This is a genomic window from Streptomyces sp. SAS_272 (genome assembly GCF_052543235.1).
This window is the reverse complement of record NZ_JBMNDR010000057.1, coordinates 5,413-59,507: the sequence shown is the minus strand read 5'-3', so window position 1 is coordinate 59,507 and position 54,095 is coordinate 5,413. Positions and strand designations below refer to the sequence as shown.

Annotated in this window: 49 protein-coding genes and 1 pseudogene; 25 read left to right on the top strand and 25 right to left on the bottom strand. The window is 73.0% G+C overall.

The features are described 5' to 3' along the window. Positions 1-303: 303 nt before the first annotated feature. Together ACN6LD_RS28125 and ACN6LD_RS28120 are read left to right on the top strand one after the other, a co-directional pair. Positions 304-708 carry a hypothetical protein gene (locus ACN6LD_RS28125; RefSeq protein WP_445044660.1) on the top strand — a complete coding sequence of 135 codons (405 nt, stop codon included), beginning with the start codon at positions 304-306 and terminating at the stop codon, positions 706-708. A gap of 336 nt (positions 709-1,044) precedes the next feature. Further along, complete coding sequence (locus ACN6LD_RS28120; protein ID WP_445044659.1) at positions 1,045-2,088, top strand: intradiol ring-cleavage dioxygenase; 1,044 nt, start codon at positions 1,045-1,047, stop codon at positions 2,086-2,088. 90 nt (positions 2,089-2,178) lie between these two features. Here the strand turns inward: ACN6LD_RS28120 and ACN6LD_RS28115 are convergent, their stop codons facing one another. Both ACN6LD_RS28115 and ACN6LD_RS28110 read right to left on the bottom strand, forming a co-directional pair. Continuing rightward, positions 2,179-2,856, bottom strand: a complete 678-nt coding sequence (locus ACN6LD_RS28115) for a hypothetical protein (protein ID WP_319186726.1) — start codon at positions 2,854-2,856, stop codon at positions 2,179-2,181. 34 nt (positions 2,857-2,890) lie between these two features. Beyond that, positions 2,891-3,256 carry a PH domain-containing protein gene (locus ACN6LD_RS28110; RefSeq protein ID WP_057578027.1) on the bottom strand — a complete coding sequence of 122 codons (366 nt, stop codon included), beginning with the start codon at positions 3,254-3,256 and terminating at the stop codon, positions 2,891-2,893. Positions 3,257-3,601: 345 nt separating this feature from the next. Between ACN6LD_RS28110 and ACN6LD_RS28105 the strand changes: the two genes are divergently transcribed. Beyond that, positions 3,602-4,945 (top strand): pectate lyase family protein, encoded by a 1,344-nt coding sequence (locus ACN6LD_RS28105; protein WP_445044658.1) that lies wholly within the window; start codon positions 3,602-3,604, stop codon positions 4,943-4,945. A gap of 140 nt (positions 4,946-5,085) precedes the next feature. Here ACN6LD_RS28105 and ACN6LD_RS28100 read toward each other — a convergent pair whose 3' ends face one another. Further along, the gene (locus ACN6LD_RS28100) at positions 5,086-6,531 is read right to left on the bottom strand and encodes a hypothetical protein (protein WP_445044657.1); all 1,446 of its coding nucleotides are present in this window, start codon (positions 6,529-6,531) and stop codon (positions 5,086-5,088) included. An 87-nt stretch (positions 6,532-6,618) separates the two neighbouring features. Then, on the bottom strand, positions 6,619-7,542 hold the full coding sequence (locus ACN6LD_RS28095) for a helix-turn-helix domain-containing protein (protein ID WP_445044656.1): 924 nt from the start codon (positions 7,540-7,542) through the stop codon (positions 6,619-6,621). 517 nt (positions 7,543-8,059) lie between these two features. Between ACN6LD_RS28095 and ACN6LD_RS28090 the strand changes: the two genes are divergently transcribed. After that, on the top strand, positions 8,060-8,935 hold the full coding sequence (locus ACN6LD_RS28090; RefSeq protein WP_445044655.1) for a helix-turn-helix domain-containing protein: 876 nt from the start codon (positions 8,060-8,062) through the stop codon (positions 8,933-8,935). Continuing rightward, positions 8,932-9,141: a DUF397 domain-containing protein gene (locus ACN6LD_RS28085; RefSeq protein WP_445044654.1), complete on the top strand. Its 210-nt coding sequence runs from the start codon at positions 8,932-8,934 to the stop codon at positions 9,139-9,141. The genes ACN6LD_RS28090 and ACN6LD_RS28085 overlap by 4 nt, the downstream gene beginning before the upstream one ends. Positions 9,142-9,165: 24 nt before the next feature. On the opposite strand, the gene ACN6LD_RS28080 is transcribed toward ACN6LD_RS28085, so the two are convergent. The 5 genes from ACN6LD_RS28080 to ACN6LD_RS28060 form a co-directional block, all read right to left on the bottom strand. Continuing rightward, positions 9,166-9,663: a hypothetical protein gene (locus ACN6LD_RS28080; RefSeq protein WP_319196031.1), complete on the bottom strand. Its 498-nt coding sequence runs from the start codon at positions 9,661-9,663 to the stop codon at positions 9,166-9,168. Between the two features lie 142 nt (positions 9,664-9,805). Next, positions 9,806-11,536 (bottom strand): methionine--tRNA ligase, encoded by a 1,731-nt coding sequence (metG, locus tag ACN6LD_RS28075; RefSeq protein ID WP_445044653.1) that lies wholly within the window; start codon positions 11,534-11,536, stop codon positions 9,806-9,808. A 169-nt stretch (positions 11,537-11,705) separates the two neighbouring features. Then, positions 11,706-13,712: a VWA domain-containing protein gene (locus ACN6LD_RS28070; RefSeq protein ID WP_445044652.1), complete on the bottom strand. Its 2,007-nt coding sequence runs from the start codon at positions 13,710-13,712 to the stop codon at positions 11,706-11,708. A gap of 218 nt (positions 13,713-13,930) precedes the next feature. After that, positions 13,931-15,895 carry an FUSC family protein gene (locus ACN6LD_RS28065; protein WP_445044651.1) on the bottom strand — a complete coding sequence of 655 codons (1,965 nt, stop codon included), beginning with the start codon at positions 15,893-15,895 and terminating at the stop codon, positions 13,931-13,933. A gap of 454 nt (positions 15,896-16,349) precedes the next feature. Continuing rightward, positions 16,350-17,132 carry an alpha/beta fold hydrolase gene (locus ACN6LD_RS28060; protein ID WP_319187555.1) on the bottom strand — a complete coding sequence of 261 codons (783 nt, stop codon included), beginning with the start codon at positions 17,130-17,132 and terminating at the stop codon, positions 16,350-16,352. A 118-nt stretch (positions 17,133-17,250) separates the two neighbouring features. Between ACN6LD_RS28060 and ACN6LD_RS28055 the strand changes: the two genes are divergently transcribed. Then, positions 17,251-18,594 (top strand): aminotransferase-like domain-containing protein, encoded by a 1,344-nt coding sequence (locus ACN6LD_RS28055; RefSeq protein ID WP_445044650.1) that lies wholly within the window; start codon positions 17,251-17,253, stop codon positions 18,592-18,594. Between the two features lie 296 nt (positions 18,595-18,890). On the opposite strand, the gene ACN6LD_RS28050 is transcribed toward ACN6LD_RS28055, so the two are convergent. Further along, the gene (locus tag ACN6LD_RS28050) at positions 18,891-19,811 is read right to left on the bottom strand and encodes a hypothetical protein (protein ID WP_319187552.1); all 921 of its coding nucleotides are present in this window, start codon (positions 19,809-19,811) and stop codon (positions 18,891-18,893) included. Positions 19,812-19,944: 133 nt separating this feature from the next. On the opposite strand from ACN6LD_RS28050, the gene ACN6LD_RS28045 reads away from it, so the two are divergent. Next, positions 19,945-20,478 (top strand): SH3 domain-containing protein, encoded by a 534-nt coding sequence (locus tag ACN6LD_RS28045; protein WP_445044649.1) that lies wholly within the window; start codon positions 19,945-19,947, stop codon positions 20,476-20,478. Between the two features lie 90 nt (positions 20,479-20,568). Here the strand turns inward: ACN6LD_RS28045 and ACN6LD_RS28040 are convergent, their stop codons facing one another. Further along, positions 20,569-21,015, bottom strand: coding sequence for a hypothetical protein (locus ACN6LD_RS28040; RefSeq protein ID WP_319187548.1), 447 nt, complete (start codon positions 21,013-21,015; stop codon positions 20,569-20,571). Positions 21,016-21,325: 310 nt separating this feature from the next. Here ACN6LD_RS28040 and ACN6LD_RS28035 point away from each other — a divergent pair, with 310 nt between their 5' ends. Further along, positions 21,326-23,068 (top strand): hypothetical protein, encoded by a 1,743-nt coding sequence (locus ACN6LD_RS28035; RefSeq protein WP_445044648.1) that lies wholly within the window; start codon positions 21,326-21,328, stop codon positions 23,066-23,068. 45 nt (positions 23,069-23,113) lie between these two features. On the opposite strand, the gene ACN6LD_RS28030 is transcribed toward ACN6LD_RS28035, so the two are convergent. After that, a complete protein-coding gene (locus ACN6LD_RS28030) occupies positions 23,114-23,308 on the bottom strand; it encodes a hypothetical protein (protein WP_319198036.1) in 195 nt (64 codons plus the stop codon). Between the two features lie 131 nt (positions 23,309-23,439). Between ACN6LD_RS28030 and ACN6LD_RS28025 the strand changes: the two genes are divergently transcribed. Together ACN6LD_RS28025 and ACN6LD_RS28020 are read left to right on the top strand one after the other, a co-directional pair. Continuing rightward, positions 23,440-24,783: a helix-turn-helix domain-containing protein gene (locus tag ACN6LD_RS28025; protein ID WP_319198037.1), complete on the top strand. Its 1,344-nt coding sequence runs from the start codon at positions 23,440-23,442 to the stop codon at positions 24,781-24,783. 175 nt (positions 24,784-24,958) lie between these two features. Continuing rightward, entirely contained in the window at positions 24,959-25,681 is a 723-nt protein-coding gene (locus ACN6LD_RS28020; RefSeq protein WP_445044647.1) for a GAF and ANTAR domain-containing protein, read from the top strand. Positions 25,682-25,724: 43 nt separating this feature from the next. Here the strand turns inward: ACN6LD_RS28020 and ACN6LD_RS28015 are convergent, their stop codons facing one another. Further along, a complete protein-coding gene (locus tag ACN6LD_RS28015) occupies positions 25,725-26,546 on the bottom strand; it encodes a hypothetical protein (RefSeq protein ID WP_445044646.1) in 822 nt (273 codons plus the stop codon). A 597-nt stretch (positions 26,547-27,143) separates the two neighbouring features. Between ACN6LD_RS28015 and thrS the strand changes: the two genes are divergently transcribed. Both thrS and ACN6LD_RS28005 read left to right on the top strand, forming a co-directional pair. Next, positions 27,144-28,529, top strand: coding sequence for a threonine--tRNA ligase (gene thrS / locus ACN6LD_RS28010; RefSeq protein ID WP_445044645.1), 1,386 nt, complete (start codon positions 27,144-27,146; stop codon positions 28,527-28,529). Between the two features lie 94 nt (positions 28,530-28,623). Beyond that, the gene (locus tag ACN6LD_RS28005; protein ID WP_319196075.1) at positions 28,624-29,586 is read left to right on the top strand and encodes a nucleoside hydrolase; all 963 of its coding nucleotides are present in this window, start codon (positions 28,624-28,626) and stop codon (positions 29,584-29,586) included. Between the two features lie 164 nt (positions 29,587-29,750). On the opposite strand, the gene ACN6LD_RS28000 is transcribed toward ACN6LD_RS28005, so the two are convergent. Continuing rightward, positions 29,751-30,716, bottom strand: coding sequence for an LAETG motif-containing sortase-dependent surface protein (locus ACN6LD_RS28000; RefSeq protein ID WP_319196063.1), 966 nt, complete (start codon positions 30,714-30,716; stop codon positions 29,751-29,753). A gap of 310 nt (positions 30,717-31,026) precedes the next feature. Here ACN6LD_RS28000 and ACN6LD_RS27995 point away from each other — a divergent pair, with 310 nt between their 5' ends. Continuing rightward, entirely contained in the window at positions 31,027-32,673 is a 1,647-nt protein-coding gene (locus tag ACN6LD_RS27995; protein WP_319196065.1) for a glycoside hydrolase family 13 protein, read from the top strand. A 30-nt stretch (positions 32,674-32,703) separates the two neighbouring features. Here ACN6LD_RS27995 and ACN6LD_RS27990 read toward each other — a convergent pair whose 3' ends face one another. After that, on the bottom strand, positions 32,704-33,504 hold the full coding sequence (locus ACN6LD_RS27990; protein ID WP_445044663.1) for a DUF4142 domain-containing protein: 801 nt from the start codon (positions 33,502-33,504) through the stop codon (positions 32,704-32,706). A 203-nt stretch (positions 33,505-33,707) separates the two neighbouring features. Here ACN6LD_RS27990 and ACN6LD_RS27985 point away from each other — a divergent pair, with 203 nt between their 5' ends. Together ACN6LD_RS27985 and ACN6LD_RS27980 are read left to right on the top strand one after the other, a co-directional pair. Beyond that, the gene (locus ACN6LD_RS27985; protein ID WP_319196066.1) at positions 33,708-34,376 is read left to right on the top strand and encodes an O-methyltransferase; all 669 of its coding nucleotides are present in this window, start codon (positions 33,708-33,710) and stop codon (positions 34,374-34,376) included. A gap of 59 nt (positions 34,377-34,435) precedes the next feature. After that, complete coding sequence (locus tag ACN6LD_RS27980) at positions 34,436-35,155, top strand: MOSC domain-containing protein (RefSeq protein WP_445044644.1); 720 nt, start codon at positions 34,436-34,438, stop codon at positions 35,153-35,155. A gap of 147 nt (positions 35,156-35,302) precedes the next feature. Here the strand turns inward: ACN6LD_RS27980 and ACN6LD_RS27975 are convergent, their stop codons facing one another. Then, complete coding sequence (locus ACN6LD_RS27975; RefSeq protein ID WP_319196070.1) at positions 35,303-35,557, bottom strand: hypothetical protein; 255 nt, start codon at positions 35,555-35,557, stop codon at positions 35,303-35,305. A gap of 189 nt (positions 35,558-35,746) precedes the next feature. Between ACN6LD_RS27975 and ACN6LD_RS27970 the strand changes: the two genes are divergently transcribed. Next, on the top strand, positions 35,747-36,451 hold the full coding sequence (locus ACN6LD_RS27970; protein ID WP_445044643.1) for a DUF6445 family protein: 705 nt from the start codon (positions 35,747-35,749) through the stop codon (positions 36,449-36,451). Between the two features lie 111 nt (positions 36,452-36,562). Here the strand turns inward: ACN6LD_RS27970 and ACN6LD_RS27965 are convergent, their stop codons facing one another. Beyond that, positions 36,563-37,105: a hypothetical protein gene (locus ACN6LD_RS27965; protein WP_319196071.1), complete on the bottom strand. Its 543-nt coding sequence runs from the start codon at positions 37,103-37,105 to the stop codon at positions 36,563-36,565. A 188-nt stretch (positions 37,106-37,293) separates the two neighbouring features. Here ACN6LD_RS27965 and ACN6LD_RS27960 point away from each other — a divergent pair, with 188 nt between their 5' ends. Next, positions 37,294-37,782 carry a DUF7144 family membrane protein gene (locus tag ACN6LD_RS27960; RefSeq protein WP_319196073.1) on the top strand — a complete coding sequence of 163 codons (489 nt, stop codon included), beginning with the start codon at positions 37,294-37,296 and terminating at the stop codon, positions 37,780-37,782. Here ACN6LD_RS27960 and ACN6LD_RS27955 read toward each other — a convergent pair. Beyond that, a complete protein-coding gene (locus tag ACN6LD_RS27955) occupies positions 37,742-38,644 on the bottom strand; it encodes a M23 family metallopeptidase (protein WP_319196074.1) in 903 nt (300 codons plus the stop codon). The genes ACN6LD_RS27960 and ACN6LD_RS27955 overlap by 41 nt on opposite strands. Then, a complete protein-coding gene (locus ACN6LD_RS27950; RefSeq protein WP_445044642.1) occupies positions 38,557-39,807 on the bottom strand; it encodes a glycoside hydrolase family 26 protein in 1,251 nt (416 codons plus the stop codon). The genes ACN6LD_RS27955 and ACN6LD_RS27950 overlap by 88 nt, the downstream gene beginning before the upstream one ends. Before the next feature lie 204 nt (positions 39,808-40,011). Here ACN6LD_RS27950 and ACN6LD_RS27945 point away from each other — a divergent pair, with 204 nt between their 5' ends. The 4 genes and pseudogenes from ACN6LD_RS27945 to ACN6LD_RS27930 all read left to right on the top strand — a co-directional run. Further along, the gene (locus ACN6LD_RS27945; protein WP_445044641.1) at positions 40,012-40,506 is read left to right on the top strand and encodes a hypothetical protein; all 495 of its coding nucleotides are present in this window, start codon (positions 40,012-40,014) and stop codon (positions 40,504-40,506) included. 282 nt (positions 40,507-40,788) lie between these two features. Beyond that, positions 40,789-42,174: an LCP family protein gene (locus ACN6LD_RS27940; RefSeq protein ID WP_445044662.1), complete on the top strand. Its 1,386-nt coding sequence runs from the start codon at positions 40,789-40,791 to the stop codon at positions 42,172-42,174. Positions 42,175-42,529: 355 nt separating this feature from the next. Further along, positions 42,530-43,699 (top strand): sensor histidine kinase, encoded by a 1,170-nt coding sequence (locus ACN6LD_RS27935; RefSeq protein ID WP_319195855.1) that lies wholly within the window; start codon positions 42,530-42,532, stop codon positions 43,697-43,699. A 237-nt stretch (positions 43,700-43,936) separates the two neighbouring features. Next, a pseudogene (locus ACN6LD_RS27930) lies at positions 43,937-44,017 on the top strand (DUF4287 domain-containing protein); the annotation flags it as partial. 51 nt (positions 44,018-44,068) lie between these two features. Here the strand turns inward: ACN6LD_RS27930 and ACN6LD_RS27925 are convergent. Together ACN6LD_RS27925 and ACN6LD_RS27920 are read right to left on the bottom strand one after the other, a co-directional pair. After that, positions 44,069-45,673: a DEAD/DEAH box helicase gene (locus ACN6LD_RS27925; protein ID WP_445044640.1), complete on the bottom strand. Its 1,605-nt coding sequence runs from the start codon at positions 45,671-45,673 to the stop codon at positions 44,069-44,071. Positions 45,674-45,777: 104 nt separating this feature from the next. Then, positions 45,778-45,981 (bottom strand): cold-shock protein, encoded by a 204-nt coding sequence (locus ACN6LD_RS27920; protein WP_057577999.1) that lies wholly within the window; start codon positions 45,979-45,981, stop codon positions 45,778-45,780. A 370-nt stretch (positions 45,982-46,351) separates the two neighbouring features. Between ACN6LD_RS27920 and ACN6LD_RS27915 the strand changes: the two genes are divergently transcribed. Both ACN6LD_RS27915 and ACN6LD_RS27910 read left to right on the top strand, forming a co-directional pair. Further along, positions 46,352-46,618, top strand: coding sequence for an SCO0607 family lipoprotein (locus ACN6LD_RS27915; RefSeq protein WP_445044639.1), 267 nt, complete (start codon positions 46,352-46,354; stop codon positions 46,616-46,618). Positions 46,619-46,682: 64 nt separating this feature from the next. Next, positions 46,683-47,045: a DUF952 domain-containing protein gene (locus ACN6LD_RS27910; protein ID WP_319195860.1), complete on the top strand. Its 363-nt coding sequence runs from the start codon at positions 46,683-46,685 to the stop codon at positions 47,043-47,045. Between the two features lie 201 nt (positions 47,046-47,246). Here the strand turns inward: ACN6LD_RS27910 and ACN6LD_RS27905 are convergent, their stop codons facing one another. Both ACN6LD_RS27905 and ACN6LD_RS27900 read right to left on the bottom strand, forming a co-directional pair. Continuing rightward, positions 47,247-47,702 (bottom strand): tellurite resistance TerB family protein, encoded by a 456-nt coding sequence (locus tag ACN6LD_RS27905; RefSeq protein ID WP_319195862.1) that lies wholly within the window; start codon positions 47,700-47,702, stop codon positions 47,247-47,249. Positions 47,703-47,861: 159 nt separating this feature from the next. Next, positions 47,862-48,950, bottom strand: a complete 1,089-nt coding sequence (locus ACN6LD_RS27900) for an SCO2400 family protein (protein WP_445044638.1) — start codon at positions 48,948-48,950, stop codon at positions 47,862-47,864. 368 nt (positions 48,951-49,318) lie between these two features. Between ACN6LD_RS27900 and ACN6LD_RS27895 the strand changes: the two genes are divergently transcribed. Then, positions 49,319-50,896: a carbohydrate-binding protein gene (locus ACN6LD_RS27895; RefSeq protein ID WP_319195865.1), complete on the top strand. Its 1,578-nt coding sequence runs from the start codon at positions 49,319-49,321 to the stop codon at positions 50,894-50,896. 32 nt (positions 50,897-50,928) lie between these two features. Here ACN6LD_RS27895 and ACN6LD_RS27890 read toward each other — a convergent pair whose 3' ends face one another. Next, on the bottom strand, positions 50,929-51,393 hold the full coding sequence (locus tag ACN6LD_RS27890; protein WP_445044637.1) for a pentapeptide repeat-containing protein: 465 nt from the start codon (positions 51,391-51,393) through the stop codon (positions 50,929-50,931). 225 nt (positions 51,394-51,618) lie between these two features. On the opposite strand from ACN6LD_RS27890, the gene ACN6LD_RS27885 reads away from it, so the two are divergent. Beyond that, the gene (locus tag ACN6LD_RS27885; protein ID WP_445044636.1) at positions 51,619-52,500 is read left to right on the top strand and encodes a polysaccharide deacetylase family protein; all 882 of its coding nucleotides are present in this window, start codon (positions 51,619-51,621) and stop codon (positions 52,498-52,500) included. A 75-nt stretch (positions 52,501-52,575) separates the two neighbouring features. On the opposite strand, the gene ACN6LD_RS27880 is transcribed toward ACN6LD_RS27885, so the two are convergent. Then, positions 52,576-54,095 (bottom strand): ATP-binding SpoIIE family protein phosphatase (locus tag ACN6LD_RS27880; RefSeq protein ID WP_445044635.1); only part of this gene is annotated, 1,520 nt, incomplete at its 5' end.

Genomic DNA, 54,095 nt, shown 5'->3' with positions numbered 1-54,095 from the left:
CCCCCCCCCCCCCCCCCCCCCCCCCCCCCCCCCCCACTCCCGTGTTCCCCGGCGCCTGACCGCTCCCCGCCCGTGCTGCACAGGAGGAAGGCCGCCTGTCGGGCGAGTCCGGCGGGCCGGTCACCGACTGGACGTGTCCCGTCCGGGGTACTCGCCTCTCGGACGCTCGACCCCCGCCCCTCCTGGAAGCCTCACCGTGGCCCCACAGGAATCTCCCGGGGCGGGCACAGCGGGCCGCCGGATCATGGAGGAGAAGAGGGCAGGCCAGGGGCCGGCGACGGCCGGGACGGGAAGGAGCCGGGGATGGATTCCACGGGGTTCGCGATCACGCTGTCGGTGCTGCTGATCGTCGGCGCGGCGGTGTGCGTGGTGGCCCAGCGCCGCGACCGGCGGCGTCCCCCGTCCGGCCTGGACGCGGAGGCCGAGGCCAACCACTGGCTCGTCCGGCTGACCGGAGGCCTCGTCCCGCCGGACGTGCGGGCCTGGGCCGGGGCGGACGTGGCGGCGGAGCGCTCGCTGACGCATGCGGCGGAGTGCCACCGGGCGGCCCGGACCCGCCTCGCCACGGCCCGCACCGCGGCGGAGTACGAGGAGGCGACCCGGCTGGCGAAGGCAGGTCTTGAGCACCTCGCGACGGCGCGCGCGGGTCTGGGAACGGGCCCGGCCGCATCGGCCCCTCGCCGGGCCTCGGCGCTCGCGGCCCGGTAGGGGCCGGGCCGGGGCGCACACAGGGGGCCATATGAGCGACCAGACAGGCGGCCGCATGAACAGCCGCGCATGCGGCCGCATGGGCTGGGATGTATGCGGTCGCATGGACGGCCACGCATGCGGTCGCATGGGCTGGCATGCATGCGGGCCCATGGACGGCCACGCATGCGGTCCCATGGGCTGCCGCGGAGGCGGCCGCGTAGGGCGGGACCCGTCGGCCTCTCTGCCGTGAGCAGGCCGGAAACAGACCCTTGTGCCGTTGTCCCTTTGCCTGACCTTGCCGTTCCACAGGTGGTTCCCACGCCCCTGACAGCCCCGGTCCCTACCTTCGCGGCCATGACGGGAAACCACGAGAACAACGCGAGCAACGAGCATGTCAGCGGCGGTCCGAGCGCCGCGGCCGGACGGCAGGGGCCGCGGCACAAGCGTGATCTGACGCGCCGCAAGGTCGTCGTGGCCGGTGCCGGCGCGGCCGTAGCCGTCGGCGCCGGAGGGGCACTCGCCGCGGGCGCCTTCGCCGGTGAGAAGAAGCCCGCGAAGGGCGCCGCAAAGGCCACGGCCTCCGCCTCCGCAGGTTCCGCCGAGGCCTGCTACCTGCTCACCTCCGAGACAACCGAGGGCCCCTACTACATCGACGCCGACAAGATCCGCCGGGACATCACCGAGGACAAGGAGGGCATCCCGCTCACCCTCGCCCTGAAAGTGATCGACTCCGAGACCTGCAAACCCGTCGCCGACGCCGCCGTCGACATCTGGCACTGCGACGCCCTCGGCATCTACTCGGGCTACGAGAGCCTCTCCACCGGCGGTGGCGGCGCGCCCACCGGAGCCCCGACCGACGCCCCGACCGGCACGCCGTCCGACGCGCCCACGGGCGCTCCGACCGGTGAGCCGCCCTCCGGCGGCGGGGGTGGCGGCGGCCACGAGGAGCCGACCGACGACAAGCGTTATCTGCGCGGCACGTGGAAGACCGACCGGCAGGGCCGGGTCACCTTCAAGACGGTGTTCCCGGGCTGGTACCGGGGCCGTACCGTCCACATCCACACCAAGGTGCATGTGGACGGGACGTGGACCGACGCCGGCTACGAGGGCGGGCACGCCTGCCACACCGGGCAGTTCTTCTTCGAGGAGGCGTCCGTCCTCGCCGCTGCCGCCGTGGCCCCGTACTCCACCAGCACCACCGAACGCACCACCCTCACCGAGGACACCATCTACGACCAGAGCGGCACCCAGGGCGGTCTGCTCAAGCTCAAGTACGACAGGAAGAACATCGCGAGGGGCGTGGTCGGCTCGATCACCATGGGCGTCGAGCCGGACGCCACCCACGACAGCACGGACGCCGGCGTCCAGCCGAGCGCGTCGGCTTCGTCGGCTTCGTAGTTCTCGTAGTTCTCGTAGTTCTCGAAGTTCTCGTAGTTCTCGTGGGCCGCGTCCGGCTGACCGTCGGTCGCGCTCCAGGGGGCGTCCCGCTCACTCGTCCGGTGACGCCCCCTCCTCCAGCAGCCGTTCCGCGATGTCCGTCGACCATGCCTGGGCCCACGCCCGCAGGTCCGTGAGCTGGTCCTCGGCCAGGCCGTACGCCTCGAACGCCGAGTCCGGGAAGTGGTCGGTGCCCTCCAGACGGGTCCGCAGGGCGGGCAGGTCGAAGTCGTCCCGGGCGTGACGGCGGGCCAGTTCCTCCAGCTCCGGACGGGTGAAGCGGGCGGACGCCGCCCTCGCGTCGATCAGGTCGACGGCCAGCCCCCGGTCGTAGAGCGCCCGGATCTTCGTGCCCACCGCGTCCCCCAGCGCGAGCGCCGGCCCGTACGGGGTCGCGACGGGCGGGCTCCAGAACGTCTCCTTGTGCAGGGCCAACCGGAGGACCGTGTCCGCGTCGACGTCCGGCACGGACAGGTGCGCGGACAGCGGGTCCCTGTCCTGGAGCGTCACCCCGTGACGGCCGGCGGCGGTGAGCGCCGCGCTCAGCGACTCGGCGAGCCGGGGCATCGGCACCGCGCTCTCCGTCGCCAAGTCCACGTTGGCGTGCGGGCGTTGGATCACGCCGTGCGCCTGCAGCGCGTAACCGCCCGCCAGCGCCCAGGGGGCGCCGGGGGCGGCCGTGGCGAAGACCTCGGCGAGGAGGCGGAGGTGGGGTCGGAGAAGGTCCACCGCGTAGTCGTACCAGGCGGCCGGGGCGCGAGCGCTATTTCGCCACGAACTGCGTGAGGATCGCCTGGACTTCGTAGATGTCGACGCCCTTGGTGAAGGTCTTCTCGATCGGCATGGACGAGCCGGAGACCCAGATCTTCAGCTCGGCGTCGAGGTCGAAGGTGCCGGCGGTCTCCACGGCGAAGTGGGTGATGCTGCGGTACGGGATGGAGTGGTACTCCGTCTTCTTGCCGGTGATGCCCTGCTTGTCGACGAGGATCAGACGGCGGTCCGTGAACAGGATGGTGTCGCGGATCAGCAGGAACGCGGCCTGTACCTGCTCCCCCTGACCCAGCAGCCGCGCGTAGTCCTGCTGGGCCTGCGCGGGGTCGATGGGGTGCGCGTTGCCGAAGAGTGCCATGTGGGTCCCCCAGGTGATGTGTGACTGCGTTGTGAGCGTGCCCGTGTGTGAGCGCGTCGGTGTGTGGGCGTGCGGGTGTGTGGGCGTGCGGGTGTGTGGGCGTGCCGCCGTATCGCGCGCCCCCTGTCCGGGGGCCGGTCCGGTCCGCCGATCTGCGGTGATCCCTCCCCCGTCAGGGCCGTTCGCCCCCGATGCGCACCTTAAGGGGGTGGTGAGGGAGTCGTGAAGGCGTTTGATCGTGCGGCGTGCGGGCCTGCCGAAAAATTTTCTCGATCAGCGGCAACTCTTCACCGCACGGCGACCACTGACCGGTCGTAAGCCTGCTCCTCCCGTTAAGGATCCCCCGTGCCAGCTCCCTCCCACCGCCGGTCCCTCCGCTCGCGCCGCGTCCTCGTGATCACCGCCGCCGCCGTGGCCGCCGGCGTCGGCGCCGGTGTCGTCGTGATGAGCGCGAACGCCTCGCCCGTCGACCTGTACCACCAGACGCTCGCGGCCAAGGACGGCTGGGCCTCCTCCGGCGCGGGCACCACCGGTGGCGCCAAGGCCGACGCCGCGCACACCTTCACGGTCTCCACCCGCGCCCAGCTGGTGAAGGCGCTCGGCTCGGCGTCCGACACCGCCCCCCGGATCATCAAGGTCAAGGGCACGATCGACGCCAACACCGACGACTCGGGCAAGAAGCTGACCTGCGCGAGCTACGCGTCCGGCACGGGGTACTCGCTCGCGGCGTACCTGAAGGCGTACGACCCCTCGACCTACGGCAGGTCGAAGCTGCCCTCCGGCACGCAGGAGAAGGCCCGCGCCGCCGCCCAGACCAAGCAGGCGAAGAACATCGTCTTCAAGGTGCCCGCGAACACGAGCGTGGTCGGCGTGCCGGGCACGGCAGCGGGGATATCCGGCGGCATGCTCCAGATCCAGAACGTGGACAACGTCATCGTCCGCAATCTGAACTTCGCCGCCACCGAGGACTGCTTCCCGCAGTGGGACCCGACCGACGGCTCCACCGGCAACTGGAACTCCAACTACGACTCGGTCACCCTGCGCGGGGCCACCCACGTCTGGGCCGACCACAACACGTTCACCGACGCGCCCCACCTGGACGGCGTCAACCCGAAGTACTACGGCCGCGAGTTCCAGATCCACGACGGCTCCCTCGACATCACCAAGAGCTCCGACCTGGTGACCGTCTCGCGCAACCAGTTCACCAACCACGACAAGACCATGCTGATCGGCAGCAGCGACAGCGAGCCGGCCGGCAAGCTGCGCGTCTCGATCCACCACAACGTGTGGAAGGGCATCGTCCAGCGCGCCCCGCTGGCCCGCGTCGGCCAGGTCCACATCTACAACAACCTGTACGACGTGACGCCCCTCAACGGCTACACGACGCAGTACAGCATCAACTCCCGCGCCAAGGCGCAGGTCGTCGCCGAGAACAACTACTGGAAGCTGCCGACCGGCGGCAAGGTCGCCAAGCTCCTCAGCGGCGACGGCACCGGCGCGGTCAAGGGCTCCGGCAACCTCGTCAACGGCACGGTGACCGACGTCGTCGCCGCCTACAACGCCGCGTCCTCGAAGGACCTCAAGACGACGGTCAACTGGACCCCGACCCTGACGGCCGGCCTGGAGACGTCGGCGAAGAACCTGCCGACCTCCCTGGCGACGACGACGGGCGCGGGCGTCCTGAAGTAACGCCCCCGATACGCGCGAGGGCCGGGAGACCACGAGCCCCCGGCCCTCGCGTCCGCTCTCTCCCACTTCCAGTTCACTCGCCACAACAGCACACCCGTATGGAACCCCCCCGGCCGCGCGCTCGGCCTCGAGAGGCCCGTTCATACGGGAAGGGCACCCCAGACCTGCGCTCCGTCGCCAACGGACAGTCGGACCCGCTCCTCCGATTTGCCGCTTGCAGCGTTGTAGGACGTCAGCTCACCGGATCGGGTATCCAGCGCGAGCAGATTTGCACCGGTCCAGGCCACGGGGAGTGCCGTATCGAGGTTGGCATCGCCGAGTTCCAGACTGGGGAAGGCGCCGAGATCCTTGCAGCCGCCCTTTTCCAGGTCGAGGACAGCAAGGCGCTTTCCTTCGGCGGTCTGCTCGATCGTGGTGTACCAACGTCCACTGGAATCGAGCTCGCCAATTCCGACCGGCTGGTCCTCCAGGCATGCCGGCAGTGCAGATGACTTTCCCCTGCCGGTGTCGTATACGTTGAAGCAACTTCCCCGGGAACAGTTGTCGTCATGCCACACCACGCGCTGTCTCGCTGCATCGATGACGGTGCCGTCCTCGGTCAGCGTACGAGCCGCAGAAGTAGCGGCCGCGTTCATGATGACGATGCGTGTGGTGGAACGGCTGCCGTTGCCCGATTGTGCGGTTGAGCCCGTCGTCTGTTGGGCGAGGAGGCCCTTGGGGGTGTCAGCGACGGGCTCGTAGCCACAGGGCAGTTTGAGTATGTGATGTGACGGGCGCCCATTGGTCTCGTGTTCTGCCGCCGTGTACTTGGCCGTAACACCTTGAGCGGACCCCGTTCCCGCGCACGCTGTGGCGGCGGGCTCCTCCGTGACGGCCCAGACATGTTGCCCGTCAGAGCTCATGAACCAGTCGCTCGCCGGCGCAACGAGCGTCGCCCGCGTGGGGGTGTCCGGCGAGATGGCTACCAGGTTTCCTCGCCGAACGGCGGCGATCCTGCCGCTCGCGAGTTGACGAGGGCTGTCGAGCTGGTACGCGTCAAGCTTCTCAGTTCCCGCGGGACGTGGCCCGACGACCTTGGGCTTGGAGCCGACTTCGGGGAGCACAGCCACCTGACCGTCGAGATCCAGCACGATCCCTTGCGGCGGTGCCGTGCCTTCCGCGCCGCCACTTGCGTTGTCGCACGCCAAGAGACCGGATGCTCCCAGCACGATGGTTACGACCGCAGCTGTGACATGTGGCCGCCCGGCCCTCCGAGGCAAGCTCGTGAACCAACCCTGCGACTGTCCCATGTGCTGAACTCCCCATGTCCAATGGATCGTGACGGCCGGGGCCGGCAGATTACGCCGGCCCCAGGCCCTGCTCGCCGCACCGGGGCGAGGCCGAGCCGGAGGTGGGCGCCGACGTTCGGCGGAAAGCGTGTTGCCCCGGCCGCCGCGCGCCAGCACGCCGTGCGCCGCGAAGTGGCTGATCTCTTGCAGGCGGCGGAACGCGACGACCCCCCGAGCACGCACCTGAGGGGCGCGTGTGTCCATCAGCAGTGTGGCGTGGATGTTCTCAGGATCGAGCTTGGTGCTGACGAAACTCACACTCCCGCCGAGCCACAGCCCGGGGAGCACGTGAGGTCCCGTCGGGGTGGAGAGCATCCTCAAAGCGGAAGGGCGGGGCAGTGCGGGTCATCTTGCCGGTACGGAATCGGTGGCGTTGGGGACTGCGGAGATTCCGCCCGCTGACGCGCACGCCTGGCAGGAGCCTGGTTCGGGGCCGCGGAAGGCGTGGTCGCAGGTTTCGCAGTTGTGGAGGGGGTGTCTGACGGGCGGGGGCTGCTCGGGGGCGCGGTACGGAGGCAGGGGCGGTAGCTGGGCGGCAAGGCGGTGGGCCAGGAGGGCGGCGGGGCGGTGCAGGGGCTCGGCCGGCAGGTCGCAGGCCAGGGCGCGGCGTACGGCGGCGGGGGGCACGTCGCGTTCCAGCCAGGCGGCGACGCCGGGAGCGAGGTGCTCGGCGTCGGTGGCGGAGAGCAGGAGGCGGGGGTCTTCGCGGCGAAGGCCGGCGAGGACGTCCGTGGCGGCCTGGAGGAGGGCTGGGGAGGTGTACGCGGGCTGCGGTACGGCGGGGAGGGCGCGACGTGCGGGTTTCTGTTGCGGGGCGGCGGCTGCGCGGCGGGCCGGGGGCTCGGGGGCGGCGCCGGCCGTCGCGTTGCCGGGTCCGCCCGGCTGGTTGCAGGAGACCGTGCGGGTGACGATGCGGCCGGTCTCGGTGCGTACGCGGGTGCGGCGCAGGTAGCCGTGGGTCTCCAGCTCGCGCAGCGCGGCGGCGATACGGGTCGTGCCCTCGGGGAAACGGGCGGCGAGGGTCTTGATGTCGACGGGGGCGCCGGTGGGGACGGACTGGATGTACACGGCCAGTCCGATGGCGAGTCCCGACAGCTCCGGGTGCTGGGCGAGGTGGTTGCCGATCACCGTGAAGCGGGTGGTGTGGCGGGAGTTGTCGTGGGTGACGCCGGCGGGGTGCGTCTTCGCGTGGGCGTGCCGGGAAGGGTGGTTTTTCCCGCTGTTACGGGACTGGGAGGGCGGGGGCGCGCTAGGGTTTTGGATGTCCATCGGGAAGGTGTTGCTTCCTAGGTGGTCAGGCCCTCGCAAGGGATGCCAGTCCCTGCGGGGGCCGTCGTATGTCTGGGGGGCGTCGTGCTGTGTCGTGCTGTGTCGCGCTGAGCGTAGAGCAGGCAACCGGTACCGAATCCAGCTGAGTTGGTGATGTTCACTCGCGAGAGTGAGCATGCGCCGTGGGCGGGAGGGGTGGGGCTTGGTGGGGTCTCTTTCCCCCTCGTGTTCCTTGGAGGAGAGCGCCCGAGCCACCGGAGCCCACGTTTGCGAACTTCGGTGCACACCGCGTTGCGCGGGTGCCAGCAGGACGTCGAAGTGACGCGCCGGGGGGTGGAGTCGGGTGGAGTTTTTCTGGTTCACGTCACTGAGCGTGGCGGTGCGTGCTTACCGTGAGCAGTGACGACGTCGATGCGTAGGGTGACTGTCCGGGCCTTGTCCACTGTTGTCCGGGCTGCCGGTGCGGGGCCCACGGATACGGGCGTTGCGGCACGGCGGGACGACCGGAGGGCATGACATGTCGGTGGACGGCGAGGTACGACGACTCAGGACCGAGGCGGACGAGCCGGGGTGGGAGGTGGACCCGGACGACGAGTGGGGCGTCGCCGTCATCACCACCGTGGGGCGGCAGTTGAAGCTGCGGCGGGAGGCGGCGGGGATGCGGGCCGCCGAGTTCGCGGTGGCGGTCGGGTACGGAGAGGACCTGGTCTACAAGGTCGAGGGCGGAAAGCGGATCCCTCGCCAGGAGTACCTGGACAAGGCCGACAAGGTGTTGGCGGCGGGCGGCCTCGTCGCGGCAGCCTGGGAGGACGTGAAAAAGGTCCGGTATCCGAAAAAGGTTCGGGAACTGGGGAAACTGGAGGGCAACGCGGTTGAGATCGGTATCTACGAGTGCAACAGCATCCATGGGCTGTTGCAGACACCGGAACACGCCCGCGCTTTGATCGAGGCTGCGCAGCCGCCGTACTCCTCGGACGACGTGGAGCGCATGGTGGCTGCCCGTCTGGCTCGGCAGACCGTGTTCGAGCGCGATCCGGCGCCCTCCCTCCACTTCGTCCTGGAAGAGACACCGCTGCGCCGACCGGTTGGAGGCACAATGGCGTGGCAGCGTCAGCTTGAACATTTGCTGGGGGTGGGGCGGTTGAACCACGTCACGCTTCAGGTGATGCCGACGAATACCGATGCCCACCCAGGCGTGGACGGCAAGATCGAGTTGCTGAAGTTTCCGGACGGTACGGCCGTGGGGCGCAGTGACGGTGCGTTCAACGGCCGACCGACTGCTGAGGCCAGGGACCTGCGCATCCTTGAACTGCGGTATGGCACCATCCGGGCGCAGGCTCTCCCGCCGAGAGAGTCGCTCGCCTTCATCGAACAACTGCTGGGAGAGACATGATCCGCAAGGCCTCCACCGAGGATGCCTCTGAACTGGCCTGGTTCAAGAGCAGCTACAGCAGCGGCACGGACGGCAACTCCTGCGTTGAGATCGCCACGGCTCCCGGCACCGTCCATGTCCGTGACTCCAAGAACGTCGAAGGGCCTCGCCTGGCGCTCACGGCGGGCGCATGGGCGAACTTCGTGGCGCATGCGTCGGAGTACTGAGGAGAAACGGCTCGCGGGGGGCGGTCAGGTGTCGTAGGCGCCGTTCCAGGGGGCGGCGAAGGCGAGGCGGTCCGGGTAGAGCTCGGCCCAGGTCTCGGGTTCGCCGTCGTCGTCCTCGTCCTCGCGGATCACCAGGCCGAACAGGACGTTCTCGTAAGTGAGTCGGAACGGGCGGATGGCGATGTCCGTGTAGGAGCGGCGGGGCAGGCTGCGCAGGAGGGTGGCCAGGCGGACGCGGGCGCGGGTGAGGACCGAGTCGTCGCCGTGCGGGTCGCGCTGCTGCTCGGCCCAGGTGCCGGCGCACCAGATGTCCGAGTCGCGGTAGCGGCCCTCGGCGTCGAAGGTGTGCAGCACGGTGTAGAGGCGTTTGTGCTCTTCCCAGCCGTCGTCGAGACGGAAGCCCTGGGGGAAGGCGTATGTGACCGACGCGAGGAACTGACCGTCCGCGTACCGCCCGATGGACTCGGTGCGGTGCCTCGGTTCGTAGGCGATCGGAATGACGTCGGGGACTGGGACTGCCATGGCGGAAACCATACGGCTTGGCGAGAACATGCCGAAGAGGGGGGAAGCCGCCGTCCGTCTTTTCCTCCACGTCTTCTCCGCTGCGGCTTCTCTTCCCGACGCGGGGGGAGGGGCGCAAAACGTCCCTCCCCCGCGCGGCGTGTCACTCCTCGGTGCCGCCGAAGCGCTCCTTGTAGGCCGCCAGGTCCTCGTCCTGGAGCTTGGCGAACAGGACCGGCGGGACGGTGAACGGGGTCCCGGCGGGGACGGAGGCGAGGGCACGGGCCTCGTTCGCCGTCACCCAGGTCGCGGTGTCGTCGGCCAGGGAGAAGGCCTCACGCATGATCTTCGCCGTCGCCGGGATGAACGGCTCGGAGACCACCGCGTAGAGGTGGATCAGGTTCATCGCCGTGCGCAGGGTGAGGGCCGCGCCGTCCTTGTCCGTCTTGATCTCCAGCCAGGGGGCCTTCTCCTCGAGGTAGGAGTTGCCCGCCGACCAGAGCGCGCGTAGGGCGGCGGCCGCCTTGCGGAACTGCAGGGCCTCCATCTGCGACTCGTACTCGGCGAGCAGCTCGGCGATCTGCTCCCCGAGCCTCGTCTCCGCCTCGCCGGGCGCGTTGCCCGCCGGGACCTCGTCGCCGAAGCGCTTCTTCGAGAACGACAGGACGCGGTTGACGAAGTTGCCCAGGGTGTCGGCGAGGTCCTTGTTCACCGTGGCGGTGAAGTGCTCCCAGGTGAAGGAGGAGTCGTCCGACTCGGGGGCGTTGGCGATCAGGAAGTAGCGCCAGTAGTCGGCGGGCAGGACGTCCAGCGCCTGGTCGGTGAAGACGCCGCGCTTCTGGGACGTGGAGAACTTGCCGCCGTAGTACGTCAGCCAGTTGAAGGCCTTGACGTAGTCGACCTTCTTCCACGGCTCGCGCACGCCCAGCTCGGTGGCCGGGAACATCACCGTGTGGAACGGGACGTTGTCCTTGGCCATGAACTCCGTGTAGCGGACCGGGTTCTCGCCGGCGTCGGCCTCGTACCACCACGACTTCCAGTCGCGGGTCTCACCGGCGGGGGCCGCGTCCGACCACTCCTTCGTCGCGGCGATGTACTCGATCGGGGCGTCGAACCAGACGTAGAAGACCTTGCCCTCGGCGGCCAGCTCCGGCCATGTGTCGGCCGGGACCGGCACGCCCCAGTCCAGGTCGCGGGTGATGGCGCGGTCGTGCAGGCCCTCGGTCAGCCACTTGCGGGCGATGGAGGAGGCCAGCTGCGGCCAGTCGGCCTCGTGGCGGGAGACCCACTCCTCGACCTCGTGCTGCAGCTTGGACTGGAGGAGGAACAGGTGCTTCGTCTCACGGACCTCGAGGTCGGTGGAGCCGGAGATCGCCGAGCGCGGGTCGATCAGGTCCGTCGGGTCCAGGACGCGGGTGCAGTTCTCGCACTGGTCGCCGCGCGCCTTGTCGTAGCCGCAGTGCGGGCAGGTGCCCTCGACGTAGCGGTCCGGGAGGAAGCGGCCGTCGGCCGGGCTGTACACCTGGCGGATGGCGCGCTCTTCGATGAAGCCGTTCTCGTTGAGGCGGCGGGCGAAGTGCTGGGTGATCTCGACGTTCTGCGGGGAGGAGCTGCGGCCGAAGTAGTCGAAGGCCAGCGCGAAGCCGTCGTAGACGGCCTTCTGGGCGTCGTGCGCCTGCGCGCAGAAGTCGGCGACCGGGAGGCCCTGCTCCTTGGCGGCCAGCTCGGCGGGGGTGCCGTGCTCGTCCGTCGCGCAGATGTAGAGGACGTCGTGGCCGCGCTGGCGGAGGTACCGGGCGTACACGTCCGCCGGGAGCATGGACCCCACCATGTTGCCCAGGTGCTTGATTCCGTTGATGTACGGAAGGGCGCTGGTGATGAGGTGTCGAGCCATCGGAGGCTGCTCCCAGTCGGTCGTTCTTCGGCGGTCCTCTTATGGGCCTTGAACTTGAAATCGTAGCCGACACGGGTGGGCCGCCCGCCTCCCGTTTTACGGGGTGGGAGGCGGGCGGCCGGGGGCACGGGCGGGGCGACGGCCCCGGTCGGGCGGGCCGTCGGGCGGGTCAGGGGCGCCAGGTGGCGAGGACGCCCTCGTACAGCTCGGCGTCCGTCAGCTCGCGCGGGGTCGGGCCCGCGTGGAAGAAGGACGTGTTCGGGGTCTTCAGCTTGCGGAGGTAGTCGAAGGCCTTGTTGTCGTGCTCGCCGAACGCGACGAAGGAGAAGAAGACGGCCGGGTGGTTCTCCGCGGCGTCCGTGAGGGACTGGGTCGCCGGGGTCTTCGCGTCCGGGGCGCCGTCCGTCTGGAAGACCACCAGGGCGGGGGCGCCCGGGGCTTCCTTCCCGTGGCGGGCGAGGACTTCCTCCACGGCCGCGTGGTAGCTGGTACGGCCCATGCGGCCGAGGCCGGCGTGCAGCTCGTCGATCTTGTTCTCGTGCTCGGCGAGGGTCAGCTCGCCGGTGCCGTCGAGCTCCGTGGAGAAGAAGACCACGGGGACCGTGGCCGCCGGGTCCAGGTGGGCGGCGAGGGCGAGGGTCTGCTCCGCGAGGGCCTGGGCGGAGCCGTCCTTGTAGTACGCGCGCATGCTCGCGGAGCGGTCGAGCACGAGGTAGACCTTCGCCCGGGCGTCGGCGAGGCCGACGTTCCCGAGGGCGGTGGCGGCGGCGGTGTACGCGGTCCGGAGGGTTGCGGGGACCGCGGCGGCGCCGGCCTTGGCCTCGCCTTCGGCCTCGGCCTCGGCCTCGGCGTTGTCGTTCTCATCCGCACCACCCGTGCGGGTCTCGTCGGCGGGTGCGGGTGACTCCTGCGGGGCGTCCTCGCCGTCGGCGGCCGCGGGCTCGGCGTCGGGCGCCGCTGCCGCTGCGGCGGGTTCGGGGGCGGACTCGGCGTCCGTCTCCGTCTCGGTCTCGGTCTCCGATGCTGCGTCCGTCTCCGGGGCGGTGTCCGCCGTCGGCTCCTCGACGGGCGCGACCTCGGCCGCCGGCTCCGTGTCGGCCTGCTCCGCTGCCTCCGGCTCCGGCTCGGCGGGGGCCTCGGCGGCGGGGGCCTCGACGGCGGTCTTGTCCGCCTGCGGCTCCTCATCGGCCTTCGGCTCGGCCGGGATCTCGGCCGCCGGCTCGTCGGTCGACACCTCGGCTTCCTCGGTCACGTTCTCCGCCGGAGTCTCGGGCGAGAGCTCCTCGGCCTCCGCCGGAGTCTCGGGCGCGTCCTCGGCGGTCGGCGTCGTCTGCTCGGGCTCCGTGGCGGGTGCGGCCGGTGCGACTGCGGTGTCCTGCGCCTCGGCCTCGGTCTCGGTCTCGGCCTCGGTCTCGGCCTCGGTCTTCGGGTCGGCCTCGGCCGCGGGCTCGGGTTCCGCGGCGGTGTCCGCCGAAGGCTCCTCGGTGGCGGCGTCCGCCTCAGCCGCGTCCGGGGCTTCTTCCGCTGCCGCCTGCGGCTCGGCCTCGACGTTCGCCTCGGCGTCCGCCGTCGGCTCCGCCGGGGCTTCGGCCTCGGCGTTCACATCGGCGCCGGTCTCGGCCTGGGCGTCGGGCTCGGGCTTCGCGTCGGCGTCCGTCGCGGGCTCGGGCTTCGCGTCGGTCGCGGCGCCGGTCCCGGTCTCGTTCTCGGCAGACACGTCCGTCGTGTCGCCGGTCTCCGTCTCCGCAGACGCCTCGGTCGCGCTCTCGGCTTCGGGCTTCGCTTCGGCGGCGGGCGCGGTCTCGGTCGCCGTTCCGGTGTCCGTGGACGCCTCCGGCTCGGGGGCGGCCTCCGGGGCGGTGTTCTCCTCGGACCTCGTCGGCTTGGGAACCGAGACGTTGTCGAAGGCCGCCGCTACCAGGTCGTGTTCGTTCGGGGACTCCGTGCGAGGTTCCGGGACCTGGGCCGTCGGAGTGGGCCCGGGAGAGGGAGAGGGAGAGGGGGACGGGGAGGGGAGTGTCGTTTCCTGCGCCCGCGTCGGTGTCGACGTCGGCGCGGACGGCTCCGCGGCGGCGGTCTGTTCCTGCGAAGGAACCTGTTCCGCACCCTCTGCCTCGGCCGTGGTCCCCTTGCGGGACCTGCCGAATGCATTCCGCAGGAGAGTGAGAATGCCCATTTGCGCAACCCTTCGCATGAGTTGTAGCCGTCAATCCCTGGCCAGGACGGACACGTAAGGTTAGCGGCCCCTGGCGGTGATCTTGGGCAGGGGTGAGTGTGCGGAATGCGGGTGTGTCAACACCGCCTCGAAAGCCCGCCGTGCCGCCGTGCCGCCGTCCGCCGTCCGCCGTGCCGCCGTCCGCCGTGCGGCCGTGCCGCCGTGCCGCCGTGCCGCCGTCACACCGTGGGGGAGGTGATGGCCCGTGCCGCCGCGATCTCCTGGCGCAGCGGCTGCAGGACGCTGTCCGGCGATCCCGTGAGGTCGGTACGGACGGGATACAGGACCTCCGTGTCCCGCAGGCCCTCCGCCAGCTCGTCCAGCTGCAGCGTGACCTGGGCGACCTCCTGCGCCGACGGCGGTGCGGCCCCGTGCTTCACGCGGACCCGGGCCGCGGTCGTCGCGTCCACGATCCGCTCCACCGCCACGACCAGCGGCCACCAGGCGGCCGCCCGGTGCCCGGTCGGCGGCGGCTCGGTCAGCGCGCGTTGGAACTCCGTGCGGACGACCGACAGGTCGCGGTAGAGGCGGCGGCGCATACGGGCGCGGGCGGCGGGCTCGACGTCCGGCCCGAAGGCCGCGTCCGCGTACCGGGCGGTGTCGGCGACCGCGTCGGCCAGCTTGGCGCCGACCCTGGTGTGCCAGCTCTCCGGCCAGAGCAGATAGCCGGCGACGAGCGCGATGCCGCAGCCGATCAGGGAGTCCGCCAGGCGGGGCAGCAGCAGGGCGGCGCCCTGGTGGTTGAGGGTGTCCGACAGGAGCAGGATCACCGGGGTGATCGCGGCGGTCTGGTAGCCGTAGCCGCGAGGGGTGAGCGCCGGGATGAGCGGGGCGAGCACGAGCATCACCGGCACGTCCCACCACCCCCTCGGCACCTGTGAGAGCACGGCTGCCGCGACCACCAGTCCGGCCACCGTGCCCAGCGCCCGCAGCAGCGCCCGGGAGAACACCGAGCCGAAGTCGGGCTTCAGGACGAAGGTGATGGTGAGGGCGACCCAGTAGGAGCGGGCCACCGGGACCGTGGAGACGAGGACCTGGGCCAGCCCGATGCACAGGGCGAGACGCAGGCCGTAGCGCCAGGACGCGGCGGACAGGGCGACGTCCCGGGCGGCGCGGCCGGCCCGTGCCCGCAGCCCCGCCGGGCGGCCGAGCCGGTCGTCCGCCGCGCCGGCACCGGGGCCGCCGGGTTCGGCGTCAGGGGCGGCGACGACCTCGGCGGCGTGCCGCAGGGCGTGGTCGACGGCGCGCGAGGTCTCCGAGTCGGGGGCGGGCAGCCCGAGGTCTATCGGTCCGGTGAAGCCGGTCTCGACGGCCCGCGCGAGGTGCAGCAGCGCCGCGGGGACCTCCGGGGGCAGCGGGCGGCCGGCCAGATGGGCTGCGGGAGCCGCCTCCACGACCGGGGTGACGGCGTTCAACTGGGCCACCAGCCGGGTCAGTTCGGGGCTGCGGCCGTGGTGGCGGGTGCGGCGGGCCAGGATGAGGTCGTACGACTGGTTCAGCGACTGGGTGACGGTGTGCCGGGCGTCCTCGTAGGCGTCCGGGACGTCGCTTCCGCAGGCCGCCAGCAGGTCGGCGACCGTGCGGTAGGCGGCGGCGACCGCGCTGCGCTCGGGGACCCCGGAGCGCAGCGGCCAGGCCAGCAGGGCGAGGAGGAGCACGAGCAGTCCGCCGCCGGTCATCAGCAGGGGCGCCAGCCACCAGGGGCCGGGCATGGGCAGCCCGGCCCCGACGACGCAGTTGAGCAGGAGCAGCAGTCCGGACACGGACGCCACGGCCCCGATCGTCGAGATCATCCCGGAGACCAGGGCGACGCCGGTGACGGTCGCCACCGCGGGCCATCCGAGCCCGTACACGGCGGATCCCAGGGTCACGCCGACCGCGCCGAACAGTTGCGGGATCGCGATGTTCAGGATGCGCATGCGGTAGGCGTCGGCGGTGTCGCCGATGACTCCGGAGAGGGCGCCCATGGAGGCGAGCGCGCCGTAGGACGGTTGTCCCACGGCGAGGCCGATCGCCAGCGGCAGCGTCATCGCGAGCGCGGCGCGGGCGACGGCGGGCCGGTTGAGGGGGGCCGCCCGCTGCGGCTGGAGGTTCCGCACCAGCCAGTCGGGAGGGGTGAGGCCGATGGGGAACTCGCGGGACATGCGCTCATTATGAGCGCGCAGGTGACGGCGGGGATCGGGCGCGGAGGTGACGGCGGAGGACCGGCTCGGGGGCGCCGCCGGAGGTCGGGCGGGGTTGGCGCCGACGGGGGTCGGGCGCGGAGGTGACGGCGGAGGACCGGCTCGGGGGCGCCGGCGGAGGTCGGGCGGGGTTGGCGCCGGCGGAGGTCGGGGGCGCAGGTGACGGCGGGGGTCGGGCGCGCAGGTGACGGTGGCGGTCGGCGCGCAGGCGAGGGCGGACCGGCGCGCAGGCCATGGCGGAGGTCGGGCGCGCAGGCGAGGGCGGACCGGCGCGCAGGCCATGGCGGAGGTCGGGCGCTCAGGCGCGGGCGGGAGGACGAGCGCGCAGGCTACGGCGGAGGACCGGCTCGGGGGCGATGGCGGAGGACCGGCTCTCAGGAGACGGCGGAGGACCGGCTCGGAGGAGACGGCGGGGCTACGGCTCCACAGCCGCCAGGAACCGTGCCAGGACCTCGTTGAACTCCGTCGGCCGTTCCAGGTTCGGCAGGTGGGCGGCGCCCCGGACGACGTGCAGCACGGAGTGCGGGAGCAGGGCGTGCATCGCCTCCGCGTCCGACACCGGCGTGTACGCGTCGTCCTCGCCGACCACGACCAGGGCGGGGACGGCGACGCGGGTCAGCAGGGGCCGGTAGTCGGGACGTTCGGCCCGGCCGCGCAGGGCCGCGGCGGCGCCCTCCGGGTCGGTGGACGTCATCATGCGGTGGACGTGCGCCTTGACCTCGGGGTGCGCGGTGGGGGCGACCATCTTCTCGAGCACCTCGTCGGCGTAGCCGCGCATGCCCTCGGCGAGCAGACGGTCCGCCATCTCGTTGCGCGCCGTCCGGCCGCCGGGGGTCTCCGGGGCGGGGGAGGTGTCGGCGAGGACCAGGCCGCGGACGCGGTCGCCGAAGCGGGCGCAGCACTCCATCGCGATCTGGCCTCCCATCGACAGACCGGCCAGGACGAACGCCTCCGCCTTCAGGTCGTCGAGCAGTTCCGCGAGGTCCTCGGCGAAGCGGGAGAGCAGGGTGACGCCGGGGACCACCGGGGACGCGCCGTAGCCGCGCAGGTCAGGGGCGATCACCCGGCGGGTGGCGGAGAACGCCTCGATCTGCGGGGCCCACATGGTCCGGTCGAAGGGGTGGCCGTGGACGAGGACGAGGGGGAGCGCCTGAGGCGTATCCGCTCCTTTGTCCTCGTATGCGAGGAAGGGTGCCATGCGGCGACGGTAGGGCGGTCTCGCTGCTCGGTGCAATAAGATCTTTGCTCTCGGTGCAATGAGGCCGATGGCGTCGCCGGCGTCGCACGTCGCACTCTCGTGGAAGGTCCGTGTTCCGATGGCCGACTTCCGGTCGATCGCCGACCGCATCGCCGACGACATCGCCACCGGACGGCTGCGTCCCGGCCAAAGGCTGCCGCCGCAGCGGTGGTTCGCCCGACGGCACCGCATCGCGCCGTCGACGGCCGGGCGGGTGTACGGCGAACTCGTCCGGCGCGGGCTGGTGGTGGGCGAGGTGGGGCGGGGCACCTTCGTGCGGGCCGCGCCGCCCACCGCGCAGGGGCGGGCGCTGGTCGAGTCGGCCACCGCCGCACCCGTCAACCTGGAGCTCAACTACCCTTCGGCGCCAGGGCAGTCGGAGCTGCTGGCCCCGGGGCTCGCGCCGCTGCTGCGGCCCGACGTGCTGACCGAGGCGCTCCGTCCGGGCGCCGCCGACGGCACGCCGGCCGCCCGCGAGGCCGCCGCCCGGCTGCTCGCCGTCCCCGGCTGGCGGCCGGAGCCCGACCGGTTCCTCTTCACCGGCAACGCCCGCCAGGCCATCGCCGCCGCGCTCGCCTCGCTCGTCCGGCCGGGCGGCCGGGTCGGGGTGGAGGAGCTGACGTATCCGCTGGTCAAGGAGATCGCCGCGCGGCTGGGCGTGGTGCTCGTGCCGCTCGCCGGCGACGCGGAAGGCGTGCGGCCCGACGCGATCGCCGCCGCCCACCGTGCGGCCCCCCTCTCCGCGCTCTACCTCCAGCCGACGCTCCACAATCCGACGTCCTTGACCACGGGCGACGGCCGCAGGCGGGAAATCGGGCTGCTCGCGGTCGGGTCGGGGCTGCCCGTCGTCGAGGACCGCATCTGGTCGTTTCTGCATCCGGACGCCGTGCCGCTCGCCGTCCACGCCCCCGGTCTGGTCCATGTGGTGGACGGGCTGTCCAAACGGGTCGCGCCGGGACTTGCCGTCGGCTTCCTCGTCGTGCCGGAGCACCGGATCCGGGAGGCGGCGGCCGCGGTGCGGTCCGGCGGGTGGAGCGCGGGGCGGTTCGCCGTGGAGGCGGCCGTGCGGTGGACGCAGGAGGGTGTGGTGCGGCGGCTCGTCGAGGGGAAGCGGGCGGACGCCGCACGTCGGCAGGCGATCCTCGCCGACACCCTCGACGGGTTCGCCGTCCGCACCGATCCGCGCGCCTACTACGCCTGGTGGGAGCTGCCCGCGCCGTGGCGGGCGGACGCCTTCACGGCCGCGGCGGCAGCCCACGGCATCGCCGTCACTCCCGGCGCCGCGTTCGCCGTGGACCCGCACCGCACCCCGGACGCCGTCCGGCTCGGACTCGCGTCCGCGACGGAAGGGGAACTCGCGCGGGCGCTGCGGGTGCTGGCCGGCGTCGCGGCGGGCGGACCCGCGGCGAACGGCGTGGGCTGAGCCGGCCCGGGCCCGCCGCGGACGCGTTCACCTCGTCGGGGGCGGTCCGATCGCCGCCTCGGGCCCTGTCCGCCTCGGGCCCTGTCGCCTCGGGGCACGCCGTCCCTGAGCCGCGTCGCGTCGCGTCGCCCGGAGCCTCGTCGCGTCGCCACTGAGCCACGTCGCCCCGAGGCGCGTCGCGTTGACCGGCGTCGCGTCGCGTCGCGTCGCCCGGAGCCTCGTCGCGCCTGCTGCCGGCCGGCCGCCCGTCGTCCCCTGCGCCGCCCTCCGGTCGGGGACCGTCGCGCCCCGGACGGTCAGGCCCTGACGTGTGTCGGCTCCGCAGGGGGTGCCGGGGCCGGCGTCGCGGCGGGGGCCGCGGGGCGTCGCCGGTGTCGCAGGAGGCGGGCCAGGGGGGAGCCGGGGCGGCTGAGCCAGGTCGCCGCGGCCACCGTCAGGCCCAGCGCCAGCAGCAGCCAGGAGGCCGTGCGCAGGGTGGCGGTGAGGGCGTCGTAGACCGCGCCGGCGGCGGGGCGGTGAGCCTCGTCCGGGAGGTCGTCGAGGGTCAGGCGGCGGCCGAGGGCGACCGCGAGGCCCAGGAACGCGCCGCCGAGCGCGGTGCCGAGGGCGGTCGCCGTGATGGCCCGGCGGCGGCAGGCCGCCACCGCGATGCCCGCCACGCCGAACACGACGGCCGCCAGAGGCAGCCAGAAGCCTGCGACGTCCAGCACGTGGTAGCCCTTCCGGAGTGCGGCCAGGTCGTCGGACGGAAGCAGCGCCACCTGCGTGTGCTCGATGGGGATGCGTGCGGCGAACGGCACGTGATCCACCGTCAGCTGCTGCTTGAGGGGCGTGGTGACGGTCGCCAGGTCCACCGTGACGGGACGTCCGTCGCGGCCGGCGCTGTCGTCCTGGAGCGCCTGCATGACCGCGGTGTGCGCCGCCTCGTTGCCCGCGTCCCACGCGGTGCGGTAGGCGCGGGTCGCGGTGAACGAGCGGAACGCGTCCCGCAGGAAGAGCGGGTTCATCCCGGCTTCGCGCGCCATTCCGTCGCCCACCGTGTCGGCGACGGCGTCCCGGACGTCGGGGTCGGAGGCGAGCGGCGCCATCGCGGTGACGTAACTGCGCGTGTCGGTGAGGCCGTACGCGGCCCAGGCCGCGAGCGCGCCGAACGGCACGAGCAGGCAGCACAGGGCGATGAGGGCGGCCGAGAGAGCGGTCCGCAGGCTTCGGGACACGCCTCCAGGCAACGGGCCCGGGGCGGGGAGCGCGAGCCCATGACGGCCGTACGGGTGGCGTCCCGGTCACGCCCTCCGGTGGAGGGTTCCCCCGAACGGGTGTTTCCTGGTTCTGGGGAGAAGGAGGCCGATCATGCGCACCAGTGTGGCCCTGCGGACCCTGGCCGCGGCCCTGCTCGCCGGCGGCTCCCTGGCCGCCGCGACGAGCGGCGCCACCGCCGTGCCGGCCCCGTCCACCGGCGAAGGCGGCGACGATCCGGTCCGGGGCGCCGTCGTCTCCCGTACCGAGCTGAACGTGCGACAGGAACCCACGACCCACGCGCCGGTCGTGGCGGCGCTCGCGCCCGGCGGCCATGACCTGGTGCAGTGCATGGTCAAGGGCCAGAGCGTGAACGGCAACCCGGACTGGTACTGGCTCTACGGCGCCCAGGGCTGGGCGAGCGCCGCCTTCGTGGACGTCGGCCGCGCACCCGTGCCCGCCTGCGCCGACCCGTGCCCGCGCTGGAAGGACGGCGACTGGACGAACTGGGACGACCCGTTCACCGACAGCTCGTTCGCCGTGTCGGGCTCCGGGTCGTTCAGCTTCTCCGGCGCCTGGAGCTTCACCGTCTCCGGGACGTCAGAAGCCTCGTCGGACGGCTGGGAGTGGGTTCCGGCCGGCCGGTGAGTGGAGGGATGAGGGAAGACCCGGGCCCCGGCGGAACATCGCCGGGGCCCGGGTGCGGATGCGTCCCTCCTGGCGGAGAGGCGGTCCCTCCTAGCGGATGCGGTGTCCGTCCACGTCCTCACGTGTGTAGAAGCGGAAGAACAGCGCCGCGAAGGTGGACGCCGCGACCGCCAGCGCCCAGCCGGTCGACCGCAGCACGCTCGCGCCGGTCTCGCTGTACAGGAAGCCGAAGGCGCAGCCGGCGAACACCGCCCACAGCAGGGCGTGCAGTTCGCGCCGCATCCGCGGGGCGAGGGCGTGCACACCCGTCCAGAGCGCCGCGAACGCGAACGCGCTCACGAAGCCGAGCAGGAGGTTCCAGCCGGTGATGGGGCCTCCGGCGCGGTTGTTGGCCGCGACCCAGTAGCCGTAGACGAGGCCCAGTGCCACGGCCGTCGTCCACTCCGCGGCCCGGTGGGTCCGTTCGCTGAAGACGTCGGGGGTACGGGTCGGTGCCGACCGGGTCCGTACGCCTGACGCGGGTGCCGCATGAGCCATGAGAGGACTCCTCTCTCCTCGCCCCTGCCTTCCAGAGCACACCTGGGCGGGAGCGGTGGCAAGTCGGATGCCCGGAATTCCTGCGACGGGTCCGCGACGGGCCTGCGACGGGCCTGCGACGGGCCGGGCGCAGGACCGTGGACCGGGACGTGGACCGGGACGTGGACCGGGACGGCCCCGCCGGTCCGCGGCGGGGCGACGAAGGCCCCGTAAGGGGAGGTTTGCAGTCCTGAGGCTCCCCTTTGCAGCAGCAGCGGTTACGGTGCTGAGGTACGTGATCGACAGGGGAGGGGACATGCGGGAGGGGACCATGCCCGGAACCGTGCTGCTGCTCGCGGCCTCGCCCAGGGGCAAGGGGTGCCTGGTCGACGCGGCCTCCGTGCTTCCCGTGCTGGCGGCCGTGCCGCCTCCCGTGCTGGCCGGCGCCGACACCGCGAACGTCGTCGAGCTCGCCGATCCGCTGGAGCCGCAGGCCGTGCTCACCAGGCTGCGGGCCGCCGCGGCCGCGCCCGGCCCGCTGACCCTCTTCGTCGCGGGGCAGCTGCAACTCGACCGGCGGCAGCGACTGCCGCACCTGGCGCTGGCCCGGACGACGCCCTCCACCGTGCGCTATACGGGCTTTCCCTGGCACTGGTTCCGGGAGGAGCTGCGGCTGCGGGCGGCCGGGTCCACGACGGCCGTGCTCGATCTGCGCGCGGACCCGGAGACCTGGCAGTGGCTGCGCGGCAACCCGCTGGACTGCGGGCCCGCGACCGCCGTCTACGGGCGGATCGCGCCGCCGCCGGGCCGACGGGAGGTCGCCGCGCCGACGTACATGAAGGCGGTCGCGACGATACTGCGCAGCGGGGGCCGTCCGGCGATCGAGCGGCTGCACCAGGCGGCGCTGACCCGGATCGCCGGGGACGGTGAGGTCGGCGACCTGGTGCTCTCCGGCCCAGCCACGCCGGTCGCCCCGGTCGTCCCGGTCTGGCCCACGTCCGTCGTGGCGCCGTCGGCCGCCGCAGTCCCCGCCGCCGGCGTTCCCGCCCGGCCCACGTTCTCCGTCGCACCGCCGGCCCCCGCCGCAGTTCCCGCAGTCGCAGAAGCCCCCGAAGGGTCTGGTGTACCTGACGGTTCCGTCGTGCCCGTCGTGCCCGTCTTGCCCGCCTCGCCTGTCGTACCGGCGGTTTCCGTCATAGCCGTCGGCTCTCCTGTGCCCGCTGCCTCCGTCGTCCCGGTCGTGCCCGGCGCCCCGGGTCTGCCCGTCGGCTCTGCCGCGCCGGTCGTCTCCGCATCCGGCAGACCGGCCGACGCGGCCGTGCCCGCCGCTTCCGTGTCCGCCGCTTCCGTGTCCGGGGCGGACTCCGTCCTCGTGGTGCCCGCAGCCCCGGCGGCGCCGGCCGCCTCCGACTCCGCAGGACCGGCCACGTCCGCGGAGTCGACCGTCGCCGGGCGGGCCGCCGCCCCGGCACCGATCGCCCCCGCGGCTCCGGCCGTACCTCCTCCTGCAGCCGCCCCCGCGGCCCCCGCGGTACCTTCCGCCACCGTCGCGCAGGTCGGGGCCCCCGGCCCCGCCGTGCGGCCCCGGGTGCCCGGGCCGGCGTCGGCCAGGGACGGGGCGCCCCGGGCCGGGCGGGAGAGGCGTGGCCTCGATCCGCACGAGGCCATCTCCACCGCCGTCCGGTCCGGACGCCACGCCGACGCCGACGTTCTCGCCGCAGGGCTGGAGCAGGCCGCGGCCGCGTCGTACGGGCCCGGGTCCGAGGAGGCGTTGCACTGGGCCGAGGTGCGGGCGGACCTGGCGATGTTCGCGGGGGACGCCGAGCGCAGCTGCCGTACCTGGATGACGGTCGCCTTCGCGCGGCTGGAGGCGGGGCAGCCGGTCGACGCGCCCGCCGTGGAGGCGGCGGCCGACCGGGCGCATCACCAGTGGGGGCGGATCCCCGACGTGACGCGGGCCCGGGCGCTCGGACAGGCGATCACGGAGTTGCGGGCCCGGGTGCCGGGCCGGCGCGAGGGCGCGCTGGACCACGTCCAGCGGCAGTTGCGGCAGCTGCAGACGACCCGGGGTTGAGCCCGGCATGACCCGGGGTCGAGCCCGCTCCCGCCCGGCCCGGCGTCAGCGGTGTCCGGCCGCGTCCTGCTGGGCCGTCGGCGAGGGCGGAGCCGTGTCGGTGGTGGCGGCCGGGCCCGCGTTGGCGGCGGCGACCAGGGCCGCGACCGTCAGCAGTGCCGCCGCAAGGGCTCTCGCATAGGGCGCGGAGGGGCGTGCGGAACTGCGTGCCGAAGGGCGTGCGGAGGGGTTTCCGGACACGGCTACCTCGCAACGTCGGCGACTGCGATCCTCGCGTCAGCAAGCGGTTAAGCGTGCTTAACTCACTGTTTAACCTAGGGGCTGGGATGCTCCAACGGCAAGAGGTGCAAGGGCGGTTGGGGGAGCCGGGAGTGGTGGAGCGGGACGAACCGGAGGTCGTCGGACGCCGGGTGCAGCGGTTGCGCGTCGAGCGGGGACTGACCCAGCGCCAGCTGGCCGAGCCGACCTACACCCCTGCCTATGTCTCCACGCTGGAGGCGGGCCGGGTGCGGCCCTCCGACGAGGCGCTCAGACACCTCGCCGAGCGGCTCGGCGTCGACTTCGAGGAACTGGCGACCGGCCGGCCCGCACGCCTCGTCACCGATCTGCGGCTGCGGCTCACCGAGGCCCAGCGCGCGCTGGCCACCGGCGAGGCCGAGGAGGCGGCACGGCAGTACGGCGCGCTGCTGGCCGAGGCGGAGCAGCACGCGCTGGACGAGGAGCAGGCCACCGCGCTGCTGGGGCTCGGCGAGTGCGGGATCGACACCGGGGACCTGGACGCGGCCCGCGACTTCTTCGAGCGGGCCGAGAGCCGTCTCGCCGGCGCCCCGCTGCCCGCGCGCGTCCCCGCCCTGCGCGGCCGCGCCGTCGCCCACTACCTCGCCGGCGAACTGCGCTACGCCGTCTACCTGTTGGAGTCCACTCTCGACGAGCTCAACCGGGGCGGACTGCACGACCCGGACGCGCTCCTGCTCCTCTACGCGTCGGTCATCGGCCCGTACATGGACATGGGAGCGGCGGCCCGCGCGGCGCAGGCGGCCGAGTTCGCCCTCGCGCTCGCGCCGCAGGTCGCCGACCCCGCGCTGGTCGCCCGGATGCACCGCTCGGTGGCCCGCACGCTGCTCGCCGAGGGGCGTCTCGCGGAGGCCGACGCCTCGCTGGCCAAGGCCGCCGAGCTGTACCGCCAGCTCCAGCTGCGCACCGAACTCGCCAACTGTCACTGGATGCGCGGATACGTCTCTGCCCAGAACGGGGAACTGGGGCGTGCGGAGGAGGAGTTGAGACAGGCTCAGGCCATGCTCTCGGCACAGCGCGCCGCCCTCTACAGCAGTCAGGTCGCCGTGGAGCTGGCCGACGTGCTGCACCGCAGCGGCAGGTCGGAGGAGGCCGCGGCGCTGCTGCGGGAGGTGCTCGGCGACCTGTCCCCCGAGCGTGGCGCCGTGCACGCGGCGGGCGCTCACCGCCTCCTCGGCATCATCGCCGAGGACGCCCGCGACACGGAGGCGGCCGAGGAGCACTATGTGCGCGCGCTCAGCCTGCTGGAGCGTGCGGGCGCGGCCGGGGACCTCGCCGACCTGTGCCGGATGCTGGGGGACCTGCTGCGGCGTACGGGGCGGGTGGAGGCGGCGCTCGACGCGTACCGCACGGGCCTCGGCCACCGCACGGCGCCCGGGACGACGACGCTGGGCCCCGCCCCGGCACAGCCACCCTTGTAGCAGCCGCTGAGCACCCGCTGTGGCCACCCGCCGAGCACCCGCTGTGGCCACCCGCCGAGCACCCGCTGTGGCAGCCGCTGTGGCACCGGTTTTCGCGGTGGGTCCGGGGTACTCGGCGGGCGGAGCACACGTCGGGCGGACGGCCGGGCGGACCGGTGGAACGGAGGTGACGGCCGTGACCGACCGGGAGTGGGACCGGATCGCCGACGTCATCGCCCGGGAGACGGTCGACGTCGTCGTCCAGGACGTTCCGCAGCGGTTGTGCGACGCCGTGCTGAAGCTGCTGCCGGTGACGGGCGTGAGCGTGTCGCTGCGCGGCGAGGGGATGCCGATGCCGCTGGGAGCGAGCGGGGAGAGCGCGGCGTACGTGCTGGAGATGCAGGTCACGCTGGGGGACGGGCCCGGACTGGAGGCCGCCGAGACCGGCGCCGTGGTCGTCGCCCCCGACCTGACCTCGAGCCGGGACGCGGGCCGCTGGCCGGTGTTCGCGCAACAGGCGGCGGCCGCCGGGGTCCGGTCGGTCTACGCGCTGCCGCTGGGCGACCGCGCGGTGTGCGTGGGCACGCTCGACCTCTACCGAGACGTCCCCGGCGAGCTCGCCGTCGAGGAGCTGCACACCGCGCGGTTGGTGGCCGACGTCGTGACGGCGGCGCTGCTGACGCTGCCCCGGGACGAGCAGGGCGGCCCGGACGGCGCCGGCCTCTGGCTCAGCCCGCTGGCCACCGACCACGGCGAGGTGTACAGGGCCGTCGGCATGCTGATGGCGCAGCTCGGCGTCGCCGCGGACGAGGCGCTGGCGCTCCTGCGGGGGCACGCCTTCGCGGGGGACCGCACGGTGCTGGAACTCTCCCACGACGTGGTCGCGCACCGCACGCGGTTCGACGACCCCGACTTCTGAGCGGGGTCACCGGTGCGCTGCCTCCACGGCGTCTTCCGTCTGCTCAGATCTGCACCCGCCCCTGCTTCCTGACGTCCGCCAGCCGGCGCACGCCCAGTTGCACGGCCGCCTGGGTCGCGGCGTTGGGGGCGTCGTCGAGTCCGCCGTTGGTGAGGGCGAAGGCGTCCTCGCCGGCCCGTACGGCGGCGACGTCCAGAGTGAGGACCGTCGGGGCGCCGCCTGCGTTCTCGGCCGCGTCCGGTCCGGCGTCGTCCCGGGCGGTCTCCCCGGCGCCCGCCCAGCGCGTCAGCGTGACCCGGAGCCCCTGCCGGACGTCGCCCACCTCCGGCAGGGGCAGCTCGGAGACCTGCACGTCCAGCACGGCGTCGCCGGCCGCCTTGGCGGTGAACCGGGCGCACGTCTGCGGCAGCGTCCTCAGCCGGGCCAGGCTGCGGTCCACGTCCGCCGGGCGGCTGCCCGTGAGCTGGTAGCGGAGCTGGGCGCCGGAGTCGGGATCGTCGAGCGCGACGACCGCGCGGGCCGGTCCGCCGAGCAGCTCGTCGGCGTAGAGGTCGTCGAGGAGCCGTTGGCAGTCGGCGGGCGAGGCCGTCGCCTTGAGCATCCCGTCCCGCCAGGTGGCGGCGCCGCGGGTCGGGGTCCACGGCGCGCCGAGGTCCCGCTCGGTGATGAGGGCGGCCTGCGCCTGAGCCTTGGTCAGTCCCGCCGACGCGGCCGGCGCGGACGGCTTCGCCGACGACCGCTGGACGGTGGGGGTGGCGGGAGCGGCGGTCGGCGGATGCTCCAGTCCGAGGGTGGCGCAGCCGGAGGTGAGGGCGGTGACGGCGGTGAGGAGGAGCGTGGAGGCCAGGAGGGGGCGGCGGGTCATCGGGGTGCCTCCAGGAGTGGGCGCGGGCGCCGGGGCCGATGCCGGCGCCGGGCGATCCGAGGTGCTTTCTCCCACGTCAGCACCGGTGCACCGGGGCGACCAGCGCGGCGGTCCGTACGGGTTACCGGCGTTGCTGCGGGCGGGTGGGCGACGGCCGTAAAGGGGGGCGGGAAGGGGGAGGCGCGGCAAAGGGGGGTGCGGGAAGGGGAGGTGCCCGGCGAGGGGGGCCGCGGGAAGGGGAGGTGCCGGCAAGGGGGGTGCGGGAAGGGGAGGTGCCCGGCGAGGGGGGCCGCGGGAAGGGGAGGTGCCGGCAAGGGGGGTGCGCGAAGGGGAGGTGCCGGGAAGGGGGCCGCGGGAAGGGGAGGTGCCGGCGAGGGGGCCGCGGGAAGGGGAGGCGCCGGAAAAAGGGTGGCGTGCCGTGATCCGCCGTCGTTACGGTGGCCGACATGAAGCGCGCCCAGCCGTCCCGCACGACGACGCCGGAGACCGTCCCGGCGCGCTGATCCATGACTGGATGTCCGAAGCCCCGGGGTGAGTGCCCCGGGGCTTCGCCGTTCCCGGTTCCGACTCGCCCCGCCCCGAGCGAGGGAGCCCCCCGTGAACGACCGCCACTCCGCCCCCGGCCACGCCTGCGACGACCGCCTCGACCCCGACGACCGCCTCGACCCCGGTCACGGTCTCGACCCCGGTCACGGTCTCGACCCCGGCCACGGTCTCGACCCCGGCCACGGTCCGGAAGGGGAAGGCGAGGGTCCCGGCTCCGGTCAGGAGCGGGACCACCGCCGTCTCGGCCGCGCGCTCGGCCTGTTCGACACCGACCCCCTGATCGGCGCGGGTCTGCCGTACTGGCTGCCTGACGGGGCGATCGTCCGGCACACCCTGGAGGAGTACGTCCGGGAGACCGAACGGGCCGCCGGCTACCGGCACGTGTACTCGCCGGTCCTCGGCAAACGCGAGCTGTACGAGATCTCCGGCCACTGGGCGCACTACAGCGAGGACATGTTCCCGCCGATGGAGCTGGGGGCCGAACAGGTCGTCCTGCGGCCCAGTCTCTGTCCCCACCATGCCCTCATCTACCGTTCCCGTTCCCGCAGCTACCGCGAACTTCCGCTGCGTATCGCCGAGTTGGGCGGCATGTACCGCTCCGAGCCGTCCGGTGTGCTGGGCGGTCTGACCCGCGTGCGGGCCATCCAGCTCAACGACGCGCACGTGTTCTGCACCCTGGAGCAGGCGGTCGACGAGGCCCGCGCGGCGCTCGCCCTGATCGCCCGCGCCTACGCCGACCTGGGCATCCGCGCCTCCCGGCACCGGCTTTCGCTGCCCGGTGAAGGAGGCAAGTACGTGGCCGACCCGGAGCTGTGGCGGCGGGCCACCGCGCTGCTCAGGGAGGTACTGGACGGCGCCGGCGTCGCCTACGAGGAGGCGGAGGGCGAGGCCGCCTTCTACGGTCCGAAGATCGACGTGCAGATCACCGACCGCGCCGGCCGCGAGGCGACCCTCTCCACCGTGCAGATCGACTTCCACCAGCCCGAACGCTTCGACCTGCACTACGTCGGCGCCGACGGGGCGAAGCACCGCCCGGTGATGGTGCACCGCAGTGTCCTCGGCAGCGTGGAGCGGGTCGTCGCCCACCTGATCGAGGAGCACGGCGGGGCGTTCCCGGTCTGGCTGGCGCCGGTGCAGCTGGTCGTGCTGCCGGTGTCGCAGGCGCAGCGGGACGCGGCGGAGGAGCTGGTGGGCCGGGCGTCGGCCGCCGGGCTGCGGGCGGAGCTCGCGGACCCCGAGCAGGGCAGCCTCGGGGCACGGGTGCGGGCGGCACGGCTCGCGCCGTACCAGGCGGTGATCGGGGAGCGGGAGGCCCGTGCGGAGCGGGCCGCCCTGCGGCTGCGCGACGGCCGCCGGCCCGGCGAGCTGCCCGTCGGCGACCTGGTCGGGCGGATCGCGGAGCGGGCGGCGGCGCGCGGAACCGCACTGTGGGACTGAGCGCTCCCGCATAGGGTCGTGGACGACGGTGGTGCGGAAGGAGTCCCTGGTGACCGAGGCAAGCAAGCCGACCGAGCAGAACGCGGCGAACGAACTGTCCGAACAGCCCATTCCCGTGATCATCGACTGCGACACAGGCGTCGACGACGCCCTCGCCCTGCTGTTCGCCGTACGCCATCCCGGCCTGGACGTGCGGGCGGTGACGTGCGTGGCCGGGAACACCGACGTGGACGGGGTGGTCCGCAACACGCTCACCGTGCTGGAGCACGCGGGTGCGGGGGACATCCCGGTCGCCCGGGGCGCCGAGCGGCCGCTCATCGAGCCCGTCCGCACGGCGTCGCATGTGCACGGCCAGGACGGCATGGGCGACCTGGGCCTGCCCGCCCCCACCCGCCGTCCGGTCGACGTGGACGCGGTGACCCTGCTGCGCCGCGAGATCCTGGCCTCCCCGCGCCCGGTCACCCTCGTCCCCACCGCGCCGCTGACGAACATCGCGCTGCTGCTGCGCACCCACCCGGAGGTGACCCGCAACATCGAGCGGATCGTGTTCATGGGCGGCGCGGTGACCACGGGGAACGCCACGCCGGTCGCGGAGTTCAACGTGTGGCACGACCCGGAGGCGGCGGCGGTCCTGCTGACCGCGGGCGTGCCGATCACGATGTACGGCCTGGACGTCTTCCAGCGGGTCCTGGTGCCGGCGGCGGACGTGGCACGGCTGCGGGCGAGCCCGGAGCCGCGTCTGAAGCTCGCGGGCGCACTGCTCGCGCACCGTGACCCGGCGAGCTCCGGCGACCCCACGCCCACCGGGGGCCTGGGCGACGCGGGCGCGCTCTGCGCGGTGGCCGACCCGGCGGGCCTGACCACCGAGCTCCTCCCGGTCGAGGTCTCTCTCGCCCCAGGCCCGGCGCGCGGCCAGACGGTCGTCGACCGCAGGCCGCGCCCCGGCGAGTCCGAGATCCACGAGGGTGTGCGCGAACTGACCCTCGTGGACGTGGCGTTGGACGTGGACGTCGAGCGGTACGTGAAGCTGTGGCTGACCGCGGTGGAGGGCGTCTAGAAACAGCGGAACGGCCGTCCGGTCATCCGGTACGGCCGTCCCGTCACCCTGCGCCCGCCTCTGTGCCAGACGCTCAAGGCCGGCGCCCGCCGCCTCCGCGTCAGCCGCGTGTGGCCGGGCCCCGCCTCCGCGTCAGCCGCGTGTGGCCGGGTCCCGCCTCTGCGTCAGGCGCGCGTGGCCTTGCGGCGTCGCGTGGCGACGACGATCGCCGCGCCGCCCGCCAGCAGTGCCGCCGCGCCGCCCGCGATCAGGGGCGTGTCGCTGCTCGCGCCGGTCTCCGCGAGGTCGCCGCCGCCGCCGTTGGGCGTGGGGGCGGGCGCGGGGGTCGACTCGGAGGCGGACGGGGTCGGCGAGCCGCTCTCGGAGGGCGAGGCGGACGGCGACGCGGTGTCGCTCCCGGACGGGGTCGACGGCGTGCCGGAAGGGGTGCCCGACGGGCTGCCGGACGGGCTTCCGGACGCACTGCCCGACGGCGCGGTCGGCGGGACGACCGGCGGCTGCTCGGTGACCGTGCAGTCCTTCGTGCCGCCGTTCCAGGCCGCGATCAGCTTGTCCTTGATGACCGGACGGTTCGGACCCTTCGGCAGGTCGCCGTGGACGAAGCCGTCCTTCGCGTCGAGCTTGCCGTCGAACTTGACCGCGCCGCGGTAGAGGTCGATCTGGGCGAAGCAGCCCGCGTCGGGCACGGCGATGTCGAGGCTCTCGGTCTGGCCGGGCTTGACGGTCACGGTGTCGAAGTCGACGAAGACCTGCTCACCGGAGGTGCCGAAGCTGGAGCCGTGGGCCAGGTAGGAGGCCAGGGAGGCGGTGCACGTCGTCGCGTCGCCTGCCGCGCGGACCTTGACGTGGATCTTGCCGTCCTCGGTCGGCTTGAGGTTCTGGTCGTCGACGCGCACCGAGTCGAAGAACTGCGTTCCGTCGAGCGAGAACTGGCAGCGGTCGGTCTGCGTCTCGGTGCCCGCGCCCGTCCCCGGCCGGTAGTGTCCGCCGGACTTCCAGCCGTCGCCGCCGGGCGTCCCGGTGTCCGCGAAGGCGATGGAGGCGGCGGCGACGGAGGCGGCGCACAGGGTGAGCGACACGGCGCCCGCCCCCAGCAGGCGGCGCACGGTGACAGTTCTCGCTATGGACATACGGATCCCGTTCTTGGCGAGTCGCCTGGGCTGACTGGTCGGATCAGAAGATGGCATCAGCGGAAGGCGTCAGGAGAGCAGCGGAGCAGCGGAGAGGATCGCCGGGCTCATCGGTCACAGCCGCCACGAAGACCACACGTGTCACAGAGGCCACAGCGTGGCCCCATCGTCGTGTGCATGCCGGACCGCTGTCAACCTGCGTCAAACCTTGGGAAGTTCAAGATTCCGCCACATGTTCGCCATGTACGGAATGATCCGTTCCGGGCGATCCGATGTTCGCTTTCGGGGCACAGTGGACAAACTTGCGTGCATGACCGACTTCTCCCCGCACCGCCCCGACTGGTGGCGTCAGGCCGTCGTCTACCAGGTCTATCCGCGAAGCTTCGCCGACGCCGACGGGGACGGCCTCGGGGACCTGCGGGGCGTCACCGGCCGGCTCCCCCACCTCGCCGCCCTGGGCGTGGACGCCCTCTGGCTCTCCCCGTTCTATCCGTCCGAGCTCGCCGACGGCGGATACGACGTCGCCGACCACCGGGACGTCGACCCGCGCCTGGGCTCCCTGGCCGACTTCGACGCCCTCACCGCCGAGGCCCACCGGCTCGGCCTGAAAGTGATCGTCGACCTCGTGCCGAACCACACCTCCCACCGGCACCCCTGGTTCCAGGAGGCGCTGGCCGCCGGTCCCGGCGCCCCCGCCCGCGACCGCTACGTCTTCCGCGACGGCCGCGGCCCGGGCGGCGAACTCCCGCCCACCGACTGGCGGTCCGTGTTCGGCGGGAGCGCCTGGCAGCGCGTCCCCGACGGCCAGTGGTACCTCCACCTGTTCGCCCGTGAGCAGCCCGACCTCAACTGGGACCGCGAGGAGGTCCGCGAGGACTTCCGCACCACGCTGCGCTTCTGGTCCGACCGGGGCGTCGACGGCTTCCGCGTCGACGTGGCCCATGCCCTCGCCAAGGACCTCGCCGAGCCCCTGCGCGACCTGGGCGCGCCGGAGCTCAGCGGCGACGCCGGCCTCGCGCGGCTGGCGCCGGGCGCGCACCCCTTCTTCGACCGCGACGAGGTCCACGAGATCTACCGCGACTGGCGCCGCGTCCTCGACTCCTACAGCCCGCCCCGCACGGCCGTCGCCGAGGCCTGGGTGCCGGGCGCGAGACGGGCCCTGTACGCCCGCCCGGACGAACTCGACCAGGCCTTCAACTTCGAGTACCTGCAGGCCGGCTGGGACGCGGAGGAGATCCGTGCGGTGGTCACGGACTCGCTCGCCGCCGCCCGGGCCGTCGGCGCCTCGGCCACCTGGGTGCTGTCCAACCACGACGTCGTGCGCCACGCCTCCCGCCTCATGCTCGCGCCGGGCACGGACCACGACGCCTGGCTGCTGTCCGGCGGCCGTGCCCCACGCGTCGACGAGCGGGCCGGTCTGCGCCGGGCGCGGGCGGCGACGCTGCTGATGCTGGCGCTGCCCGGATCGTCGTATCTCTACCAGGGGGAGGAGCTGGGCCTGCCCGAGGTCGCCGACCTGCCCGAGGACGTCCTCCAGGACCCGGTGTGGGAGCAGACCGGCCGGGTCCGCAAGGGGCGCGACGGGTGCCGGGTGCCGTTGCCGTGGACGACGACGGGCCCGTCGTACGGCTTCGGCGCGGCCGGCGCGTGGCTTCCGCAGCCGCCGTCCTTCGCGCGTCACTCGGTGCAGGCGCAGGACGGCGTGGCCGGTTCCACCCTCGAGCTCTACCGCACGGCGCTGCGCCTGCGCCGCAAGCTGCTGGAGGGCGAGGAGCTCAGCTGGGCGCGGGAGACGCCGCCGGGCGTGCTGTCCTTCACCCGCCGCGACGGCTGGCGCTGCGTGGCCAACCTGTCGGACGCGCCCGTGCCGCTGCCGCCGGGGGAGGTGCTGCTGAGCAGCACCCCGCTGCCCGGCGACGGCCGGCTGGGTCCGGACACGACGGTCTGGCTGGCGTGACCGCCCCGACCGGGGCGGCGGGCGGGACGGCTACTGGCCGGTGACGGGCTGCCCGTTGCCGGCCTGCCCGTTGCCGGCCTGCCCGTTGCCTGGCTGCCCGTTGCCGGGCTGGGCGTTGCCGTTCACGACGCCGCTGAGGTCCAGCGGGGTGGAGGTGGCGGTCGGCGGCGGAGGCAGGACGACCATGGGCTGACCGGCCGGCGGGACCGGGGGGGTCATGTCCGACTGGGGCAGCTTGGGCGGCGTGGTCTGGTTGAACAGGGTGGTGTCGAAGTCGACCAGACCGGTCTTCTCCATCACCGTGATGTGGTCCAGCACGGTGTCGTTGGCCTGGTCGGCGAGGGCTCGGACGAGCGTGTTCTTCGTCGTGGACCGGATCTTGGCGATCGTGTTGAAGATCGAACCGTGCGTCATGCGCAGGATGTTGGCGAAGTCCGTGTCGAACTGCTTGCCGCTCTCCGACTTCAGCAGGGTGACGAAGCCCTCCTGCTGCGGGCTGGCCACGTTGGGCAGCTGGACGTTCAGCATCGGCGCGATCTTGCGGCAGCTGGTGTCCAGCGCGCCGTGACCGTCGATCAGGTGGTTGCTGGCGGTGCGGATGGCCGGCGTCTGGCTCTTCTGGAGCCCCAGCTGGCCGAGCGGGTACTCCCACAGTCCGGCGGCCCGGACCTTCACCACGAAGTCCCTGTCGCTCTCCGTGAGCGGCCCCCACTGCGTGTTGGCGATGATCCGGTCGCCCGAGGTCGACACGGTGTCCAGGCCGAGCATCGACGGGTACGCGAGGGCGCTGAGTGTCAGGGTCAGCGCGCCCCCCACGAAAATAGTTCCCATCATGTTGCGCGAAAGTGCCACCGTTCCTCCTGCCCGTCGGGGAATCCGCCGTCGTGTCGTCGCCCGGTGGGGACCCGGGCGAAAGGAAATACGCGCGCGGAGTCGTTCGGACTCACCCGGTCCGCCAGAAAGTTGATGGACGGTGCACGGGGCGGTCCAGTAAGTTCCCATAAGGAACTCACTGGATCGAGAGGGGACCTGCCGTGCAGCAGACCTGGACCGCCGTCGACGCCTACTTCAACGACCTGCTGGTGGAGGAGGACGACGCGTTGCGCGCGGCCGGCGCGGGCAGCGAGGCCGCCGGTCTGCCGCCCCATCAGGTCGCCCCGAACCAGGGCAAGCTGCTGCATCTGATCGCCCGCATCCAGGGCGCCCGCACGATCCTGGAGATCGGCACCCTCGGCGGCTACAGCACCCTCTGGCTCGCCCGCGCCTTGCCCGAGGGCGGCCGCCTGGTGACGCTGGAGGCGGACGAGCGGCATGCGCAGACGGCGGCGGCGAACATCGCGGGGGCGGGCCTGCGGGACGTGGTGGACCTCCGGGTGGGCAAGGCGTCGGACACGCTGCCGCTCCTCGCGGCGGAGCTCGGCGACGAGAGGTTCGACCTGGTCTTCATCGACGCGGACAAGCCCTCGAACCCGCTCTACCTGGAGTGGGCGCTGCGGCTGACCCGGCCCGGCGGCGTCATCGTCGGCGACAACGTGGTGCGCGAGGGCGCGGTGACGGACACGGCGAGCACCGACCCGCGCGTCCAGGGAGTCCGCACCTTCACCGAACTGATCGCCCAGCACCCGAAGTTGACCGCGACGGCGGTGCAGACGGTGGGCGAGAAGGGGTACGACGGCTTTGTACTGGCACTGGTGACGGACTGAGTCGCGACAGGACACGGGGACAGGGACATGGGGGCACGGACATGGGGGGCTCGGGGCGCATGGGGATGAACGCGGCGCGACTGACGGAGATCACGTACTACCCGGTGAAGGGCTGCGCGGGGACGACGCTCACCGAGGCGGCGCTGACGCCGACCGGCCTGCCGCACGACCGCGCCTACGCGATCGCCGACGAGAAGGGCGAGCTGCGCTGGCAGGGGGGAGACCCCCGGATGGCGCTCATCTCCCCGGTGCCGAGCGACGGCGGGGTGACGCTGCGCGCGCCGGGCCGGGACCCGGTGCGGGCGGACAGCCCGGACGTGCACGCCTGGCTCACGGAGTTCCTGGGCGTCCCGAGCACCCTCGTCCGGCCGCCGGCGGGCAACGCCCACCGGCTGCACGTCGTCTCCCGCGCCAGCCTGGACGCCCTGAACCGGCGCCTCGCCGCCCGAGGAGTCGCCCCCCTCCCGATGAACCGCTTCCGCCCCAACCTCGTCGTGGACGGCTGGGACGACCCTCACACCGAGGACCGCGCCGCCCGCCTCGCCGTGGCCGGCGCCGAACTGGCCTTCACCGAGGACACGATCCGCTGCGCCATCACCATGGTCGACCAGCGCACCGGCCGCCGCGCGGGTCCGGAACCCCTGCGCACCCTGGCGGACTACCGTCGGACGGACGCCGGCGGCATCGCCTTCGGCGCCTACTTCCAGGTCCGGCGGGCGGGGAGGATAGCGGTCGGCGACGAGGTGGCGGTGCGTCCCGGGGCGACCGCCGGACCGTGACCCGAGGCGTATCCGGGACGCCGCAGACGTCACGCATGCGACGGATGCGGCGGACGGCGGACGCTGCGCAGGGGACGCGACGGACGCTGCGCGCGCGACGGATGCCGCGGGTGCCCCGGGCGGCCCCGGATTCCCCAGGCGCCCTGACTAGGCGCCCTCGGCGTGCTGGGCGTGCTTCGTGCCGTCCATGGCCTTCGTCTGGCGGCGTTCCCGGAGGGCGCGGTTGATGGTGTGCACGCGGATCGCGGTGAAGAGGACGACGGCCGCTCCGATGGCGGCCATCTGCCACTCGCTGTCCCGGACGGCCGCATAGAAGAGGAAGCCGCTGAAGAGGACGCCGAAGGCGGTGAGCAGGGGTTCGCGCACCCAGAAGGGGAGCACACGGATGACGAGACCGATCATCCGGCCACTTCAGCACCTTCGGCCCGCAGCTGCTGTGACGGACGCCACAATTCCGGGAGTTCATGTGTGCGTGACGTGAAGGCGATTGGCGAACCGTTGACCACCCGGGTGAAACGTTGACCGCTTCACGGAGGATTCCGGACGAACGGGAGGGCGAGTCATGAGGATCCCCCCGCCTAGATTCGCTGCATGTCCATGCCACAGCGGCCCCGTCAGCCCGCGAGGGTTGCCGCCCCCCTCCCGGTCCTCCCCTACCGCAAACCCACCAGGGGCCGGGACTACTGGGTGATCGACGACGTCTTCCCCGAGCCCGACGTCGCCGCGATCCGCGCCCGCTGTCTCGCCAAGGACGACTGGGTCAAGGGCCACCCCTACACCTCGGAGAGCTGGCCCGGACTGCGCACCATGCCCGGTCTCGAACCCGGTGAACTCGACCGGGTGGAACGGCTGGTGCGCGGGGCGACGGGGGCACGGAAACTGTGGGTGCAGCAGGCGCCCGGCGGCGGCACCCTCAACCACAACTGTGTCCAGGTCGTGGGCGAGGGGGAGAGCGCCCCGCGCCCGCACTCCGACTCGCGGGCGCTGTGCCGCTACGCGGCCGTGCTGTACCTCAACCCGGCCGTCCCCAAGGACTGCGGCACCAGCTTCTACCGGCAGTCACTGCCGGGCGGGCGGCTCGGCGGCAACGTCGTCCAGGCCCCGCACAACAACCTCGTCGAGGCGCTCGGCACCCGGTTCGTCGCACCGGACGCCTTCGAGGAGGACGTCCGGGTGCCGCACCGGCACAACCGTCTGCTCCTCTACAACGCCAACCTCGTGCACAGCGCGACCGGTTACTCCGGCACCACGCTCGAGGAGAAGCGCATGACGGCCGTCTTCTTCTGGATGGCCTGACGCGTCCGCCCGCCGTCGTCCCGGCACTTCACGTCACCGGCGGCGACGGTCACGGCAGCGGACGGGCCGGGAGCGGCTCGGCGGGCGGAGCGGGCGTCTCCCCGGACCGCGTCAGTACCGCACCGCCCGGGCCGCCTCCGCCTTCACCTCGCCGGAGAGCGCCCGGTGACTGCGGGCGATGGCCTTCGCGGACTTGCCGGCCGGGACGTCGGTGACGGTGACGAGCACGGAGTCCAGCAGCTTGCCGCCGGAGTCCTTGAAGTCCACCTCGACGGCGAAGGACTTCGTCGAGTCGACGCTGTTCGTGACGGTCACCTCGACCGCGCTGCGGTCGCCGTCGGCGGTCGGCGTGCCGAGCTTCACGTCGTCCTCGGCGTCGACGCCGCCCTCGATCCCGTCGATCTTGCGGCCCACCTCCGCGGTCGCCGAAGAGAACGCCTCCGAGGCCTCCGAGGCGAGCGAGGAGGCGGCGGCGGTGGCCTGCGCGCCCACCGACTGCGCGGCGGAGGCCGCCTTGCTGGCCACGGAGGACGGGCTGTCGTCCCCCGAGCAGCCGGTGAGCGCGGTGAGCGCGGCGAGCCCGGTCAGCAGGGCCGCGCCCCGCACCGCCGCCGGACGGCGCCCCCTCTTCCGGCTTCTGCGGTTCGCTGCCATCACGCCTCCAGGTCGGTCGCGGGTCGGTCGCGGGTCGGTCGCGGACCCAGGTCGTCGGAATCTCCAGTGAAGGCGCGGACCGTCCCGCCCGCATGCCGGCCCACCCGAACGGCGCACCCCCGTGGTGGCGGCCGCCACCCGGGCGGATGGTCGAGGGACAGTCGCCGAGACAGAGACGGGGTCACCCCATGAGCGACCAGCCGCACTCCCAGCCGTCGCCGCACGGGTCCCCGGTGTGGGACCCGTCCCACCAGGGCACCGGCACGCCGGCCTGGGCCTCGCCCCCGGCCGGCGGGGGACTGGCCGCCGGCGGGGTCGTCTTCGGCGGCGTGCTGATGTTCGTCAGCGGTGTCCTCGCCGTCTTCCAGGGCATCGCCGCGATCGCCGAGGACGACGTCTACTCCCGGGTCGGCAGCTACGTCTACGAGATGAACCTCACCGGCTGGGGCTGGATCCTGCTGATCGTGGGCATCGTGGCCACGGCGACCGGCTGGGGGCTGCTGATGGGGGTGGAGAAGGCGGAGTGGGCCCGGATCAGCGGCATCGTGCTGGCGTCGCTGAGCCTGATCCTGCAGTTCCTGTTCCTGCCGTACGCACCGGTCTGGGCGGTCATCCAGATCGCCATCGACGTCTTCGTCATCTGGGCCCTGGCCTCCTACCGCCCGCTGCAGGCGTAGGGTCCAGCCCCGCCCCGGGGCGGGCGCCCGTACGGCGGGGCGACCACGGGGTCAGGGGAGCGCCGGCGCTCCCGGACACCTGCACGGACTTGCGGCGCAGCCACGGCAGGGGCGGCACCTGGGACCCCAGGTACGGGGTGATCCGCACCTCGAAGTGCAGATGCGGCCCGGTCACGTTGCCGGACGCGCCGGACAGCCCGAGACGCTGGCCGGCCGCGACCCGCTGGCCCCGGCGCACGTCGATGCGGGACAGGTGGGCGTACTGCGTGAAGTAGCCGTCCCGGTGCCGCACCAGGACCTGGTTGCCGAAGCCGTCCCCGCAGGTGGTGACGCGTACGACGCCGGAGCCGACGGCGTACACCGGGGTGCCGGAGTCCACCGCGAAGTCCTGGCCGGTGTGGCGGCGGGCCCAGCGGGAGCCCTTCGCGGCGTAGCCGGCGGAGAGCCAGTAGCGGCGGGTCGGGGCGGTCCAGGCGGAGGAGCGCTGTTCCGGAGCGCGGCTGCGGTCCCCGAACGGACAGCGGCCCGCGCGCCCTGACGGGTCGACGGCGACCGGGTCGCCGGTCTCCCTGGCGCCCGCCCGCAGCAGGTCCCACAGGTCGTCGCGGACGGCCTGCCGGCGCTCTTCGGCCTCTTCGACGGCCGTGGGGAGGGCGTCGGCCTCGCGCAGCCGGTCGACCCGCTCGCGCGCCTGCTCGTGGATGCGGACGGCGCGGACGGCCCGGTGGCGCTGTCCGTCGCCCCCCGCTGCGGCGGGCACGGCGGCGAGCGCCGTCAGCAGGAGGGCGAGGAAGGCGGCCCCGGTCGCGGCGCTGAGGCGCGCCCGCGTCCGCGGGAAGCGCGCATGATGTTCTCGTCCCATTGCCGGATCATCGGACCGGTGGCGCGTCCAAGGGCGGCGCCCGGCCGGACAGGCGCCCCAGGTTCAGCCGAACGGCCCCGCTTCCGCCCCCGCCCCGGCCCCGCCGCCGTCCTCGCCCCCGACTCCACGCCCACCCCCGGCCCCGATCCGGCGCCCGACCCCGCGCCCACCAGCGCGCGGTAGACGGCCGAGGACCGAGGGTTGTCGGCGCACCGCCACACGCCGTGCGGACAGTAGTCGCTGATGGTCTGGTAGAGCGGCCGGTGCGCGGCGAACCAGTCGAGCATGCCGCGCATGTACTCCGGGTCGTCGCCGTTGCGGAACAGCCCCCACTCGGGATACGACACCGGCTTGCCGTGCGCCCGCGCGAACCGGACGTGCGCGGCCAGGCCGTAGGGTTCGGCGACCTGTTCCGCGAAGGACATGCCGGCGGGCTGGTCGTAGGCGTCCATGCCGACGACGTCGACATGCGCGTCGCCCGGATAGCACGCGGTCCAGGGGACGGCGTCGCGTCCCCGGCTGGGCGTGAACTCGAACCGGAACAGCCGCCCGCCCGGCACCGACCGCACGGCTTCCACGATCCTGACCCAGTACCGCTTCCAGGCCAGCGGATCGGGCCCGCACCGATGGGTGTACGTGGTCCCGTTCATCTCCCAGCCCAGCACCAGCACCGTGTCCGGCAGTCCGAGCCCGACGAGCCGCCGGGCCAGCGCCCGGAAATGCCCGTCGTAGTCACCGCGCGCCCCTCTGCGCAGCTCCTCCCGCACGACCGCGTCGGACACGTGGTCCTCGGTCCCCTCCAGCATCGGCACGTTGAGCACGAACATCCGGTCGGCGCGCTCCTGCCGCCACCGCGCCCAGTACTCCAGGTAGCCGGGCGCGCCCTCGATGTTGGTCCACCGGTCTCCGGGCAGATACGCGTGCCCGACCCGGGGTGTGGCGACGCCCAGCCACGCGTCCAGCCCGGCGATCCGCCGCACACCGGCGTCGTCGTACCCGACGTACGCCCCGAACGCCCCGGTCGCCGCCCCGGCCCCCCGCCCGACGGGCACGCACGCGGGACCGGCCAGCAGCACGAGGGCGGCGAGCAGCGTGGTCAGGACATGGCGGGCGCGCGGGGAGCGGAACACCGGCACAGGATGACGCTCCCGCACGCTCCCCATCCCGTACTCGCCGCAGAACCACCCGGACGGGACACCGTTCCCGGGCAGCCGGCACCGGCCCGTTGCCGCCAAGCGGACGCCCGTCGAGGCGGACCGGCGGACCGGCGGGCAGGCGGACCGGCGGGCAGACGGGCGGGGCGGGCAGGGCGGGCAGGGCGGACCATCGGCTGGACAGCGGCCCCGACCTGCTGCGACGCTCCGCCGATGACGCTCGCCGACCTCCTCGCCTCCGTCGCCCTGACCGCCCGCCTGGGCCCGGTGCACGTCGGCGCCTCCTGGGACGACGTCACGGCAGCCCTGGGCGAGCCGCGCGAGGTCGTCCCGATGAGCCGCCGCCGCAGCCGCCGCCGGCCCCGCCTCTTCGGCTACGGCGACCTGGAGGTGTTCGTCTGCCCGTGCCGTGAGGTGCGGATGGCGTCCGTGCAGACCTGGACCGACACGGTCGAACTGCCCGGCCACGCGGGCACGTTCCCCGGCGAGCCGGCCTACGCGGAGGTCGTGGCCGCCCTGGACCGCGCGGGCTGCCCCTGGGAGACGGACCCCGGTCTCACCCTCAGCGGTCAACGCACCCTGCGGGTCCCGTCGACACGGGCCGCCTTCACCTTCGTCGTCCCCGCGGACGGCGAGCCGACGCTGCACTCGCTGGGCCTGCCGGACGACGGTCACACGTGCCCGGAGCCGAGCCGGCCGGCCTCCTGACCGGTGTCCTGCCGGTGGCACGGGCAGCGGCGCCGCGCCCCGACAGCGGTCGGGGATGGCGTTGCGGTCCCGACGGCAGGGCGGGCGAGGCAACCGGAAGTGGGGAGTTGGGGGTCTTCTGAGGCGACAGTGCCTTCTCGGACGTATTCCTGCACGTGTGTAGGGTTCCGACGGTCGGCGGCGATCAACGCCGGCGATCCGAGCACGGTGTACGGGGTGGAACGGCCGAGGCGGAGGGGGCGAGCGCCGGTGAGCGGGACGAGAAGGCGTGGACATGAGCCGGTGCGGGCGGCCGGCCGGGGGAACGGGCCGGCGGGCCGCACCAGCGGGACGCGGCTGACCCGGCGCGGGCGCTTCGTCGCCTGGAGCGCGGGGGTGAGCGCGGTCCTCGTCCTGGGGGCCGGCGGGGCCGGCGCGTGGATCTGGTACGACCTCAACGACAACATCACCTCCGCCGAGGTGGACGACAAGCTGGGCGGCGACCGGCCGCAGAATCTCAGCCCGGGCTCGAAGAACATCATGGTCGTCGGGTCCGACAGCCGCGACGGCGCCAACGCCAAGTACGGCAAGGACCTGACCACCATGCAGTCCGACACGCTGATGGTGCTGCACATACCGGCCGACCGTAAGTGGGCCTCGGTCGTGTCGTTCCCGCGCGACTCGTGGGTGGAGATACCCGGGTGCGAGAAAGGCGACGGCACATCGTCCTCCTCGCACCACTTCAAGATCAACGAGGCCTTCGCCATCGGCGGCAGCAACGGCAAGGTCGGCGAGGCCGCCGCGTGCACCATCAAGACCGTCGAGGCCAACACCGGTCTGCGGATCGACCACTTCATGACGGTCGACTTCTCCGGCTTCAAGGGCATGGTCGACGCCCTGGAGGGCATCGAGGTCTGCCCGAAGCAGGCCATCCACGACGAGAAGGCCCATCTGGACCTGGAGGCGGGGTGCCAGACCGTCAAGGGCGAGAAGGCGCTGGGATACGTCCGCACCCGCTACAGCGTGGGCGACGGCTCCGACATCGGACGCATCGGGCGGCAGCAGGAGTTCATGGACGCGCTGGCCAAGAAGGCCAAGTCCAAGCTCACGAGCCCCGACGCCATGTACGGCTTCCTCCAGTCGGTCACCAAGTCCCTCACCACCGACCCCGACATGGCGGGCATCAAGCCGCTGTACGGGCTCGCGGACGAGCTCAAGGGCATCCCGAGCGACCGTCTGAGCTTCCTCACCGTGCCCAACTACGGGCGCGTCGCCGACCAGCCCACCGACAAGGCCAACGTCGTGTGGCAGTACCCGCAGGCCGCCGACCTGTTCACCTCCCTGGCCAAGGACAAGGAGGTCACCAAGGCGCAGTTGGACGCGTCGAAGAAGAACGTGGTGTACGCCTCCAGCGTGCGGGTCCAGGTGCTGAACGGCACCGGTGTCTCGGGGCGCGCGGCGGCCGTCGCGGAGAAGCTGAAGAAGGCCGGCTACACCGTCATCGGCACGGGCAACGCCCCTGGGACGGTGGCCAGGACGACGGTCACCTATCCGTCGGGTCTGGAGAGCAAGGCTGCCGTCCTCGCTTCCCGGCTGCCCAACCTGCGCCCCACGGCGGACGGTTCGGCGGCCGCAGGCGTGGTCACCCTGGTCGTCGGACCGGAACTGAAGGTCGAGGACGTCGCCTGACCGTTTCGCGGCTGCTCTTGGTCAACAGGGCTCCGGAAATGGGGTAAGGTTGATCTTGAGCCGGTCACCGGAGAGAAAAACGGTGAACGACCTCTGCGTTGGTGGTCCAAGGAAAGACGCCCCGCTTCCTGCGGGGAAATGCAGGTGCAAGGCCTGCCCGGCGCTCCATCGGTACGAGCCTCATCCCGTGTCCCACGGGGTGAGGCTCGTTCTCGTTTCCCCCGCCGAGTGCGTTACGCGGGATCCGCCGCCGTGCGGGATCCGCCGCCGTGCGGGTGTCCGCGGCACCGGCCGCGCGCCCGCCTCGGCCTTTCGGCCGATACCGCCCGCCGCGTCTGCGCCTACCGTGAACGGTATGAGATCAGCATGGCTGCGAGGCAGTGCACGGGGAGCGGCCGTGGGCGCGCTGCTGACGGCCTGCGCCCTCGATCTGGTGATCGCCGCCGCGGAGGGCCGTCCGTGGCTCTCGGCGGTCGTCCTCGCCGTCGGCCTGGTCGCGGTGCTGTGGCCCGCCTCGCGGCGCCCGGCATGGCTCACCCCGCAGCTGCGCACCGCCGTCCCCGCTCTGCTGTCCGCCCTGTACACGGTGGCCACGGTGCTCCTGAACCGCGACAGCCCCTTCGGGCCGGGCGAGCTCGCCGTTCTGCTGTGCCTCCTCTTCGTCGCCGTACGGCACTGCCCGCCGAACCGGCTCCTCCCGTGCGCGGCGCTGGACGCGCTCGCCTTCCTCGCCATGCCGTGCCGGCAGTTCTGGCCGCTGTGGTCGCAGGGAGGCGCGGGGCTCGCGTATGTCGTCGTCGGCCTGGTGTTCGTCCTGCTCGTCGGCTCGCTCGCCGCCTACCTGCGCTCGCTCGACTACCGCCGCACCGTCGCCGTCGACGACACGCGCCGCGAGGAACGCCTCGCCATCGCCGCCGACCTCCACGACTTCGTCGCCCACCATGTCACCGGAATCCTGGTGCAGACGCAGGTGGCGCGCATGATGACAAGCGCCGAGCCGGACCGGCCCCAGCAGCTCGACCCGGTCCTCGCCGGCATCGAACGCGCCGCCACCGAGGCGCTCGCCTCCATGCGGCGCACGGTCGGCGTCCTGCGGGACACGCCAGAGGCCGACCGGCGGCCCGTCGGCGACCTGGCCGGCATCACCGGCCTCGTCGGGAACTTCGCCGGACGGCCCGGCCAGCAGGTCGCCCTCCACCGTTCCCCCGCCGTCGGCGACGACCTCCCGCACGAGGTGCAGGCCGCCGCCTTCCGGGTCGTGCAGGAGGCGCTGACGAACGTGCGGCGGCACGCCGCGGACGCCTCCGCCGTCACCGTCCGCCTCGGCCTCGACGATGAGCGGCTCGACGTCACCGTGGTCGACGACGGCCGCGGCGGCGCGCCCCTGCCGGCCGAGGCCCGCGGCGGCGGCTTCGGCCTGGTCGGACTGCGGGAGCGGGTCACGGCGCTGGGCGGCGACCTGAGCACCGGCCCGCTGCCGTCCGGCCATGGATGGCAGGTCCGCGCCCTCTTCCCGGCCCGCTGAACCCGCCGCGGCCGGTTTCCCGATCCGACCGTGCGGACGCCCCGCGCGGCTGCCGTGCGTAGGTGACGTGGGGGCGGAGGGGGAGGGTGATGTCGGTCGACGGCGAGGCGGTACGCCTCAGGAGCGAGGCGGACGACGGTCCCCGGCTCCCCCTCGCCCCGCGTGCCCGGGCGGACTTCGTGGCGTTCGCCGCGCGGTGACCAGGCAGGGTGACGCGGGTCATGTTCGCTCGGCGGTCTGGTCTCGTGGCTGAAGACGGACCACGCCATGGGTCACGGTCACGCCGACGCGCTGAGCGCGCACACCCTGGCGGAGGATGCCCGGGCATGCGTGCCGCCGGCGGCCGGGAGCGGCCGGCCGGCCGCTCCCTCAGCCTCCGCCCGTGCCGTTGCCCTTGGCGGGCGAACGGCGGCGGCCCTGTGCGGGCCTGCGGGGACGGGAGGCGGAGCCGCCACGCTCGGCGCCGCCGCGTTCGGAGCTGCCCCGCTGGGCGCCGCCGCGTTCGGAGCTGCCGCGCTGGGCGCCGCCGCGTTCGGAGCTGCCCCGCTGGGCGCTGCCTCGCTGGGCGCCGCCTCGCTCGGAACCGCCCCCACGGGCCGGGCTCTTGCGGGCGGGCCGGGCTTCCGCGGTGGGCGGCGGGGTGAGCACGACGGGCACGCCGGACGGCGTCTGCGCCCCGGTGATCCGGTTCAGCTCGTTGCCCCCGGAGCGGACCTGGGTGGTCTGCGGGGTGATGCCGGCGTCGGCCATCAGGCGGGTCATCTCACGGCGCTGGTGGGGCAGGACGAGGGTGACGACGGTGCCGGACTCGCCGGCGCGGGCGGTGCGGCCGCCGCGGTGCAGGTAGTCCTTGTGGTCGCCGGGCGGGTCGACGTTGACGACGAGGTCGAGGTTGTCGACGTGGATGCCGCGGGCGGCGACGTTCGTCGCGACCAGCACCCGGACGTGACCGTCCTTGAACTGGGTCAGCGTGCGGGTGCGCTGCGACTGGGACTTGCCGCCGTGCAGGGAGGCCGCCCGGACGCCGACCGCCAGCAGCTTCTTGGCCAGCCGGTCCGCCGCGTGCTTGGTGTCCAGGAACATGATCGTCCGGCCGTCGCGGGCGGCGATCTCGGTCGTCGTGGCGTGCTTGTCCTCGTCCTCCACGTGCAGCACGTGGTGGTCCATCGTGGTCACCGCGCCCGCGGACGGGTCGACGGAGTGGACGACGGGGTCGTGCAGGTAATTGCGCACGAGCCGGTCGACGTTGCGGTCCAGCGTCGCCGAGAACAACAGCCGCTGGCCGTCGGGGCGCACGAGGTCGAGCAGTCGCGTCACCTGCGGCATGAAGCCCATGTCGGCCATCTGGTCGGCCTCGTCGAGGACGGTGACGGCGACCTGGTCCAGACGGCAGTCGTCCCGGTCGATGAGGTCCTTGAGGCGTCCGGGCGTGGCGACGACGACTTCGGCGCCGCCGCGCAGGGCGCTCGCCTGCCGGCCGATGGACAGTCCGCCGACGACGGTGGCGATGCGCAGGCGCAGGGCGCGGGCGTAGGGGGTGAGGGCGTCGTTGACCTGCTGGGCCAGTTCCCGGGTGGGGACGAGGACGAGGGCCAGCGGCCGGCGGGGTTCGGCCCGCTGTCCTGCCGTGCGGGCGAGCAGGGCGAGGCCGAAGGCGAGGGTCTTTCCGGAGCCGGTGCGGCCACGGCCCAGGACGTCCCGGCCGGCCAGCGAGTTCGGCAGCGTCGCGCCCTGGATCGGGAACGGCGTGGTGACGCCCTCGGCGTCGAGCGCGGTCAGCAACCGCTCGGGCATGTCGAGATCGGCGAACGCCTCGACCGGCGGCAGCGCCGGGGTGAGGGTCACCGGCACCGCGAACTCGCCGCCGGACGCGGCGGGTCGGCTCCCGCGTCCGCTCCGCCCGGCTTTGGCCGTACGGGAGGGCGCGCCCTGGCGCCGGTCCGTACGGGAGCGGACCGAGCTGTTGCGGTTCATCCGGTGCCTTTCTCGAAAACTGCCGGACGCCATGAACCGGGGCCCGCACCCAGGAGTGCGGGCCCCGGTCGTGTCGTCCGCTTGAAACAGACTCAGACGACGGTTCAGGCGGGGAGGATGTTCTCCGCCTGCGGGCCCTTCTGGCCCTGCGTCACGTCGAAGGTGACCTTCTGGCCTTCCTGAAGCTCACGGAAGCCGGACGTGGCGATGTTCGAGTAGTGGGCGAAGACGTCCGGGCCGCCACCCTCCTGCTCGATGAAGCCGAAGCCCTTTTCCGAGTTGAACCACTTCACGGTGCCAGATGCCATGCTGTATCTCCTTTGGGGCAATGCCCGGTGCCCGCACCTTGCGGAACCGGTGTCGCAGCATCAGAAAAGCCCCAAAAACAAAAAGAGTGCCCGTCGACGGAAGGTCGAAAGAGCACTCTGAAGCCTCTGGTAACCGAAACTGCCACTTTTCTCACGGTAGCACAGGTCGGGATGATGGGCCGGAACGGTTTTCCGGGTCCCCGTACGCGTCGCGTTGAGTACCCGTACTCAGGAGGCGAGGGCCCCTCTCGCGGCAGGCTGAGCGCACCATCAGCCTCGTCTTCGGCCGTCAGAGGAGTCCACCGTGGGGAAGACCGGAATTCGAGTGCGTGTTCGACGTGGTGGGAGGCTCGTGCTGGCCGGAGCGGCCGTGGCGACCGCGGTGGCCACTGCCGGGCTCACCGGCTGCTCCCTCCAGATCGAGGAGGCCGTCTGCGGAGGCGGTCGGTACCCGGTGCTCGCGGTGAACAGCGGCGGCGGCGACTGTGTGCCGGACGGCCAGGAACCGGCGCAGGGCTGGGCCCGCTATCCGGAAGGAAAGGTCCCGGACAAGGTCGGCGACAAGTGGGATCTCTTCTGGAGCACGCACACGCTCGACGGGAAGGGCGCGATCGTGGAACTCCCGGAAGGCGAATAGGGCCGGGAGAGGGCCTCCGTGCGCCGTACGGGTGCCGTACGGGTGTCCGTTGTATAAACAGCTCATGATCTATCACGTCGTGCACCCGGACGAGTGGAACGCCGGAGACGACCGGCCCTACGCGCCCGCCTCTCTCGCCGAGGACGGGTTCGTGCACTGCTCGCCCGACGCGGAGACCACGCTCGCCGTCGTCAACGCGTTCTACCGGAACGCTCCGCGGCCCCTGCTGGCGCTGGTCCTCGACGAGGAGCGGCTCGCCGCGAGGTGTGCGTGGGAGGCGGCCGACCCCGCGCCGCCGCCCGGGGTCTCCCCCGCCACCCTGTTCCCGCACGTGTTCGGACCGCTGGACCGGGAGGCCGTGGTGCGCGTCCTCGAGGTCCGCTGGGACGCGGACGGCCGGGCGACGGGCCTGACAGACGCCGGCTGACACTTCCTCACCCGACGCCCGACACCCGGCGTTCTGCCCCCGGCACCCGGGCACCCGGTTTTCTGCCCTCGGCACCCGGCGTGCTGTCCTCGGCGCCCGACGTTCTGCCCCCGGCACCCGGCCGGCCGCACCGACGTCCGACGCGGCGGTCGACTCGGCGGTCGACGCGGCGGTCGGTGCGGCGGGTCAGGCCGGTCCGGATCAGAGGTCGAACTCGTGGGGCGGGAGGTCGAGGGTGAAGCACGCCTCCCGCACGACGGCCTGCTCGGTCTTGTCGAAGTCGCCGTCGGCGCCGCCGATGACGATGCCGATCTGCACGACCGCACGGGCCTCGGCCGGCTTCTTCTTCGCCTTGGCGATCTCCTGCAGCACGCTGACCTTGCCGAAGTCGAAGTCCGCGACCAGCTTGTCGAGGTTGGCGTCGAAACGGCGCTGCAGGTCGGCGGCGTCGAAGTTCTTCAGCACCTCGTTGGTGGCGATCAGCTGCGCCACGCGGCGCCGCTCGGCCGGGTCCACGGTGCCGTCCGCCGCCGCGACCAGGGCGCACATGGCCATGCTCGCGTCGCGGAAGGCGCCGCTCTTGAGGTCGTTCTTCTTCGCCATGAGCTGGGTCTGCATCGTCGACGCGGACTCCTTGAAACGGTCCCAGAGGGCCATGCGAACTCCAGAGAATCGGGCCGGACCGCTGTCCGCGCCGCGACAGCGCGACAACGTCCACAGCGACAGCGACAGCACTACGGCAACATCTTCAGCACCGTGGAAACTCACGGCCGTCGCGATTGGTTCCGGCTCTGGTGCGGGCCCTCCGGGACAAGGTCAGCCGAGGCAGATCAGGCCCAGCAGACAGACGTCGGACGGCGAGGTGGCCGCCGTGCCTGAACCCGTGCCGGAACCTGTCCCGGACGACGAGGCCGACGAGGACGACGAGGCCGAACCCGAAGAGGCGGACGTGGACGACGAGTTCGAGCCCGTGCCCGAGGCGGTGTCCGCGTCGGAGCCCGAGCCCGAGGTCGACGTCGAGGCGCCCGAGCCGCCGGTCGCAGACGAGTCGGAGGACTGCTGCCCGGTCGCGCCGGTCAAGGCGCCGACCGTCGAGCCGTAGGCCGACGATCCCTGACCGCGCTGCTGACCCGAGGACCCCGGCGCCGAGAGCGCCGTCGTGTCGGCGGGCGGCGCGGCGGAGTCCGTGCGGGCGTTGGACTGCGAGTCCTGCTTCCGGGCGGGCCCGGTGGCCGGCGACTGCGACGGCGAGGTGGCGGACGGCGGGTCAGGGCGCCCGTCGGACCGGCTCACCGTGGGGACGGTGTGCTCCAGGGTCGGTTCCTCCCCGCCGGCGGCGGTGGGGATCTCCGGCGCCGAGGCCGCCTGGGCCCGGTCGCCGTTCTGCCGCTCCAGCGCGGCGACCGCCAGCCCGCTGACGAGCGTGACGGCCGTCACGACCACGGCCCGCCGCTGGTTCTTCTTCCAGCGGGCCAGCTGCCGCCGGCGTGCCGCCCTGCCCTGCGGCGCCGCGGACACCGCCGCGACGGCTGGTGAGGCCGTCTCGTCCGTGAGGTCGACGTCGACGTCGACGTCGACGTCGGCGTCGGCGTCGACATGGGCATGGGCATCGAGACCGAGGGCGACGTCGAGCGCACGGTCGGGAACGCGCTCGGGAACGCGTTCGGCGAGCGGACCGGCGGCCAGGGTGGCGACAGTGACGGGCGCGGGGGCGGAAGACGCGGGGGCGTAGGGCGCGGGGGTGAAGTGCGCGGTGGCCGCGTACGGCGACGTCGCCCGCGCGGTTCCGGCCCGGACCGTGTGTCCGTGGGTCGGGATCGGGGCGATGTCCGGGGCGTAGGCGCCGCACCCTGGGCACACCAGGGCTCCGTTGAGATGCCGACGACACGAGGAGCAGTAGTCCATCTGCGGTCTTCCTATTTGACGTGCCGTCGCTCCGTCCTGGCCGCGACCTGATCACGTTCGCACGGGGAGTCGAACGGCCAGCAACGCTAACGAGTCGTGCGGAGGACTGTGTGCAGCCTGTGTGATGCTCCTGCGCGAATGTGTCGAGGGATGTCGGCAGACGGTGCGCGCACGCTCCGGCGTGGTTCATGCGGAGCCGACCTGCGGCTTTTGTGCCACCCCCACCGCCCCTGTTGTGCACCCATGTGAACAGAAATCAAGTACGCGTCTATTGACGTGCTCAGGGCAACGCCCCTAGCTTCCCGGAGAAAGCGCTTTCCGTACCTCTGGCAGACGACCCGCACCGTCCTGGAGATGGAGAGAACGACATGCTTGTGAGACCCGTCATCGCCTGTGTCGGCCTGGTGGCAGGCGCGCTCGTCGCGTCGTCCGGCACCATGGCACAGGCCGCCACCACCCGCTACGAGGCCGAGGCCTCCCCGGCGGTCTGCACCGGCGCCATCGACTCCGACTGGGCCGGGTACTCGGGCAGCGGTTTCTGCAACGGGGCCAACTCGACCGGCGGATTTGCCCAGTTCACCGTGAACGCGGCCACGGCCGGCACGGCGACGCTCGACGTCCGCTTCGCCAACGGCGCCGCGGCCGCCCGCCCGGCCTCGCTGGTCGTCAACGGCACGACCGTGCAGACGCCGTCCTTCGAGGCCACCGGCGCCTGGTCGACGTGGGTCACCAGGACGTTCACCGTGTCGCTGAACGCCGGCGCCAACACCGTCCGGCTCAGCCCCACCACGTCCGCGGGACTGCCCAACGTCGACTATCTCGACGCCGACGTGACGGGCGCCACGACACCGCCGGCGGGCTCCGCCCTCTACGTGGCCCCGGGCGGCAGCGACGGCGCGGCCGGCACGCAGTCCGCGCCGACCACCCTCACCTCGGCGATCAGCCGGGTAGCCGCCGGCGGAACCATCTACCTGCGCGGCGGCACGTACGCCTACGGGTCGACGGTCACCGTCCCGGCCACCAGCAACGGCACCGCGTCCGCCCGGACCACGCTGGCCGCCTACCCGGGTGAGACGCCGGTGCTCGACTTCGCCGCGCAGAGCGAGAGTTCGACCAACCGCGGGCTTCAGCTGTTCGGCTCGTTCTGGCACGTCAAGGGTCTCGTCGTGGAACACGCCGGGGACAACGGGATCTACGTGGGCGGCAGCGACAACGTCATCGAGCGCACGGTGACCCGCTACAACCGCGACACGGGACTTCAGCTCGGCCGGATCGCCTCCACCACGCCGGCCGCCCAGTGGCCGGCCCGCAACCTGATCCTGAGCGCCGAGTCGCACGACAACGCCGACTCCGACGGCGAGGACGCCGACGGATTCGCCGCGAAGCTCACCACCGGCACCGGCAACGTCTTCCGGTACGCCGTCTCGCACAACAACATCGACGACGGCTGGGACCTCTACACCAAGACCGACACCGGAGCCATCGGCCCGGTGACCGTCGAGGACTCCCTGTCCTACAACAACGGCACCCTCTCCGACGGGACCGTGAACTCCAACGGCGACCGCAACGGCTACAAGCTCGGCGGCGACGACATCGCCGTGAACCACGTCGTGCGGCGCAGCATCGCCTTCCACAACGGAAAGCACGGGTTCACCTACAACAGCAACCCGGGCTCGATGGCGGTGTCGAACAACCTGAGCATCGACAACGCCCAGCGCAACTACTCGTGGGACGCAGGGACGTCGGTCTTCCGCGGCAACACCTCCTGCCGGTTCTCGGTCAGCGGTTCGAACGACAAGACCGTCGGCGACGCGGACGGCTCCAACCAGTTCTGGACGGGCTCCAACGGCAGCCGGTGTGCCTCGTACTCGGGCGCCCTCGGCTGGTCCTTCGCCTCGGACGGCCGTCTGGTCGTCACGCTGGGAGGCAGGCAGGTGACGCTGTAACGGGCACGGCCGGCGCCGTCTTTGTGCACGGATCAGGCCCGGGTCGAAGAGGACCCGGGCCTGATCCGCTGCTCCGGAGGCCAGGAGGGTCCTCCTGCGACCCCCTCCAGCCGGACGTCGCGCAGGATCGCGCGCTCGAAACGGGCACCGGTGAGATCGGTGAGGCCGTGCGGCGGGATGCCGGTGTTCACCGATCCGAGCACGGCGCCGGTGAGATCGGCGTCGCGCAGGTCGGCATGGCTCAGGTCGCAGCCGGCCAGGCGCGCGCCGCGCAGGGATGCGCCGCGCAGGTCGGCATGGCTGAGATCGCAGAACTTCAGGCTGCAGCCGCTCAGATCGGCGTGGCGCAGGTCGGCTCCCGCGAAGGAGCAGCGGGTGAACCGCAGGGGCGTCAGGAGGACGGAGATCAGGTCCTGACCGGCGAAGTCCTCCGCGGTGAGGGCCGTGCAGCGAGGCAGTGCCGCGAGTCGGTTCCTCGCGCTCGGGCGGATGGTCATGGACGCCGGCAAGGTCGTGCTGAACCCCTGACCCGGGTCCGGGCCTTCGGCGCCCGCCCACCCCCGCACCCCGCCTGCCTGCCTGCCCGCCCGGCCAGGTCGTTCCGGGCCGGTGAGGTACGTGACATCCGAGGCGACGGTGGAACCCCGGACATCTGTTCGCCGTCAAGAAAGGCGAACCAGGCGAACAGACGAACGCACGGAACGACATGGGGTGGGCGCGCGGTGCACAGGCGGACCAGGGGGGCGGCGCTGGCCTGCCTCCTCTTGACGGCGGGCCTGGCGACGGGCTGCACGACCGAATCCCGCGCGGACTCCTCGTCCTCCTCCGCCACCCCGGACGCCTCCGCGTCGTCCGAGCGGGCCGGCCGGGGCGAGGCGGGCGCGCGGGCGGGCACGGAGCCGGACACCAAGGCGGCGACCGCGGCCGCCTACCGCAAGTGGGGGCTCGAGCCGCTCGCAGCGCCGCCGGCACCGCCCGCGACGAAGCCGTCCCCGCCGGCGGCCGAGGGCGGCGGGGTGCCGGTGATCAGCGAGATACCCACCAAGCAGAAGATCGTCTTCCTCACGTTCGACGACGGGGCCGAGAAGGACCCGAAGTTCGTGACGATGATGCGGGAACTGAAGATCCCCTTCACGATGTTCCTGACGGACGCCGCCATCCGCGCCGACTACGGCTACTTCAAGCCGCTCCGGCAGTTCGGCGACGGCGTCCAGAACCACACCCTGACCCACCCGAACCTGCGCACCCTGGGCGCGAGCGCCCAGAAGCAGGAGATCTGCGGCCAGCAGACCAAGCTCAAGGCCGAGTACGGCAACACGCCCAGGCTGCTGCGCCCGCCCTACGGCAACTGGAACGAGGACACCCGGGCCGCGGCGGCGTCCTGCGGCCTCGAGGCGATCGTCCTGTGGCGCGAGTCCATGCAGATCACGAACATGCAGTACCAGCGCGGCGACAAGAAACTCCACCCGGGCGACATCATCCTGGCCCACTTCCGCGGACCGTCCGAGCTCAAGGGCACGACGATGACCGAGATGACGGCGAACCTGCTGCGCCACATCCAGGAGCAGGGCTTCACCGTCGCCCGCCTCGAGGACTACCTGTAGGACCGGCTCCAGGACCGGATCGAGGACCGCCGCACCGGGAGCCGGACCAGGGCGGCCCGGCTGCCCGGTCCCGGCTCAGGCCGGGCCGGCCGGCAGGGACTGCTCCGCCCAGATGGTCTTGCCGGTGGGCGTCTGACGGGTTCCCCAGCGCTCGGCGAGCTGGGCGACGAGCAGCAGCCCGCGCCCGCCCTCGTCGAAGACCCGGGCCCGCCGCAGGTGCGGGGCGGTGCTGCTGCCGTCGGAGACCTCGCAGATGAGCGACGTGTCGCGGATGAGCCGCAGCACGATGGGGTCGCCGCCGTAGCGCACGGCGTTCGTGACGAGTTCGCTGACGATCAGCTCGGTGGCGAACGCCGCCTCCGTCAGCCCCCACGCGGCCAGCTGGTCGCCCGCCAGCTTGCGCGCCCCGGCCACCGCCGCGGGATTCCGCGCCACCTGCCAGGTGCACACCTTCTCGGCGTCCAGCGCGGCGGTGCGCGCCAGCATCAGCACGATGTCGTCGCCGGGACGGTCGCTCAGCACCGTGCGCAGCACGTCGTCGCAGGTCTTCTCCAGCGGCGCCAGCGGTGCGGCCGGGTCGCTCAACGCCCGGTGCAGGAGAGCGAGACCGGCGTCGATGTCGCGGTCCGCGGCCTCGACCAGGCCGTCGGTGTAGAAGGCGAGCAGACTGCCCTGCGCGAGCTCCACCTCGACGGACTCGAAGGGCAGCCCGCCGAGCCCGAGCGGCGGCCCGGCCGGCAGGTCCAGGAAGCGCACGCCGCCGTCGGGGGTGACCAGGGCGGGCGGCGGATGTCCGGCGCGGGCCATGGTGCAGCGCCGGGACACCGGGTCGTACACGGCGTACACGCAGGTCGCCCCCACCTCCCCCGAAGCGTCCTGTGCCCGCCCGCGGGCCTCCGGGCCCTCCTCCCGGTCGAGCCTGAGGACGAGGTCGTCCAGCTGGGTGAGCAGTTCGTCGGGGGCGAGATCGACGTCCGCGAGGGTCCGCACGGCGGTGCGCAGCCGGCCCATCGTGGCCGAGGCGTGGATGCCGTGGCCCACCACGTCGCCCACGACCAGGGCGACCCGGGCGCCGGACAGCGGGATGACGTCGAACCAGTCGCCGCCCACGTCGGCGCCGGACCCGGCGGGCAGATACCGGTACGCCACCTCCATCGCCGTCAGCTGCCTCGGCCGCACGGGGAGGAGGCTGCGCTGGAGCGCCAGCGCGGTGCGGCGTTCCCGGGTGTAGCGGCGGGCGTTGTCCACGCTCACCGCCGCCCGGGCGACGATCTCCTCGGCGAGCAGCAGGTCGTCCTCGCTGAAGGCGTCCGCCGTGCGGTGCCGCAGGAAGTGCACCAGGCCCAGGGTCACGCCGCGGGCGCGCAGCGGGACCAGCATCAACGAGTGGATCATGTACTTCGAGACGGCCTCGGCGCGGGCCCGGGAGGACCTGATCCATTCCTGTATCCCCGGCTCGCCCGCCGTGTGCCGGGTGCCCCGGCCGGCGATCAGCGTGCGCATCGGCGGTGTCATGACCGGATAGCGCACGGCGTCGCCGGGGGCCGCCACCGACTCCGGGCAGCCCGCCAGCACCGACCGCTGCGGCGCGCGGC

Bases quoted from the DNA above. Each gene is read 5' to 3' on its own strand.
- ACN6LD_RS28125 (WP_445044660.1), top strand. From the start codon at position 304: ATGGATTCCACGGGGTTCGCGATCACGCTGTCGGTGCTGCTGATCGTC.
- ACN6LD_RS28120 (WP_445044659.1), top strand. From the start codon at position 1,045: ATGACGGGAAACCACGAGAACAACGCGAGCAACGAGCATGTCAGCGGC.
- ACN6LD_RS28110 (WP_057578027.1), bottom strand. From the start codon at position 3,256: ATGGCACTCTTCGGCAACGCGCACCCCATCGACCCCGCGCAGGCCCAG.
- ACN6LD_RS28095 (WP_445044656.1), bottom strand. From the start codon at position 7,542: ATGGACATCCAAAACCCTAGCGCGCCCCCGCCCTCCCAGTCCCGTAAC.
- ACN6LD_RS28090 (WP_445044655.1), top strand. From the start codon at position 8,060: ATGTCGGTGGACGGCGAGGTACGACGACTCAGGACCGAGGCGGACGAG.
- ACN6LD_RS28085 (WP_445044654.1), top strand. From the start codon at position 8,932: ATGATCCGCAAGGCCTCCACCGAGGATGCCTCTGAACTGGCCTGGTTC.
- ACN6LD_RS28080 (WP_319196031.1), bottom strand. From the start codon at position 9,663: ATGGCAGTCCCAGTCCCCGACGTCATTCCGATCGCCTACGAACCGAGG.
- metG (WP_445044653.1), bottom strand. From the start codon at position 11,536: ATGGCTCGACACCTCATCACCAGCGCCCTTCCGTACATCAACGGAATC.
- ACN6LD_RS28070 (WP_445044652.1), bottom strand. From the start codon at position 13,712: ATGGGCATTCTCACTCTCCTGCGGAATGCATTCGGCAGGTCCCGCAAG.
- ACN6LD_RS28065 (WP_445044651.1), bottom strand. From the start codon at position 15,895: ATGTCCCGCGAGTTCCCCATCGGCCTCACCCCTCCCGACTGGCTGGTG.
- ACN6LD_RS28060 (WP_319187555.1), bottom strand. From the start codon at position 17,132: ATGGCACCCTTCCTCGCATACGAGGACAAAGGAGCGGATACGCCTCAG.
- ACN6LD_RS28055 (WP_445044650.1), top strand. From the start codon at position 17,251: ATGGCCGACTTCCGGTCGATCGCCGACCGCATCGCCGACGACATCGCC.
- ACN6LD_RS28045 (WP_445044649.1), top strand. From the start codon at position 19,945: ATGCGCACCAGTGTGGCCCTGCGGACCCTGGCCGCGGCCCTGCTCGCC.
- ACN6LD_RS28040 (WP_319187548.1), bottom strand. From the start codon at position 21,015: ATGGCTCATGCGGCACCCGCGTCAGGCGTACGGACCCGGTCGGCACCG.
- ACN6LD_RS28035 (WP_445044648.1), top strand. From the start codon at position 21,326: ATGCCCGGAACCGTGCTGCTGCTCGCGGCCTCGCCCAGGGGCAAGGGG.
- ACN6LD_RS28015 (WP_445044646.1), bottom strand. From the start codon at position 26,546: ATGACCCGCCGCCCCCTCCTGGCCTCCACGCTCCTCCTCACCGCCGTC.
- ACN6LD_RS28000 (WP_319196063.1), bottom strand. From the start codon at position 30,716: ATGTCCATAGCGAGAACTGTCACCGTGCGCCGCCTGCTGGGGGCGGGC.
- ACN6LD_RS27995 (WP_319196065.1), top strand. From the start codon at position 31,027: ATGACCGACTTCTCCCCGCACCGCCCCGACTGGTGGCGTCAGGCCGTC.
- ACN6LD_RS27990 (WP_445044663.1), bottom strand. From the start codon at position 33,504: ATGGGAACTATTTTCGTGGGGGGCGCGCTGACCCTGACACTCAGCGCC.
- ACN6LD_RS27980 (WP_445044644.1), top strand. From the start codon at position 34,436: ATGGGGATGAACGCGGCGCGACTGACGGAGATCACGTACTACCCGGTG.
- ACN6LD_RS27975 (WP_319196070.1), bottom strand. From the start codon at position 35,557: ATGATCGGTCTCGTCATCCGTGTGCTCCCCTTCTGGGTGCGCGAACCC.
- ACN6LD_RS27970 (WP_445044643.1), top strand. From the start codon at position 35,747: ATGTCCATGCCACAGCGGCCCCGTCAGCCCGCGAGGGTTGCCGCCCCC.
- ACN6LD_RS27965 (WP_319196071.1), bottom strand. From the start codon at position 37,105: ATGGCAGCGAACCGCAGAAGCCGGAAGAGGGGGCGCCGTCCGGCGGCG.
- ACN6LD_RS27960 (WP_319196073.1), top strand. From the start codon at position 37,294: ATGAGCGACCAGCCGCACTCCCAGCCGTCGCCGCACGGGTCCCCGGTG.
- ACN6LD_RS27955 (WP_319196074.1), bottom strand. From the start codon at position 38,644: ATGGGACGAGAACATCATGCGCGCTTCCCGCGGACGCGGGCGCGCCTC.
- ACN6LD_RS27950 (WP_445044642.1), bottom strand. From the start codon at position 39,807: ATGGGGAGCGTGCGGGAGCGTCATCCTGTGCCGGTGTTCCGCTCCCCG.
- ACN6LD_RS27945 (WP_445044641.1), top strand. From the start codon at position 40,012: ATGACGCTCGCCGACCTCCTCGCCTCCGTCGCCCTGACCGCCCGCCTG.
- ACN6LD_RS27935 (WP_319195855.1), top strand. From the start codon at position 42,530: ATGAGATCAGCATGGCTGCGAGGCAGTGCACGGGGAGCGGCCGTGGGC.
- ACN6LD_RS27925 (WP_445044640.1), bottom strand. From the start codon at position 45,673: ATGAACCGCAACAGCTCGGTCCGCTCCCGTACGGACCGGCGCCAGGGC.
- ACN6LD_RS27920 (WP_057577999.1), bottom strand. From the start codon at position 45,981: ATGGCATCTGGCACCGTGAAGTGGTTCAACTCGGAAAAGGGCTTCGGC.
- ACN6LD_RS27910 (WP_319195860.1), top strand. From the start codon at position 46,683: ATGATCTATCACGTCGTGCACCCGGACGAGTGGAACGCCGGAGACGAC.
- ACN6LD_RS27905 (WP_319195862.1), bottom strand. From the start codon at position 47,702: ATGGCCCTCTGGGACCGTTTCAAGGAGTCCGCGTCGACGATGCAGACC.
- ACN6LD_RS27900 (WP_445044638.1), bottom strand. From the start codon at position 48,950: ATGGACTACTGCTCCTCGTGTCGTCGGCATCTCAACGGAGCCCTGGTG.
- ACN6LD_RS27895 (WP_319195865.1), top strand. From the start codon at position 49,319: ATGCTTGTGAGACCCGTCATCGCCTGTGTCGGCCTGGTGGCAGGCGCG.
- ACN6LD_RS27890 (WP_445044637.1), bottom strand. From the start codon at position 51,393: ATGACCATCCGCCCGAGCGCGAGGAACCGACTCGCGGCACTGCCTCGC.